The 44,774-nt window shown below is 73.0% G+C and carries 41 protein-coding genes, 1 tRNA gene and 1 riboswitch; of the genes, 12 read left to right on the forward strand and 30 right to left on the reverse strand.

Annotated elements, in window-relative coordinates:
- Window positions 1-176: 176 nt before the first annotated feature.
- Window positions 177-1,493, reverse strand: a complete 1,317-nt coding sequence (locus IH45_RS0128270; RefSeq protein WP_030674516.1) for a peptidoglycan-binding protein — start codon at window positions 1,491-1,493, stop codon at window positions 177-179.
- Window positions 1,494-1,825: 332 nt separating this feature from the next.
- Between IH45_RS0128270 and IH45_RS0128275 the strand changes: the two genes are divergently transcribed.
- From IH45_RS0128275 to glxA, 4 genes are all read left to right on the forward strand, one after another.
- Window positions 1,826-1,899 (forward strand) — tRNA-Lys (locus IH45_RS0128275).
- A 113-nt stretch (window positions 1,900-2,012) separates the two neighbouring features.
- A complete protein-coding gene (locus tag IH45_RS0128280) occupies window positions 2,013-2,693 on the forward strand; it encodes a FadR/GntR family transcriptional regulator (RefSeq protein WP_030674519.1) in 681 nt (226 codons plus the stop codon).
- A 351-nt stretch (window positions 2,694-3,044) separates the two neighbouring features.
- Window positions 3,045-5,003, forward strand: coding sequence for a glycosyltransferase family 2 protein (locus IH45_RS0128285; protein ID WP_030674521.1), 1,959 nt, complete (start codon window positions 3,045-3,047; stop codon window positions 5,001-5,003).
- Window positions 5,000-6,973 carry a radical copper oxidase GlxA gene (gene glxA / locus IH45_RS0128290; protein WP_032918599.1) on the forward strand — a complete coding sequence of 658 codons (1,974 nt, stop codon included), beginning with the start codon at window positions 5,000-5,002 and terminating at the stop codon, window positions 6,971-6,973. The genes IH45_RS0128285 and glxA overlap by 4 nt, the downstream gene beginning before the upstream one ends.
- Before the next feature lie 85 nt (window positions 6,974-7,058).
- Here glxA and IH45_RS0128295 read toward each other — a convergent pair whose 3' ends face one another.
- The 13 genes from IH45_RS0128295 to IH45_RS0128355 form a co-directional block, all read right to left on the reverse strand.
- On the reverse strand, window positions 7,059-8,126 hold the full coding sequence (locus tag IH45_RS0128295) for a glycoside hydrolase family 6 protein (RefSeq protein WP_030674527.1): 1,068 nt from the start codon (window positions 8,124-8,126) through the stop codon (window positions 7,059-7,061).
- Window positions 8,127-8,527: 401 nt separating this feature from the next.
- Window positions 8,528-9,247: a class F sortase gene (locus IH45_RS0128300; protein WP_050515242.1), complete on the reverse strand. Its 720-nt coding sequence runs from the start codon at window positions 9,245-9,247 to the stop codon at window positions 8,528-8,530.
- Complete coding sequence (locus IH45_RS1000000148965) at window positions 9,231-9,968, reverse strand: hypothetical protein (protein ID WP_050515243.1); 738 nt, start codon at window positions 9,966-9,968, stop codon at window positions 9,231-9,233. Before IH45_RS1000000148965 ends, IH45_RS0128300 begins: the two co-directional genes overlap by 17 nt.
- Window positions 9,969-10,112: 144 nt before the next feature.
- Window positions 10,113-10,892: an HAD-IIA family hydrolase gene (locus IH45_RS0128310; RefSeq protein WP_030674535.1), complete on the reverse strand. Its 780-nt coding sequence runs from the start codon at window positions 10,890-10,892 to the stop codon at window positions 10,113-10,115.
- Window positions 10,893-11,072: 180 nt separating this feature from the next.
- Window positions 11,073-12,143, reverse strand: coding sequence for a 2-aminoethylphosphonate ABC transporter substrate-binding protein (locus tag IH45_RS0128315; protein WP_030674538.1), 1,071 nt, complete (start codon window positions 12,141-12,143; stop codon window positions 11,073-11,075).
- A gap of 38 nt (window positions 12,144-12,181) precedes the next feature.
- Window positions 12,182-12,979: an ABC transporter permease gene (locus tag IH45_RS0128320; protein ID WP_030674540.1), complete on the reverse strand. Its 798-nt coding sequence runs from the start codon at window positions 12,977-12,979 to the stop codon at window positions 12,182-12,184.
- Window positions 12,966-13,898 carry a 2-aminoethylphosphonate ABC transporter permease subunit gene (locus IH45_RS0128325; RefSeq protein ID WP_032918600.1) on the reverse strand — a complete coding sequence of 311 codons (933 nt, stop codon included), beginning with the start codon at window positions 13,896-13,898 and terminating at the stop codon, window positions 12,966-12,968. Before IH45_RS0128325 ends, IH45_RS0128320 begins: the two co-directional genes overlap by 14 nt.
- Window positions 13,891-15,021: an ABC transporter ATP-binding protein gene (locus tag IH45_RS0128330; protein ID WP_030674543.1), complete on the reverse strand. Its 1,131-nt coding sequence runs from the start codon at window positions 15,019-15,021 to the stop codon at window positions 13,891-13,893. The genes IH45_RS0128325 and IH45_RS0128330 overlap by 8 nt, the downstream gene beginning before the upstream one ends.
- Window positions 15,018-15,740 (reverse strand): phosphonatase-like hydrolase, encoded by a 723-nt coding sequence (locus tag IH45_RS0128335; RefSeq protein WP_030674546.1) that lies wholly within the window; start codon window positions 15,738-15,740, stop codon window positions 15,018-15,020. The genes IH45_RS0128330 and IH45_RS0128335 overlap by 4 nt, the downstream gene beginning before the upstream one ends.
- Window positions 15,741-15,745: 5 nt before the next feature.
- On the reverse strand, window positions 15,746-16,867 hold the full coding sequence (locus tag IH45_RS0128340; protein ID WP_030674548.1) for a TIGR03364 family FAD-dependent oxidoreductase: 1,122 nt from the start codon (window positions 16,865-16,867) through the stop codon (window positions 15,746-15,748).
- A gap of 132 nt (window positions 16,868-16,999) precedes the next feature.
- Window positions 17,000-17,758 (reverse strand): GntR family transcriptional regulator, encoded by a 759-nt coding sequence (locus IH45_RS0128345; protein ID WP_030674550.1) that lies wholly within the window; start codon window positions 17,756-17,758, stop codon window positions 17,000-17,002.
- Between the two features lie 163 nt (window positions 17,759-17,921).
- Window positions 17,922-18,242, reverse strand: coding sequence for a hypothetical protein (locus tag IH45_RS0128350; protein ID WP_030674552.1), 321 nt, complete (start codon window positions 18,240-18,242; stop codon window positions 17,922-17,924).
- 153 nt (window positions 18,243-18,395) lie between these two features.
- Complete coding sequence (locus IH45_RS0128355; RefSeq protein ID WP_394298716.1) at window positions 18,396-19,631, reverse strand: ROK family protein; 1,236 nt, start codon at window positions 19,629-19,631, stop codon at window positions 18,396-18,398.
- A 56-nt stretch (window positions 19,632-19,687) separates the two neighbouring features.
- Between IH45_RS0128355 and IH45_RS0128360 the strand changes: the two genes are divergently transcribed.
- The gene (locus tag IH45_RS0128360) at window positions 19,688-20,785 is read left to right on the forward strand and encodes a Gfo/Idh/MocA family oxidoreductase (protein ID WP_030674556.1); all 1,098 of its coding nucleotides are present in this window, start codon (window positions 19,688-19,690) and stop codon (window positions 20,783-20,785) included.
- Between the two features lie 14 nt (window positions 20,786-20,799).
- A complete protein-coding gene (locus IH45_RS0128365) occupies window positions 20,800-21,318 on the forward strand; it encodes a heme-degrading domain-containing protein (RefSeq protein WP_030674558.1) in 519 nt (172 codons plus the stop codon).
- 7 nt (window positions 21,319-21,325) lie between these two features.
- Here the strand turns inward: IH45_RS0128365 and IH45_RS0128370 are convergent, their stop codons facing one another.
- The 5 genes from IH45_RS0128370 to IH45_RS0128390 form a co-directional block, all read right to left on the reverse strand.
- Window positions 21,326-23,107: a choice-of-anchor A family protein gene (locus IH45_RS0128370; RefSeq protein ID WP_063763064.1), complete on the reverse strand. Its 1,782-nt coding sequence runs from the start codon at window positions 23,105-23,107 to the stop codon at window positions 21,326-21,328.
- Between the two features lie 129 nt (window positions 23,108-23,236).
- Window positions 23,237-24,094, reverse strand: a complete 858-nt coding sequence (locus IH45_RS0128375) for a fumarylacetoacetate hydrolase family protein (RefSeq protein WP_030674562.1) — start codon at window positions 24,092-24,094, stop codon at window positions 23,237-23,239.
- Between the two features lie 137 nt (window positions 24,095-24,231).
- Window positions 24,232-24,999, reverse strand: a complete 768-nt coding sequence (locus IH45_RS0128380) for a YidC/Oxa1 family membrane protein insertase (protein WP_030674564.1) — start codon at window positions 24,997-24,999, stop codon at window positions 24,232-24,234.
- A 92-nt stretch (window positions 25,000-25,091) separates the two neighbouring features.
- Window positions 25,092-25,400 (reverse strand): DUF6412 domain-containing protein, encoded by a 309-nt coding sequence (locus IH45_RS0128385; RefSeq protein ID WP_030674566.1) that lies wholly within the window; start codon window positions 25,398-25,400, stop codon window positions 25,092-25,094.
- Window positions 25,401-25,593: 193 nt separating this feature from the next.
- Complete coding sequence (locus IH45_RS0128390; protein ID WP_030674569.1) at window positions 25,594-26,649, reverse strand: PucR family transcriptional regulator; 1,056 nt, start codon at window positions 26,647-26,649, stop codon at window positions 25,594-25,596.
- 409 nt (window positions 26,650-27,058) lie between these two features.
- Here IH45_RS0128390 and IH45_RS0128395 point away from each other — a divergent pair, with 409 nt between their 5' ends.
- The 3 genes from IH45_RS0128395 to IH45_RS0128405 all read left to right on the forward strand — a co-directional run bounded on the left by IH45_RS0128395 (window position 27,059) and on the right by IH45_RS0128405 (window position 30,561).
- Complete coding sequence (locus tag IH45_RS0128395) at window positions 27,059-27,769, forward strand: hypothetical protein (protein WP_234440708.1); 711 nt, start codon at window positions 27,059-27,061, stop codon at window positions 27,767-27,769.
- Window positions 27,766-29,337: an NADH-quinone oxidoreductase subunit NuoF family protein gene (locus IH45_RS0128400; RefSeq protein ID WP_050515245.1), complete on the forward strand. Its 1,572-nt coding sequence runs from the start codon at window positions 27,766-27,768 to the stop codon at window positions 29,335-29,337. Before IH45_RS0128395 ends, IH45_RS0128400 begins: the two co-directional genes overlap by 4 nt.
- 138 nt (window positions 29,338-29,475) lie before the next feature.
- On the forward strand, window positions 29,476-30,561 hold the full coding sequence (locus tag IH45_RS0128405; RefSeq protein WP_234440709.1) for an SCO0930 family lipoprotein: 1,086 nt from the start codon (window positions 29,476-29,478) through the stop codon (window positions 30,559-30,561).
- Here the strand turns inward: IH45_RS0128405 and IH45_RS0128410 are convergent.
- The 4 genes from IH45_RS0128410 to IH45_RS0128425 form a co-directional block, all read right to left on the reverse strand.
- Window positions 30,539-32,107, reverse strand: coding sequence for a sodium:solute symporter family protein (locus IH45_RS0128410; protein ID WP_030674583.1), 1,569 nt, complete (start codon window positions 32,105-32,107; stop codon window positions 30,539-30,541). The genes IH45_RS0128405 and IH45_RS0128410 overlap by 23 nt on opposite strands.
- Window positions 32,104-32,337 carry a DUF3311 domain-containing protein gene (locus tag IH45_RS0128415; protein WP_030674586.1) on the reverse strand — a complete coding sequence of 78 codons (234 nt, stop codon included), beginning with the start codon at window positions 32,335-32,337 and terminating at the stop codon, window positions 32,104-32,106. Before IH45_RS0128415 ends, IH45_RS0128410 begins: the two co-directional genes overlap by 4 nt.
- Before the next feature lie 11 nt (window positions 32,338-32,348).
- The gene (locus IH45_RS0128420) at window positions 32,349-33,158 is read right to left on the reverse strand and encodes a class E sortase (protein ID WP_234440710.1); all 810 of its coding nucleotides are present in this window, start codon (window positions 33,156-33,158) and stop codon (window positions 32,349-32,351) included.
- Window positions 33,159-33,233: 75 nt separating this feature from the next.
- Window positions 33,234-34,607, reverse strand: a complete 1,374-nt coding sequence (locus IH45_RS0128425) for a DUF445 domain-containing protein (protein WP_394298717.1) — start codon at window positions 34,605-34,607, stop codon at window positions 33,234-33,236.
- A 268-nt stretch (window positions 34,608-34,875) separates the two neighbouring features.
- On the opposite strand from IH45_RS0128425, the gene IH45_RS0128430 reads away from it, so the two are divergent.
- Window positions 34,876-36,204: an SGNH/GDSL hydrolase family protein gene (locus tag IH45_RS0128430; protein WP_050515246.1), complete on the forward strand. Its 1,329-nt coding sequence runs from the start codon at window positions 34,876-34,878 to the stop codon at window positions 36,202-36,204.
- A 136-nt stretch (window positions 36,205-36,340) separates the two neighbouring features.
- Here the strand turns inward: IH45_RS0128430 and IH45_RS0128435 are convergent, their stop codons facing one another.
- The 4 genes from IH45_RS0128435 to IH45_RS0128450 are packed head-to-tail and all read right to left on the reverse strand — an operon-like array spanning window position 36,341 to window position 39,774.
- Entirely contained in the window at window positions 36,341-37,051 is a 711-nt protein-coding gene (locus IH45_RS0128435) for a DUF1707 domain-containing protein (RefSeq protein ID WP_030674596.1), read from the reverse strand.
- A 17-nt stretch (window positions 37,052-37,068) separates the two neighbouring features.
- A complete protein-coding gene (locus IH45_RS0128440; protein ID WP_030674599.1) occupies window positions 37,069-38,109 on the reverse strand; it encodes an ABC transporter ATP-binding protein in 1,041 nt (346 codons plus the stop codon).
- Between the two features lie 8 nt (window positions 38,110-38,117).
- Window positions 38,118-38,984, reverse strand: coding sequence for an ABC transporter permease (locus IH45_RS0128445; protein ID WP_050515247.1), 867 nt, complete (start codon window positions 38,982-38,984; stop codon window positions 38,118-38,120).
- The gene (locus IH45_RS0128450; RefSeq protein WP_030674605.1) at window positions 38,977-39,774 is read right to left on the reverse strand and encodes an ABC transporter permease; all 798 of its coding nucleotides are present in this window, start codon (window positions 39,772-39,774) and stop codon (window positions 38,977-38,979) included. Before IH45_RS0128450 ends, IH45_RS0128445 begins: the two co-directional genes overlap by 8 nt.
- A gap of 294 nt (window positions 39,775-40,068) precedes the next feature.
- Here IH45_RS0128450 and IH45_RS0128455 point away from each other — a divergent pair, with 294 nt between their 5' ends.
- A complete protein-coding gene (locus IH45_RS0128455) occupies window positions 40,069-42,528 on the forward strand; it encodes a transglycosylase domain-containing protein (RefSeq protein WP_030674607.1) in 2,460 nt (819 codons plus the stop codon).
- Window positions 42,529-42,612: 84 nt separating this feature from the next.
- On the opposite strand, the gene IH45_RS0128460 is transcribed toward IH45_RS0128455, so the two are convergent.
- From IH45_RS0128460 to IH45_RS0128470, 3 genes are all read right to left on the reverse strand, one after another.
- Window positions 42,613-42,933: a DMT family transporter gene (locus IH45_RS0128460; protein ID WP_003984882.1), complete on the reverse strand. Its 321-nt coding sequence runs from the start codon at window positions 42,931-42,933 to the stop codon at window positions 42,613-42,615.
- A 34-nt stretch (window positions 42,934-42,967) separates the two neighbouring features.
- Window positions 42,968-43,027: riboswitch (guanidine-III (ykkC-III) riboswitch) on the reverse strand.
- Window positions 43,028-43,173: 146 nt separating this feature from the next.
- Entirely contained in the window at window positions 43,174-43,476 is a 303-nt protein-coding gene (locus IH45_RS0128465; RefSeq protein WP_050515252.1) for a GroES family chaperonin, read from the reverse strand.
- 147 nt (window positions 43,477-43,623) lie between these two features.
- Window positions 43,624-43,944 carry a DUF3618 domain-containing protein gene (locus IH45_RS0128470; protein WP_003984880.1) on the reverse strand — a complete coding sequence of 107 codons (321 nt, stop codon included), beginning with the start codon at window positions 43,942-43,944 and terminating at the stop codon, window positions 43,624-43,626.
- Between the two features lie 229 nt (window positions 43,945-44,173).
- Between IH45_RS0128470 and bcp the strand changes: the two genes are divergently transcribed.
- Window positions 44,174-44,641: a thioredoxin-dependent thiol peroxidase gene (bcp, locus tag IH45_RS0128475; protein WP_030674614.1), complete on the forward strand. Its 468-nt coding sequence runs from the start codon at window positions 44,174-44,176 to the stop codon at window positions 44,639-44,641.
- Window positions 44,642-44,774: the final 133 nt, after the last annotated feature.

The raw sequence follows: 44,774 nt of genomic DNA on the forward strand, positions 1-44,774 counted from the left end.
CTCCCCTTCCTTCGCGCCCCCGCCCTCCCCCACCTCGCGCACCGACCCGTCCGGACCGTCCGGCCTGTCCGGCCTGGACGGCCCGCCCGGCCCCTCCGCCGGCCCGGTCCGCGCCCCTCCCGCTGTCCCGTTCTCCGTGTCCGCTGTCGTGGTCTTCGTCGCCATCGTGCGCTCCGTCATCGGAAGAGTCGCCGCCATGTCTCGGGGCCGGGGTAGCCGTCGGCGTCCCGGCCGGTCCAGCCCTGGGCCCGCTGGAACGCCTCGACGTTGCGGCGGTCCGCCTCCGTCCACCGAGGTCCGGGGCCGGAGGTGTAGTACGTGCCGAAACCTTTGGTCACCAGCCGCTTCCCGAGGCTGGTGACGTAACCGCTGGACTGGCCGGGCCGGAACCAGCCGGTGCCCGGGAACGCCGTACCGCCGCCGTCGGAGGGACCGCCGCCGATCTCCCGGCCCACGCCGTTGACCAGGTACGACCAGGTCACCGGGCCCGGGATGCCGTCCGCCTCGGCGCCGGTCCAGCCCTGCGCCCGCTGGAACGCCTCGGTGGCCCGGCGGTCCGCCTCGGTCCAGCGCGGCCCCGGCCCGGAGGCGTAGAACCGGCCGCCGCCGCGTGCCACCAGCATCCGGCCCAGCCGGGTGACGTGAGCATTGTCGGCGCCCGGTCCGAAATACCCGGCACCGGGAAAGGCCGGAGTTCCGGTGTCCGTTCCGCCGCCCGGAGTGCCGCCGCCGGCCAGCCCCCGGTAGCGATAGGCGACGTACCGCGCGGAATTGCTCCAGTAGGCGTACGGGGTCGGCCGTTTCACCGCGTGCGGCCGGGTCTGCTCGTACGCGATGTAGCGCGTACGGGAGGAATCGGTCCAGCCGCCGAAAAGGGTGACGTGGGAGCCCGCCCCCGGATTCGCCGGGTTGTGGAACAGCAGCATGTCGCCGGGCCGCAATGCGCTCTTCGGTATGCGGATGCCGTACTGGGCGAGGCTTCCGGTCCACTGGTTGCCGCCGAGATTCCAGGCCATCGAAATGAATCCGGAGCAGTCCTGGCGGTAGCCGTCCGACCAGTGGCGATGCATGTCGTACGGGACCTGGGCGCTGATCCAGCGCTGGGCCCGCGCGATGATCTGGTCCCGGGTGAGGGTCCGGAGGGTGCGCGCCGCCGCGACGGTGCCATGCCCGCTGCCCGTGCCCCCGTACAGCCCGCCGACCCGGCCTTGCGGGGTGGTGACGGAGAACACATCGGCCCGCCCCGGGGCGCCGACCGGGCCCGCGAAGCTGCCGCCGTCGAGCGCCACGGCGGGCCCGGCGCCGGAAACGCCGCTGCTCAGGACGGTTCCGGCGGTCGCGACGAGGACCAGCGCGCGGCGGGCGCCGTGTGCGCCGGGGTGTCCGCCGTCCCGGACGGCCGGGGCGTGCCGGCGCGCGCGCCGCCGCTGGACGCAGCCGCCGCAGGAGCAGCTGTCCGCGGGGTCGAATTCCACGAATACCGGCACTGTCATTTCAGTTCCGCTCCAGGCCCGTTCCGTTCCCGTTCCCGTTCGCACCTGCCACAGCTTCTCAACTGGCAGGCGATACCGCATGTTGACGGGGCAACTGATGATCTTGTACCACGAATCGATACTCACAGACCAAAACGGGCGCGCGAAACGGCGAAGGTCCCGAGATCGCGGGACCTTCGCCCCGGCACCCCGGGGAATTCCGGCCCGGCGCCCCCGGCCCCGGAATCCCCCGGAAAGCCGGTGACACAGGTCACACATTCGGCCGGTCCGGGCGGCCGGGCAGGTGGTCGGGAGCACCCCCGGAGTTCGTGTAAAGTTTTCTTCGTCAGCGCGCGCCGCTAGCTCAGTTGGTTAGAGCAGCTGACTCTTAATCAGCGGGTCCGGGGTTCGAGTCCCTGGCGGCGCACGTCACACCGAGGTCCCTCGCAGCAGCGAGGGGCCTCGGTGCTTTTGCGGTACACCCGGCGCCGGGCCGGTGGCTCGCTGGTCAAAACGGTGATCGGGGTGCACAGTCGCACAATGGCGCGCGACATCCAGGAGCGGATCAAGAAGCTCATCATCGACCGGCGGCTGGCCCCCGGCGCCCCGCTGCCCACCGAGACGGATCTGATGGCGCTGCTCGGGGTCAGCCGGAACTCCGTGCGCGAGGCGCTCAAGGCGTTGCAGGCGATGGGCATCGTGGAGATCCGGCACGGTTTCGGCACCTACGTCGGGCCGATGTCGATGGCCCCGATGACCGAGGGGCTGGCCTTCCGTACGGTGGCCGGCCACTACCGCGGCGAGGACAGCCTGCTCCAGCTGCTGGAGCTGCGTGAGGCGGTGGAGACCGGGCTGATCGCGCGGCTGGCGGGCCAGGTGCCCGCGGCGGACCTCGCGGAGCTGGACGAGCTGGTGGCGCGGATGGCGGCGGAGGCGGCGGACGGCGCGGTGCGCGCCGACACCGACCGGGCCTTTCACGCGGCGCTCTACCGGGGGCTCGACAACCGGCTGCTGAGCGAGGTGCTGGACGCGTTCTGGGAGGCGTTCCACCGCGTACGGACGGACCTGGCCGGACTGGGTGCCGACCCGCGGGTCACCCACCGCCAGCACGCGGACATCCTCGCGGCGGTACGGGGCGGGGACGCGCAGCGCGCGGAGCAGGCCGTACGCCGCCATTTCGACAACATCCGCCAGCGGCTGCGCAGTTCAGGACCGAAATAATGCCCCCTGCGACCCAACCCGTCCATCAATGCACTCACATGCCCGGTAAACACCTCGTTTCACCCTTGCGATCAAGATTGAGGTCCGGGACCCTGACGGGATACTGGAGCCCAACTGAGCCTGTGCACGCTCAAGTTGGGTGACATACCGGTTGCGATGAGTGTGGGAGTGGGGACCCCGCTGCATGGAATGCACATGCAAACGGGAATCATGCAACCGGAAGACGGCCGTCCTACGTCTAAGGCGTAGGCGGCCGACACCATTTGCGCCCGGGTCGGTCGAGGGGGACCGAGGACTCGGGCCATGAGAAGACGGGCACGCAGCCAGCATGCGTGCCGGGGGGATGGACTCATGACGTCGCCGCCTACCGGCGCCCGGCAGGAGCACCAGTACGACCCGTCCGCGACCACGCGCCTGCGCGTGCCGCGCCAGCACTGGCCGCGCCGGCCGCAGCGCAAGCCGCTGCCGCGCTACGACTACGAGCACTACAGCCGCCTCGCCGGGCCGCTCACCCAGCCGGACCCGGACAAGCCCTACAAGGTGCGCTACCGCAGCCTGCTGGCGGACGAACCGCACCGAATACGCGCGGCGTTGCTGCTCGGCGCCGCTCCCCTGCTCTCGCTCGGCCTGCTCGCCTGGCTGATGCAGCCGGCCCACTGGACCGAACGCGACTACCCCGCCTATGACTTCCTGCCGGTCCTGGACATCGTCATGCTGGTCTCGATCGGGCTGATCGAGTTCTTCCGCTGCATGAACGTCCTGTCCAACGCCCACGCCACCCTGGTGGCCCGCGACCCCATCCCGGTCGTCCCCGAACACGGCACCCGCGTCGCCTTCCTGACCTCCTTCGTGCCCGGCAAGGAGCCGCTGGAGATGGTGACGAAGACGCTGGAGGCGGCCGTCAAGGTGCGCCACCGCGGCCTGTTGCACGTCTGGCTCCTCGACGAGGGCGACGACCCGGGCGTCAAGGCCGTCTGCGAGCGCCTGGGCGTGCACCACTTCACGCGCAAGGGCATCCCGCAGTGGAACCGGAAGAAGGGCCCGCACCGCGCCAAGACCAAGCACGGCAACTACAACGCCTGGCTCCAGGCGCACGGTGACGCCTACGACTTCTTCGCCTCCGTCGACACCGACCACGTGCCGCTGCCCAACTACCTGGAGCGGATGCTCGGATTCTTCCGCGACCCGAACGTCGGCTTCGTCATCGGCCCGCAGGTGTACGGCAATTACGACACGTTCGTCACCAAGGCGGCCGAGTCGCAGCAGTTCCTCTTCCACGCGCTGATCCAGCGGGCCGGCAACCGCTACGGCGCGCCCATGTTCGTCGGCACCTCCAACGCCGTACGCATCAAGGCCCTGAAGCAGATCGGCGGCCTGTACGACTCGATCACCGAGGACATGGCGACCGGCTTCGAGATGCACCGGCACCGCAACCCGGAGACCGGCAAGAAGTGGCGCTCGGTCTACACCCCGGACGTGCTCGCGGTCGGTGAGGGGCCCACCGCCTGGACGGACTTCTTCACCCAGCAGCTGCGCTGGTCGCGCGGGACGTACGAGACGCTGCTCAAGCAGTTCTGGAAGGCGCCCTTCACGCTGCCGCCGGGCACCTTCTTCAACTACACGATGATGGTCATCTTCTACCCGATGTCCGCCCTGAACTGGATCCTGGCGGCCCTCAGCTGCGCGCTGTTCCTGGGCCTGGGCGCCTCGGGCGTCCAGATCGACCCGTCGGTGTGGATGATGCTGTACGGCAACGCCTCGGCGCTGCAGATCGGGCTGTACGTCTGGAACCGCCGGCACAACGTCTCGCCGCACGAGCCGGAGGGCTCCGGCGGGGTGGCCGGCATGGTGATGTCCGCGCTCTCCGCGCCGATCTACGCCCGCTCGCTGTTCGACGCGGCGCTGCGCCGCAAGAGCAAGTTCGTGGTGACGCCGAAGGGCGACTCCTCCAGCCCGGACACCCTCTTCGGCACGTTCCGGGTCCACCTCTTCTTCATCCTGGTCTTCGGCGGCTCGCTGGGCGCCTCGTTCTACTTCGGGCACAGCCACCCGGCGATGGTCACCTGGGCCTCGCTGGCGCTGCTGATCACCGCGGCGCCGATCTTCGCCTGGCGCTGGGGCATCCGGCAGGACAAGCGCAGGAAGGAGCGCGGGCACGCGTCGTCCGGCGACGGCCCGCAGCAGGCTCCGCATCCGCAGCGCCCGCCCGGCTGGGCGGCGCCCGGCGGGCGCCCGGCCCCCGCCGACCCGGGTCACCGTACGGCCGCCGACCAGACCGCCGAGATCGCCCTTGGGGGACGTCACCCATGAAATACCGTCCGAGCCGGCGCACCCGCAGAGTCGCGATAGGCGCGGCGGTGGTGCTCGCACTGGCGGGGATGAACGGGCCGGCCCTGTTCGGGTTCGTCTCGGACCAGTACCACCAGTACAAGATCAATCAGCCGGAGTACAAGGCGTCCAACGGCCACTGGGACGTGGTGGACGTACCGCCCGAGTACAAGATCAATACGATTCACGCCGCACTGCTGCACACCGGCAAGGTGCTGCTGGTCGCCGGGTCCGGGAACAACGCCAAGAACTTCGCGGCGAAGTCGTTCCGTACCGTCCTGTGGGACCCGGTGAAGAACACCTTCAAGAACATCCCCACCCCGAAGGACCTCTTCTGCTCGGGCCACACCCAGCTGCCGGACGGCAAGCTGCTGGTGGCCGGCGGCACCCAGCGCTACGAGAAGCTCGGCGGCGACGTGAAGAAGGCCGGCGGGCTGATGATCGTCTACAACGAGAGCCCGGACGCGCCGAAGACCTTCCCGGCCGGGACGCTGTTCACCGGCAAGCAGAACGGCAAGACCTTCGTGTCCAAGGACCCGGTGGTGGTGCCGCGCGCCAAGAAGAAGGCGGACCCGAGGACCGGCAAGGTCACGGTCACGCACAGCGAGGCCAGGGTCTATGTGGAGGCGCTCAAGGAGGGCCGCGAGCACTCCACCGGCGCCCAGGACAACTACCGTATCCACGGCCTGGCCGGCGCCGACGCCCGGAACTTCTACGGCATCGCGCAGAAGCTGTCCTTCGACAAGAAGGACTTCCAGGGGATCAAGGACTCGTTCGAGTTCGACCCGGTGGCCGAGCGCTACATACCGGTGGACCCGATGAACGAGGCCCGCTGGTACCCGACCCTGACCAGCCTGGAGGACGGCAAGGTGCTGTCCACCTCCGGGCTCGACGAGATCGGCCAGGTCGTCCCGGGCAAGCAGGAGGTCTACGACCCGAAGACGAAGAAGTGGACCTACCTGCCCAAGCAGCGCTTCTTCCCGACCTACCCCGCGCTCTTCCTCACCGAGAAGGGCCGGCTGCTCTACACCGGCTCCAACGCCGGGTACGGGCCCGACAACGTCGGGCGCACCCCGGGCATCTGGGACCTGAAGACGAACAAGTTCCAGGTCATCCCCGGCATGAGCGATCCGGACGTGCTGGAGACCTCGATGTCCGTGCTGCTGCCGCCCGCGCAGGACCAGCGCTACATGGTGCTGGGCGGCGGCGGGGTCGGCGAGGACCCGAAGGCGACCGACAAGACACGGCTGGTGGATCTGCACGCCGACAAGCCGCGCTTCAAGGACGGGCCGCCGCTGTACGCGAAGGCGCGCTACCCGAGCAGTGTGATCCTGCCCGACGACACGGTCCTGACCACCAACGGCTCGGGCGACTACCGCGGGCGCAGTGACAGCAACATCCTCAAGGCCGAGCTGTACGACCCGAAGGCCAACACCTCGCGGCCGGTGGCCGATCCGCTGGTGGGGCGCAACTACCACTCCGGCGCGCTGCTGCTGCCGGACGGCCGGGTGATGACGTTCGGCTCGGACTCGCTGTTCGCCGACAAGGACAACACCAAGCCCGGCGTCTTCCAGCAGCAGATCGACATCTGGACGCCGCCGTACCTCTACCGGGACTCCCGGCCGGAGCTGACGGATCCGGGGCCGAAGACGGTACAACTGGGCGGCACCGCCACGTACCGGACCAAGCACACCTCGTCCATCAAGAAGATGCGGCTGATGCGGCCGGGTTCGTTCACGCACGTCACCAACATCGAACAGCGGTCGATCGCACTGGACTTCAAGGTGGGCAAGGACGGGGTCACGGTCACCCTGCCGAAGGACCCGACGCTGGTGCCGCCCGGCTGGTACATGCTCAACGCCGTGGACGACCAGGGCACCCCGTCCAAGGCGGTCTGGGTGAAGGTCCCGACGGCGACCAAGGCGCAGCTGAAGGGGCTCGGCCTGAACTGAACCGGGTGACGGCCGACCGGTCCGTGACGGTTGCGGGGTGCTCCGGGAGTTCCCGGAGCACCCCGCGGTCATGTGCGCGCTGCGGCTACTTCGTATTGCGCGCGAGCCCCAGCGCGTAACTCGGCCACCAGTCGCCCGCCTTGGGCCCGCCCTTGCAGGTACCGTCCGACTCGCCGGGCCGCTTTATCCACAGGTAGGCGTCCACGAGGGGATCGCCGGTGCGGGTCGTGGGGGTGGCGCCCAGGGCGCGGCCGCTCGGGTTGCACCAGTTCTCGTGGTCGTCGCCGCCGGGGGCCGGGCCGTTGCCGTTGCGGCTGGTGTCGATGACGAAGTGCTTGCCGCCGACCATCGAGGACAGCCGCTTGCCGTACTTCTTGTTCTCCTCGGTGGTCTGGAAGTTGGAGATGTTGAGCGCGAAGCCGTCGGCCTTGTCGATGCCCGCCCGCTTCAGCGGCTCCACCATGCGGCCCGGGTCCTTGATCCAGTGCGGGTTGCCCGCGTCCAGGTAGACCTTGGTGTGCGGCAGGGCCTTGAGCTTGCCGACGGCCTCCGTCAGCAGGGCGTAGCGCTCCTCGTGGAACTGCTCGGGGGTGCACTTGTCCTCGATGTGCGGCAGCGCGTCCGGCTCCAGGACGACCGTGGTCGGGCGGTCGCCGATGCCCTTGAGCACACCGTCCAGCCAGGCGCGGTACGCGTTGCCGTCCGCGGCGCCGCCCTTGGAATAGCTGCCGCAGTCCCGGTGCGGGATGTTGTACAGGACGAGCAGGGCCTCCCGGCCGGCCTTGGACGCCGCCTCCGTGAAGCCGCGGGCCTCCCCCTGCGGGTCGTCGACGCCGATCCATTCGGCCACCGGCTGCGCCGCTATCTTGTCGATCTCGCGCGCGTCGCCTTCCTTGCCGTCCTTGGCGTACGCGGCGGCCTGCCGGGCCGCCTTGCCGTCCGGGTTGACCCAGTACGGCACCGTGGACTTGGGCTGCTGCCCGGGCCTGGCCCCGGCCTTCCCGTCCGGCTCACCGTCGTCGGACGACGAGAAGCACCCGGACACCAGCAGCAGCGCCCCCAGCGCCGATGCCGCGCCGAACACGCCACGCCGGCGGGCGGCGCGGCGCTCACCCGGGGGGCCGCCCCCGGATCCCCGCACGTTGCCGTACATCCACTCCCCCCTCGGAGCACGGGACAAGACCGGTCGAATCCATCCTGGCACATGCCCCTCAGCCACAGGCGAGCCTGTGGACAACCTGTTACGCCCCGGCCGCCCGGGCCGAAAATCGCCGCGCGGTGCCGTTCGCGGCCCAACTCCCCCTAGGCGGCGGGGTGCAGTCGTTCTACAGTGAACCCCAGTGTGAGCTTTATGTTGGTCACCTGGCCCCAGCCCCTGGTCGGGCCCGTGCACGCGCCTGAGTGCAGGCGCCCACGCACCTCCCGCCGGCGGCAGGGCAACTCCCGCAGTCCTGACACTCCGGCGGTCGAGGACCGGCCGGTCGGCGGTTCAGGGGGAGCGAGCCGCCGGCCGGGAACGGTCGGGCTGCCGGGCTCCATCCCCCGTCCGCGGTCTCAACTCCGCGGTGCGGGCGTCACCTTGCTGAGATACGCGTGCACGACGACGTTGGCGGTGTAGGCGTCCCGCTCCCGGTCGAAGGTGCCCGCGCAGGTGATCAGGCGCAGTTCCGCGCGCCCCGGCTCCCGCGCGCCGTAGACCTTCCGCGGCACGAACCGCCGCCGGTCGTAGATCTTCACGTCCTCGACCGTGAACCGGGCGGTGCTGCCGTCCGCCCGGCGCACGTCCACCGGCTGCCCCGGCTTGACGCTGCCGAGGCGGTGGAAGACCGCCCGCCGGTCGGTCGTGTCGACGTGGCCGACCAGCACCGCGGCGCCCGCCGTGCCCGGCTGCGGCCCCTCGGCGTACCAGCCGACGAGCCCCGGAGTGCGGTACGGCGGCGCGTCCACCGCACCGGTCGCGTCCAGCCCGGTCCTGACCACACCGGCCCGTACGCCCAGCGCGCCGATCGCCACCTCGGTGGGGCGGCCCTCCGGAGTGGTGGCCAGCGGAGCGTGCGTGGCGGGCAGTTCCTGTCCGAGCGGGCGGCCGACGGCCGCCACGTCGCCGGTGGTGGGCCCCTTCGCCAGGTCGCCGCCGTCGGTCAGGTCCCGTCCCCACAGCCACAGGCCCAGCAGCAGCGCCGCCCAGGCCGTCCCGGCGGCCATCCGGCCGCGTCCCTGACCGTACGGGGGGCGGCGGCCCGCCACCGGGTGGTCGTCATCCGGCATCGCCATCGTCCGATCCCTTGCGCCGGCGCCGCATCCGCAGCACCTGTCCGGTGAGCGCGAGCGCCGCGCCCCCTGCCAGCACCAGCCCCACCGCGTACACGCCGTCGCCCTCGTGGCTCGCGGCCGTCCGTACGGCCGCCGTCCGCACCAGCACGGCACGTGACCCGTTCACGCGCGCCGCGGCCCGGTGCCCGGCGGCGGGACGCGCGGCCGTACCGCCGCCTCCGGCCCGTACGGGCGCGGAGGGTGAGGCGGCCGGGTCGGCGGAGGCCCCGGGGGCCGGGGCGGCCAGCGGCGCGGCAGCGAAATCCGCGCTGTCTTCCGCCGGGTCCGCCGAGTTCGCCGCCGCACCATCCGCGGCACGCGCGGGCGCCGGTACGACTTCGAACGTGCCCGCGGCCCGCGCGTCCTCGCCGTCGCACCGGACGGAGACCGTGTACGCGCCGGGGTCCGCGGTGGAGCGCACCCGCGCGTCGCCCACCAGTCCCGCGGCGACCCGCCCCAGCGGCACCGCGTCGACGAAGGCGTCCGAAGTGGCGCGGCCCGTACGCCCCGTACAGCCGGTGACCTGGAGGGCCGTGTCGGTGCCCGGCGCGACGGCCGACGGGGTGACCGCGACCGCGCCGCCCGCGGCGCCCGGCGTCCGGCCCGTGGCCGCGAGCGCGGACCCCGGAGTCAGCGCCGCGACCGCGAGGGCGGCACAGAGAGTGAATCCCGGTGAGCGCATGGTGAACCTCCGAACACTTCCGAAGGTCCGCCCGGCGGCCGGATCCCGCACCCGGTACGGGCCGGTACTGCGCCGTTCGGGTGAGCGGCGGCCGGGGCCCGGCGCACGCCGGTCCGGCGTGCGCCGGGCCCGGGCCGCGCCGGGCTACACCAGGTCGACGAGGTCCGCGATGGAGTCCACGACCCGCGACGGCCGGAACGGGTGCCGCTCGATGTCGTTCTTGCCGGTCAGCCCGGTGAGCACCAGGAACGTCTCCATGCCCGCCTCCAGTCCGGCCAGCACGTCGGTGTCCATCCGGTCGCCGATCATCGCGGAGGTCTCGCTGTGCGCGCCGATGACGTTCAGGCCGTGCCGCATCATCAGCGGGTTGGGCTTGCCGACGAAGTACGGCTCCACGCCCGTCGCCTTGGTGATCAGCGCGGCCACCGAGCCGGTCGCGGGCAGCGCGCCGTCCGCCGAGGGGCCGGTCTCGTCGGGGTTGGTGGCGATGAACCGGGCGCCGTCGTTGATCAGCCGGATGGCCTTGGTGAGCGCCTCGAAGCTGTAGGTGCGGGTCTCGCCCAGCACCACGTAGTCGGGCTCGTGGTCGGTGAGGACGTACCCGATGTCGTGCAGGGCGGTGGTCAGGCCCGCCTCGCCGATGACATAGGCGGTGCCGGACGGCCGCTGCTCGTCCAGGAACTGGGCGGTGGCCAGCGCGGAGGTCCAGATGGACTCCCAGGGCACGTCCAGGCCGATCCGGCTGAGCCGGGCGTGCAGGTCGCGCGGGGTGTAGATGGAGTTGTTGGTCAGGACGAGGAAGGGCCTGCCCGATTCGCGCAGCCGCTTGATGAAGGCGTCCGCACCGGGCACCGGGATGCCCTCGTGCATCAGCACCCCGTCCATGTCCGTCAGCCATGACTCGATCGGCTTGCGCTCTGCCACTGCCGGTCTCCCGCCGTGCGTGTCTGCCAGGGGCGCCGGCCGTGCCCGCGCCGTCGCGGGGCCCCGTACGTCCCGCCCGTCACCCCGGGTGACCTGCGTCTCGTACGTACGGCCGACGCCCCCAGCCTAAGTCAGCCACCGTGCTCCCGGGTCTGGTGGCAGGAGCGGCGGGGCCGACGGTCAGCTCCTCGTCGCCGTCTTCCAGGCGTCCAGGTAGGTGGACAGGTTCTTGTCGATGTCGTTCCAGTCCGGGCGGAAGATGTCGACACCTTGCATGATCTTGGCGAGTTCGGTGGCGTTGCGGTCGGTGGGCTTGATGTCCGTACGGGCCGCGAAGCCGCCGCCGACCGCGGAGACCTGCCGCTGCACCTCCGGGGAGAGCAGGTGGTCGAGGAACTTCCTGGCCTGGGCCGCGTGCGGGGCGTTCTTGACCAGGCCGGCCGCGTACGGCAGTGCGAAGGTGGACGGCTTGGCGCCGGGCCTGGCCGCCGGGAAGAAGATGCCCTGGTTCGGCATGGACTTCATGTTGGCGTAGTTCATCTGCACGTCGCCGTTGGCGACAAGGAGTTCGCCCTTGTCGGTCTTGGGGGCGAGCTGGCCGGTGGAGGAGGACGGGCCGACGTTGTTGGCCTGGAGTCTCTTGAGGAAGTCCATGGCCGGGCCCTGGCCGCCGAAGTCGTGCAGGGCCTGGACGACGACGGCGGTGCCGTCCCCGGCGACGCCCGGCGTGGAGTACTGGAGCTTGCCCTTGAAGCGGGCGTCCGTCAGGTCCTGCCAGGTACGGGGCGCCTCCTTGAGCTGCTGCTTGTTGTAGATGAAGCAGAAGTAGTTGTTGACGACGGCGGTCCACCTGCCGTCCGGGTCCTTGTTCGCGGCGGCGACCTGTTCGGAGCCCTTGGGGCGGTAGGTCTCCAGCAGGCCCTTGCCGTCGGCCTGCTGGATGAACGGGGGCAGGGTGACGACGATGTCCGCCTTGGTGTTGGCCTTCTCGCGGGCCAGCCGCTGCACGGCGGCGCCGGACCCGCTCTCGACCAGGTTGATCTTGATGCCGGTCTTCTTCTCGTAATCCTCGAAGACCCGGTCGTAGAAGCCGTCGCCCCGCTCGCCGCGCAGGCCGTCGGCGCTGTAGACGGTGATTTCCTTGGCGTTGGCGTCGGCGCGGGAGGCACCGCCGCAGCCGGTCAGGGCGGCGGCGAGGAGCGCGGCTCCGCAGACGGCGGCGGTCGGCTTGAGGGGGAAGTGGCTGCGCATGGCGTGGCGTCTCTCCTTGGCAGGGGTGGTGGGGAGCGTCAGCGGTACGAGGCTTTGGTACGGATACGGGAGACGGCGAGCAGGACGAGCAGCGTGGCGGCCATCAGCACCACCGCGAGCGCGGCGCCCGCGAACAGCGCGCCCCGGTCGGTCGTGGCGAAGACCCGTACCGGCAGCGGCAGCCAGTCCGGCGGGTAGATCATCATCGTGGCGCTCAGCTCGCCCATGGACAGCGCGAAGCACAGGCCAGCGGCGGCGGTCAGGGACGGCAGCAGGAGGGGCAGTTTCACGCGCCACAGGACGTAGGCGGGGCGCGCGCCGAGGCCTGCGGCGCTCTGCTCGTACGCCGGGTCCAGGCGGGCCAGCGCGGCCGTCACGGACTGGTGGGCGAAGGCGGTGACCAGGACCGTGTGCGCGATGACGACGATCTGCGGGGTGCCGTTCAGCAGCAGCGGCGGCTGCGAGAAGGCGACCAGCAGCGACAGGCCCACCACGACGGACGGCACCGCGACCGGCAGCATGAACAGTGCGTCGAGCACCTTGCGGGCGCGGGGCCGCAGCCGCTGCGCGGCCAGCGCGGCCCAGGTGCCGGCGGCCAGCGCGAGCAGGCTCGCGGCGACCGCCGTGACCAGGCTGGTGACCAGGGCCCGGAGGGAGTCGCCCTGGGTGATGTCCCGGTAGTGCGCGAGCGTCGGGCCGGACGGCAGCGCGCCGCTCCAGCTGCTCGCGAAGGACGCCGCGACGATCACCAGCAGCGGCAGCGCGAACACCGGCAGGAACAGGACGAGGAACAGGGTCCAGACGGCCCGGCGGGCGCCTTTGCTATGCACGAGCACGGTGCCCGTCACCTCCCGTGGACGGCGTACGCGCCCCGCCCGCCCGCGCGGCCACGGCCCGGTACAGGGCGTAAAGGGCCAGGGACAGCGCGATGTTGACGACGGCGACGACGCACGCCCCCGTGTAGTCGCCGTCCAGAATGGCCTTCGTGTAGATGAGCACCGGCAGGGTGACCACGTCCTTGGCGCCGGTGAACAGCACGATCCCGAACTCGTTCAGCGTCAGCACCAGGACGAGGGCCCCGCCCGCCGCCAGCGAGGGCAGCGCCTCGGGCCAGATCACCTTCCGTACGATCCGGGCGGGCCGGGCACCGAGCGAGGCGGCGGCCTCCAGCTGTCCGGTCTCGACCTGGGAGAAGGCCGCGAGCAGCGGGCGCATCACGAAGGGGGTGAAGTAGGTGATCTCGGCGAGCAGCACGCCCCAGGGGGTGCGCAGGAAGTCGAAGGGCCCGCCCGCGGCGCCGGTGGCGTCCGCCCACAGGCCGTTGGCCAGGCCGGCCGTGCCGTAGACGAAGAGCAGCGCGAGGGTGATCAGGAAGGACGGGAAGGCGAGGAAGACGTCGATGAAGCGGCCGATCGCCCGGCTGCCCGGGAACGGCACGAACGCGATGACCAGGGCGAGGGCGAAGCCGAGCAGCAGGCAGCCGGCGGTGGCGCCGAGGGCGATCAGCACGGTGTTGCCGAACGCGTCGGTGAAGGACGCTTCGGCGAAGACCTGCGCGTACGGGGCGGTGGACAGCGGGCCGCCCTCGTCCTGGGTGAAGGATTGCCGTACGACCAGGACCAGCGGGTAGAGGAAGACGAGCCCGAGGGCGAGGAGCGGCGGAAGGGCCCACAACGCCGAAGAGACTTTCCGGCGCTCTCCTCGGTACCGCTCCCTGGTCGGCCGCGGCGGCGCGGGCGTGCCCGGCCTACTCATCGTCCGTGCTCCCCGCTCCGGCCGGCAGCAGCACCGCGTCCTCGGCGGCGAAGTGCAGGGTGATGTCGCTGCCGTGCTCCGGCGTCGTCCGCAGTTCGCGCAGGTCGGCCATGACGCGGTGCCCGGCCACGTCCGCGTACACCCGGTGGGTCGCGCCGCGCCACTGCACCTCGGTGACGCGGCCGTGCAGCGTGTTGGGGCCGTCGCCGAGGCCGACCAGGTGCGGGCGTACGCACAGCGTCGCGGACGCGCCGGGCGCCGCGCCTTCGGCGGGGGTGACGGTCAGCCGCGTACCGGCGAAGTCGGCCGTGCCGTCCGGACCGGCGGTCACCGGCAGGAGGTTGGCGTTGCCGACGAAGGAGGCGGTGAACTCGGTGCGGGGGCGGCGGTAGAGGTCCTGCGGGGTGCCGCAGTCGCGCAGCCGCGCGCGGTCCATGACGGCGATCCGGTCCGCCAGCGTCAGCGCTTCCACCTGGTCGTGGGTGACGTACAGGACCGATACGTCGGGCAGATCCCGGTGCAGCCGCGCCAGTTCGGCGAGCATGCCGGAGCGCAGCCGGGTGTCGAGGGCGGACAGCGGTTCGTCCAGGAGGAGCACGCCGGGGCGGATGGCCAGCGCCCGCGCGATGGCGACGCGCTGCTGCTGCCCGCCGGACAGCTCGCGCGGGTGGCGCCGGGCGTACGCGGCCATGCCGGTCATCTCCAGCGCCTCGGCCACCCGCGCGGCGGTCTCGGCGCGCGACGCGGTGCGCCCGCGCCGCGCCTTGAGGCCGAAGGCGACGTTGTCCTCGACGCGCAGATGCGGGAAGAGGGCGTACTGCTGGACGACCATGCCGATGCCGCGCCGGTGCGGCGGCAGCCCGGTCACGTCCCGGCCGCCGATCAGCACCCGCCCGGCACACGGCCGGACGAACCCGGCGACCGCCCGCAGCGCGGTGGTCTTGCCCGACCCGGACGGCCCGAGCAGCGCCATCACCTCGCCCGGTTCGACGGTCAGGTCGAAGGAGTCCAGGACGACGTTCTCGCCGTATGCGACGGAGACGTTGTCGAAGCGGATGCCGGAGGGGGCCGCCGGGGCCCGGCCCCCGGCGGCCGTTCCGGCCGTCGTGGTGGCGGCGCTCATGAGGGCCACTCCGGCCGCGGGCCGTCGAGCAGGGCGGGCAGGCCGGCCACCGAACCGAGAACGTGGGTGGCGCCCGCGTCGCGCAGCGCCGCCTCGTCGTGGGCGCCGGTCAGCACCCCGGCGACGACGGAGGCGCCCGCGCGCCGCCCGGAGAGCATGTCGTACGAGGTGTCCCCGGCCACCGCGACCTGCCGCACGGAGTCGGCGGCGCCGGTACGCAGCAGCGCCGTCAGCACCAGGTCCGGGTACGGCCGTCCGCGTCCGCCCGCGTCGGCCGGGCACAGGGTCAGCGCCGCCAGGTCCCGCCAGCCGAGGGCGTCCAGGATCGCGTCCTGGGTGACCCGCGCGAAGCCGGTGGTCAGCACGACCGTGCGGCCCGCGTCCCGCAGAGCCTCGATCGCCTCCCGGGCGCCGGGCACGGGGGCGATCCGCCCGGCGTCGACCAACTCCCCGTACGCCTCCTCGAAGGCGGCGTTGGCGCGCCGGGCCCGCTCCTCGTCCCCGTAGAGGTGCCGGAAGACGGAGATCTTGGACTCGCCCATGGTGGCGCGGACGTACGCCAGTTGCTCGGCGTGCTCGGGACTGCCCGGTACGACGCCGAGCCGCCCTGCCGCAGCGGCGAACGCCTGCTCCACCAGCCCGCCGTCGGCGACCGTGGTCCCCGCCATGTCGAGGACGACGAGGGAAACCGCCGTGTCCGCCGCGTCATTGATGTGCATCGGTCTCACCAGCCCAGTTCGTTCGCGGTGTCCTCGGCCAGCGCCGGGGAGCAGGTCATGCCGCGTCCGCCGGGTCCGGTGACCAGCCAGACGCCGTCCCGTACCTGCTGCCGGTGCACGACGCGGGAAGGGTCGGTGCACTGCGCGTACACCCCCGCCCAGCGGCGGCGCACGGCGGGCAGCGGGCGGCCGAGCAGCCCCTCGACGACCGAGGTCAGGTGCTCGTACGGGTCCTCGACCACGTCGAACCCGAAGGGCGTCGCGTATTCGTGGGTGTCGCCGATCGTCAGGCCGCCGTCGGCGCGCTGCACCATCAGCAGCTGCATCCGGTGCTCGGCGGCGACCGACGGCTGCGGCTGCGCGGCGGCGAGCGCGTCCAGCTCCGGGCCGGCGTAGGCCGGGTAGTAGCGGAAGCTGTCCGCGTCGGCGACGGAGGTGGTCAGGGTTTCGCCGAGCGGCGCGGTCTGCATCATCTGGAGCCGGACCCGGCGCACCGGCAGGTCGGGCGCCAGCTCGCGGACCAGGCCGCCGAGCCAGGCGCCGGTGCACAGCACGACGGCGTCGCCCTCGTGCAGGTCGCCGTGGTCGTCGCGGACGGCCCGTTCGCCGACGACGTCGCGTACCTCGCGCCCGCCGAGGAAGGTGTAGCGCCCGGACGCCGACAGCGCTTCCCGCAGCGCGCGCTGGGCGGTACGCGGCTCCACCGCGGCGTCCCGTTCGCACCAGAGCGCTCCGGCGAACTTCCCGCGAAGGGCGGGGTTGAGGGCCCGGGTCTCGTCCGCGTCGAGCAGCTTGTACCCGCGGGACGCGGCGTCGGGACGGCGTACGGCCGCCTCGGCGATGGCGCGCTCGGCGGCGTCGCGTACGACGGTGAGGGAACCGTTCGGCCGGAAACCGAGCCCGGGGACCCGCTCCCCCAGGCCCTCCCACAGCTCACGGGCCCGCAGCGCGGTGGCCAGCTCCGGGCCCCCGGCCCGCCCGCCGACCCAGACCAGTCCGAAATTGCGCACCGAGGCACCGCGCGCCTCGGCCTCCCGCTCGATGTGCACGACCTCGTGGCCGCGCTCGACCGCTTGCCAGGCGTGCAGGGTTCCCAGCACACCCGCTCCGACAACTATGACTCGCATGCCCGGAACGCTCCTGGGGACGGGTGGCGCGTGGCGGTCCGGGAGGGGGCGGGGCGGTGAACGGGGCCGCAAGTTTGGCCTAGACCCGTTATCTTTTCGTTACTAACGGGCTCCGGGCCGCGGGCTGTTCGATCAGCCGCCCAGGTGGGTCGTGAAGGAGAACCGGTCCCCCCGGTAGAGCGAGCGGACGCGCTCCAGCGGCAGGCCGCGGGTGTCCCGGGACAGGCGGTGGATGAGGAGCATCGGCAGGGCGCCGGGGGTGCCGATCAGGAGGGCTTCGCGCGGGGTGGCCAGTACGGTCTCCAGGCGCTCGTCCGCGTCGCCGAAGCCGATGCCCAGGCGCTCGTGGAGGTAGGCGTAGAAGGAGGAGTCGGGCTCGAACTCGGCGTCCAGGCGCGGCACGCGGGCCACGGCGACGTACGTGCTCTCCAGTCCGACCCGTTCGTCGTCCGCGAGCAGCACCCGTTCCATGTGCCAGACCTCGTCGCCGAGTTGCAGGCCCAGTTCGCCCGCCAGCTTCTCCGGCGCGGGGAAGCGGTCCAGGCCGACCAGGTGGCGGCCCGGCCGGCGGCCCTGTTTCCGTACGCCCTCGGTGTAGCTCGCCAGGGACAGCGGCTGTTCCAGCTTCGGGCCCGCGACGACGGTGCCGCGGCCCAGGCGCCGCAGCCGCCCCTCCAGGTGGAGTTCGCGGAGCGCCTGGCGCAGCGTCTCCCGGGACACCTCGAAGCGCAGGGCCAGTTCGCGTTCGGCCGGCAGCGCCTCGCCCTCGCCCAGCTCGGCGAGCAGCGCCCCCAGTTGGACCTTCGCCGCGTAGTACTTGGGGATGCGTCCGTGCTCGGGGATGCCGGAGCGGATCGGTGCGCCAGGTTCCTGGCGGTTCGGGTAGTCCACCGGGCGATCCTCGCACCCTGGACACCGCCGGAGGTTACGGGTTGCCGACGCGGAGGGGGCTCGCTGGTGTCCTGCTCGGCGCGCCGTCGGTGGTCCGCTCAGCGCGCGGTCGGTGGTCCGCTCGGCGGCTCCGATGTTCTGCTCAGCGGCTTCGGTGTCCTGCTCAGCGCCGCCGGAGGCGGCGGGCGGCGGCCAGCAGGAGGGCGCCCGCGGCCAGGAGCACCAGGGCGACGGCGCCGATACGGGTGACGGCGGCGGCTCCGGTGTCCGCGAGGTGGGGCGGGTGGTCGGACCGGTCGGCCGGTCGGTCGGCCGCACGGTCTGCCGCGTTCGCCGCCGGGGGCCACTCGGCCGCCGTCCGCACCTCCGCCCGGTACCCGGGGCTCTCGGCGGCGGTCGCGGCCGGGCCCGCGAAGGACACGGCGGCCAGCAGTGCGGCCGGGACGGTGGCGCGCGTCAGCGCGCGGGGCGGGCGCACGGGCATGACGGACCTCCCTGCTCGCCCGGCGCGGACGGGCGGCCCGGACCGGACCGTTCGTATCTCGTATGACCGGTCGTTCCGGACCTTGCCACGGGCGTGCACCCGCCGGGCCTCGACGCCCCGGTACGCACCTGCGATCGCCCGAATGCCGCACGTTCAGCGCGGTTCCGCCGCCCCTCCGCCCCCGAACGGCGTTCCCGGCGCGCCGAACAGCGGCGCGAGGACGAGGTGCGCCGCGCCGTCCGCCACCGCCTGCGCGCCCCCTTCGGCCACGGCCACGGGGATCGCGGACGTGCCGCCGTCGCCCCGGATGCGGGCCTGTTCGGCCAGGGCCCCGGCCACGCCGCGTACATACGTATCGGAACGTGCCAGCACCGTACGGCCGCCGAGCAGCACCCGGTCGATGTCCAGCAGCTCCACCAGGTTGGCCGCGGCCACGCCCAGGATGCGGGCCGCCTCGGCGGGCTCGCCGCGCGCCGCCCGGTCGAGGCACAGCGCCTCGACGCAGCCGCGCTTGCCGCACCCGCAGCGCGGGCCGTCCAGTTGCAGCACCTGGTGCCCGAACTCCCCCGCGCCGGTCCTGGCCCCCCGGTACAGCACGCCGCCGAGCACCAGGCCGGCGCCCAGACCCGTACCGAGGTGGAGGTACGCGAACGAGCCGCGCCCGTCCGGCGCGCGCCGGGCCAGGCCGAGGGCGGCGGCGTTGGTGTCCTTGTCGAGGACGACGGGCAGGCCGAGCCGTTCGGCGAGCGCGTCGCGCAGCGGGAAGCCGTCCCAGTCCGGGAAACCGGTGACCCGGCGCAGCACCCCGGCCGTGTGGTCCAGCGGCCCGGGGCAGGCGGCGCCGACGCCCAGGACGCGGGACGAGCGGGCCTCATCCGGGAGCGCCGCGAGCTGCCCGGCCACCGTGTCGAGCACGGCGGAGGCGCCCGCGCCGAGGTCGAGCGGGGCGGTCCGCGCGGCGACGGTGCGGCCGGCGAGGTCGGTGAGGACGGCGGTCAGCTCGTCGCGGTCCAGGTGCAGGCCGATCGCGTACCGGGCTTCGGGCACCAGGCGCAGCACCGTGGGCGGCTTGCCGCCGGTGGAGGCGCGGCGGCCCGCCTCGGCGACCAGGCCGTCCACCCGCAGCCGGGCGAGGATCTTGCTGACGGCCTGCGGGGTCAGGCCGGTGTGCGCGGCCAGCTCCAGCCGGCTGACGCCCGCCGGACCGGCCGCCCGCAGCAGCCCCAGCATCAGCGCGGCGTTGTGGCCGCGCAGCGCGGGCAGGCCGGCTCCGCCGCCCGGCGGCGCGGGGGCCGGAGCAGCGGCGCGCGGCGAGGTGGCCGGTGTGGCATCACCGGGCGGCGCGGGGGCCGGTCCGGCGACACGTTCATCGGGGTCGTGGCTGGTCACCCATCCATTGTCCGCATTGCTTGCACTTTGGCAACAGCGTTGCTTAAGTGGAGCGCATGAACGACTCCCCCGGCACACCGCTCCGCGTCGGCCTGATCGGCTACGGCCTGGCCGGCTCGGTCTTCCACGCCCCGCTGATCGCCGCGACCCGCGGCCTGGTACTGGACACCGTCTCCACCAGCAGCCCCGACCGGCAGGCGCAGGCCCGCGCCGAGCACCCCCAGGTCCGTACGGTCGCCACCCCCGACGAGGTCCTGGCCCGCGCCGGCGAACTGGACCTGGTCGTCATCGCCTCCCCCAACAAGACCCACGTCCCGCTGGCCACCGCGGCGCTGGAGGCCGGCCTGCCGGTGGTCGTCGACAAGCCGCTCTCCGGGACGGCCGCCGAGGCCGAGCGGCTGGCCGCCCTCGCGGACGACCGCGGCCTGCTGCTCTCCGTCTTCCAGAACCGCCGCTGGGACAACGACTTCCGTACGGTGCACAAGCTGATCACCGAGGGCGCGCTCGGTGACGTGCTGCGCTTCGAGTCGCGCTTCGAGCGCTGGCGGCCGAAGCCGAAGGGCGGCTGGCGCGAGTCCGGCGACCCGGCCGAGATCGGCGGGCTGCTGTACGACCTGGGCAGCCACGTCGCCGACCAGGCGCTCGCCCTCTTCGGGCCGGTCACCCAGGTCTACGCCGAGTCCGACGTGCGCCGTCCGGGTGCCGAGGCCGACGACGACACCTTCCTCGCCCTCACCCATGCGAACGGCGTCCGCTCGCACCTGTGGGTGAGCGCGACCACCGCCCAGCTCGGGCCGCGCTTCCGGGTGCTGGGCAGCCTGGCGGGTTACGTGAAGTACGGCCTGGACCCGCAGGAGGCGGCGCTGCGCGAGGGCCTGCGGCCGGGCGGGAACACGGCCGGGTGGGGCGCGGAACCCGAGGCGTCGTGGGGCCGGATCGGCGCCGGGGAGTCCCCGCTGACCGGCGGCGGCGCCCCCGTACCGACCCTGCCCGGCGACTACCCCGCGTACTACGCCGCCGTCGCGGAGGCCCTGCGCACCGGCGGCCGTCCGCCGGTGAGCGCCCGGGAAGCGGCAGCCACGCTGCGCGTACTGGAAGCGGCGAAGACATCGGCGGCCGAGGGCCGCACGGTCCGGATCGAGGAGTCGGCGTGAGCAGCATGAACGGCATGAACGGCACGGGTGTGCTGAACGGCACGGACGAGCGGGAGGCCGCGCGCCACCAGGTCCGCGAACTGGAGGAGCAGGAACGCCGCCTGGTCCTGGACCGCTTCGGCAACGAGGACGCGTGGCGGCTCGGCTGCCTGCTGACGGACCTGGCGCGCGAGCGCGGCGCGGCCGTGACGGTGGACATCCGGCGCGGCGGACAGCAGCTGTTCCATTGCGCGCTGCCCGGCACGTCGGCGGACAACGACGCGTGGATCGAACGCAAGTGCCGCGTCGTGGAACGGTACGCGGAGTCGTCGTACCTGGTCGGCGCCCGTTTCCGCGCCAAAGGCCGGACCTTCGAGGAATCGTCCCGCCTCGACCCGGACCGCTACGCCGCGCACGGTGGCGCCTTCCCCGTACGGCTGCGCGGTACGGGTGTCGTCGGCACGGTAGCGGTCTCCGGCCTCCCCCAGGGCGACGACCACGCGCTGGTGGTCGACGCCCTGGGGCGCTACATCGAGCAGCAGCCGGAGGGCTGACAGGGCGTCAGCCGGAGCGGCGCCGGGTGCGGATGATCAGTACGAGCACCACACCACAGATCACGGCGGCCACCGCCGCCCCGATGAACATCGGATCCTGGAACCCACTGCCACTGTGCGCCAGCTGATCCCCACCGTCGGTGGGGGCCGGACTGGGGACGGGGGTGTGGGAGGAGTCGGTGGGAGTGGGAGTGGGAGTGGAGGTTGGGGCCGGGGTTGGAGTGGCTGAGGTGGGGGACGGTTCGGGGTCGGTCGGAGCTGGGGTCGGCTCCGTGGGGCCGGAGGTCGGCTCGGTCGGGCCCGGAGTGGGGTCGGTCGGGCCGGGGGTCGGCTCGGTGGGAGACGGGGACGGCTCGGTGGGAGACGGGGACGGCTCGGTCGGAGATGGTGTGGGTTCGGTCGGAGATGGTGTGGGTCCGGTCGGACTCGGAGTCGGGGGCGGCTCGGTCGGAGTCGGGCTCGGCTCCGTGGGCGATGGCGTCGGGGTCGGAGTCGGGGTCGGTTCCGTGGGCGACGGGCTGGGCTCGGTCGGCGACGGCGACGGCTCCGTGGGCGACGGCGACGGCTCCGTGGGCGACGGACTCGGCTCCGTGGGCGACGGCGTCGGTTCGGTCGGTGACGGACTCGGCTCGGTCGGCGACGGCGTCGGCTCCGTAGGCGAAGGCGACGGCTCAGTCGGACTCGGCGACGGCTCTGTAGGCGAGGGCGACGGCTCGGTCGGACTCGGCGACGGAGTCTGGCCCCCGCAGTCCGGCAGATCCCCGTCGAACGGATAGTTGTGCATCTCGGCGCCGGACGTCGAGGTGTGCACCAGCGAACCGACCGTGAAGAACCGGCCGTTCATGCCCGGCACCGACACCGTCGTCGTGCTGCCCTGCCGGCCGACCAGCACACTCCCCTGGAACTGCGCGCCGCCCTTGAACTCGACCGTGTTCGCGTCCGGGAAGTTCCACAGCAGCCGCTGCCGGATGCCGGGCGGCTGGAGGTCGTGTCCGATGTACGTGTTGATCGTGCGGGCGTCCCCGAGCATGTTGACCAGGACGGTCGCGCCCTCCGGAATCCCGGTGAACGTGATGCCCTGGGCGCCGCCGTTGCGCCCCATCAGGTCGAAGTCGACGTTGAAGACCTGGAGGGCGGACCTGCCGTCACCGGTGAAGACCGTCGAGTAGCCCTGGTTGACGGCGGTGCCGGTCGCGGGCCGCGGCCCGTCCCCGGTGCGCGCGTAGCACCGGCTGCTCGCCGTGAGGTCGGGCACCAGCCTGCGGTACGGGTCGGCGGCGCCGGGCCGCTGGTCCGCCTGGGGAATCACGGTGCCGCTGAGCCTGCCCTCGTAGGCGACGACACCGTGCGTGCTGCCCTCCTCGGCGAGCAGCCGCTGCCCGGGGGCGATGGTGACGTCACCGCCCACGGTCAGGAAGTCGAAGCCGTTGGGCGGCGGCACCCGGGAGCCGACACCGACGATGCCCACGTTGTAGACGCTGGACCCGCCGGTCTTGTTCATCTCGAAGTTGCCGAGAGTGACGATCTTCCCTTCGGCCTCCGCGGCCGAGCCGCCGACACGGAAGTCCCCGCCGACAAAGATGTTGAGGTTCTCGTCCCGGCCGGTCACCGGTCCGTTGTTCGGATCGTCGTACGAGGACGGGCAGCCGCTCCCCAGGCACGGGCCGAGGCCGTCGGGCAGCGGGGCCGCGAAGCCGAACGCCGCGAACAGGCCGAGGAGCACGGCGGCGACGGCTCCCAGCGCGGCGGCACCCACCACATGGGACCGTTTTGTCTTTTTTGCAGGCATATACGCACTATGTGCGCGGGTCGGCCGGGCACCCGGACGGCCCGCGCACCCGTACGGCGAGTCCCCCTGTCCAGCCGACAGCCGGCCGCCCGGCCGCCACCCGCGACCGCGACCGTTCCTGAGTGGCCGTCAGGCCGCCTTCAGCACCTGCCGCTGCCGCCCCAGGCCGTCGATCTCCAGCTCCACCACATCACCGGCGCGCAGATACGGCTTGGGCTCCGGGCAGCCCATCGCCACGCCCGCCGGGGTGCCGGTGTTGATGACGTCGCCCGGGTACAGGGTCATGAACCGGCTGAGGTAACGGACCACTTCGGCCACCGGGAAGATCTGCCCGGCGGTCGTGCCGTCCTGCCGCAGCGTGCCGTTGACCCACAGCCGTACGCCCAGCGCCTGCGGGTCGGGCACCTCGTCGGCCGTCACCAGCCACGGGCCCAGCGGATTGAACGTCTCGCAGTTCTTGCCCTTGTCCCACTGGCCGCCGCGTTCGATCTGGAACTCCCGTTCGGAGACGTCGTGCGCGATCGTGTAGCCGGCGACGGCCGCGCGGGCCTCGTCGTCGGTCTCCAGGTAGCGCGCGGTCCGGCCGATGACGACGGCCAGTTCCGCCTCCCAGTCGGTCTTCACACTGCCGCGCGGCACCAGCACCGGGTCGTCGGGGCCGACGACCGTGTCCGGCGCCTTCAGGAAGACGATCGGTTCGGCCGGTACGGCGGCGCCGGTCTCGCGGGCGTGGTCGTGGTAGTTCAGCCCGATGCACACGACCTTGCCGATCCGGGCGACGGGCGGGCCGGTGCGCAGCCCGGCCGGGTCCAGGCGCGGCAGCACACCGGCGGCGGCCGCCGCCCGTATCCGCGCAAGGGCCGGGGCGTCCGCCAGCAGGGCCCCGTCGATGTCCGTGACCAGCGACGACAGGTCGCGCAGGGCGCCCTGATCGTCGAGCAGCGCCGGGCGTTCCGCCCCCACCGAACCGACACGCAGCAGCTTCATCGGTACAACTCCCGTGGTCGAAGGGTCGGTCCGGGAGGGCTCTCCCGGACCGGCCGATGGGGACGGCCATCGAGCGATTCGGACGATCGTCCAAGAACGGCGTCCGCTCCGCAAGACCCGGTTCACGTACTGGACCGTTACCCGGCCGTACGGGCCCGGGTCCCGGCCCCCTCCGCACGCGTACGGTCCACGCCGCCGTCCCGGTGCAGCAGCGCCCGTTCGCACGCCGTCCACGCCGTGGTCGTCACGAGGTAGAGCGCCGCCGCCAGCGGCAGCACCGCGACGCTGATCAGCGTCCCGAAGGACAGCAGCGGCATCACCTTCAGCATCCCGCCGAGACCGGGCACCGCCCCGTCGACGGCCGTGCCCTCCCCGGCGCTCCGCGCCATCGTCGTACGCGCCCGCCGGTAGTTCCAGAAGGCGACCGCCGCGGCCAGGGCGAACAGCGCGAGGTAGACCAGACCGTGTGCCCCGAACGGGCCGCCGTCCGCGAGGGCCTGCGACCAGTGGCCACCGAGCGGCGCGCCCAGCAGTGTGTGCCCGAGCAGGCCGCTGCCGTCGTCGGTGAACAGGTGGTACATGAGGAAGAAGACGGGCAGTTGCAGGAGCGCGGGCAGGCAGCCGGCCAGCGGCGAGGTGCCGGTCTCGGCGTAGAGCGCGGCCGTCGCCTCCCGCAGCCGCTCGGGGTCCTTCGCGTACTTCTGCCGCAGCGCGGCCAGGCGCGGGGCGTGTGCGGCGCGGGCCTTCTCGCCGCGGGCGGCGGCGCGGGCGAGCGGGTGCAGGGCGGCCCGTACGCACAGGGTGAAAAGGACGATCGCGGCGGCCGTGGCGGAGGCGCCGAAGAGCGGTGCGATGACGTCGGCGGCCTGGGACAGCGCGCTGCCCAGGGTGGAGAAAACGGACATGGGTGAGCCCTCCACGGGTCTCGTCGTGCCGGGATGGGAATTCGGCGTGACGAGCCGCGCGGGCCCCGCGACATGTGCGGAAGGTGGGGCGCCTACGCGGCCGTCGGGAGGGGACGGCCGGGTGCCCTGGGCCGCGGTCGGCCGGCGGCGTCGGGGTCGCGCTGCGGCAGGAAGGCCGTACGGCGTTCCCGGTCGCGCAGGGCGGTGCGGACGCGGCCCGGCGGTTCGGGCCGGGCGAGTGCGGCGGCCAGGAAGGCGCGGCACAGCAGCAGCAGCACGGCGGCGGTGGTCGCGGCGGCGGCGAACGCGGGGGCAAGTCCGCTCTGCGCGAGCAGGAACCCGGAGAGCAGGAAGAAGAGCGCGCCCACGTACAGCCGCCAGGCGTCGGCAAAGCGCTGCATGTGTCCGCTCCCTTCCGTGAGCCGCATCGTTCGTACCGGCCGTAGGGCCGGAGTGGGCCGCACCGCTCGTACCGCCGGTGTGAGCCGCACCGTTCGTACCGCCGGTGTGCGCCCCAGCGTAACCGCAGCGGCGGCGGGCGGAGCGGCGGCCCCGGAGGGGAAGCCCGGAGCCGCCGCGGTCAGGGGGCGCCCGTCACAGCCCGTTGACCCGGGCCTCCCGGGCCATGCCCAGCGGGCGGATGGTGGAGGCGACGGCCCGCGCCCGGCGCCCGGCCCGTGAGCGGTAGCGCCGTACGTGGGCCATCAGGCGGCGGCTGCGCAGCGCCATCTCCAGTTCGAAGCGGGTGCGCGGATCGCGCAGCGCGGGACCGAAGAGCTTCTCGATCTGCCGCAGGCGGTAGCGCACCGTCTGCGGGTGCACCTGGAGCACCTTCGCCGCCTCCGGCGCGCCACCGCCTTCCAGCCAGGCCAGCAGGGTGACCTCCAGCCGCTCGCTCTGCCGTGGCGTCAGGTCGTCCAGCGGGCTCAGCCAGCGCGAGGACAGCGCCCGCGCCAGCGATTCGTCCTGGAGGAGGAGCAGCGCCGAAAGGTGGTCGTCGACGAAGGCCGGACGCGTGTCGGGGCCGCCGCGGCCGGGCGAGAGGGCCAGCAGGGCGCGCGCCCAGCGCAGCGAGGAGGCGGTGTCACCGGCCGGTACGGCGTGGCCGACCGCCGCCGGCCGCCCCTTGAGCGCGGCCTCCAGGCGGGGGCGGGTCTGCGTACCGGGGTCGGGCACGAGCAGGCAGGTGTCGCCGTCCACCGTGCCGATCAGGGCGTCCCCGAGGGCGGCGGCCAGCTGGTGCGCTTCGGCGGGCGAGGCGAGGGCGACGGCCTGGACGAAGCCCGGTACGGGCCAGCTGGCGCAGCGGGCCACCTCGCAGAGGGCGACGTCGGAGACGTTCTTGGTCCCGGAGAGCGCGGCGAACAGTTCGCGGCGGGCGGGCGCCACCGGCAGCGGCGTGACGACGAGGTCTTTCGGATGCCGGGCGCTTTCCGTGGTCTCCTGGTAGCCGAGCGCCACCAGCATGGCCTGTTCCACGGCCCAGCGGGCCTCTTCGGCGCCGGTTTCCGCGAGGAGTGCGGAAAAGGCGGGAAATCCGCTCCGCAGTTCCTCGGTCACCTTCCCGGCGAGCGCCGGGAGTTCCTTCTTCAGAACGCGGGTCCATTCACCGCGGGGGCGGGACCAGATGCGGGTCAGGAGATCACACATCGCTACCTCGTTCCTGGTGTGATGCGGAGGAAGGACGGCCCTGCTGCCCGGCAGCGTGGTGCGGGGACGCCCCGGGCGGTGGTCGTGCCTGGAGGGGCACCATCCGGAGTTACCTCGCGTAACTTCGATGCCGGTGCAGGAATTTGTCACAGCGCGATAAACCGCAGGACGCTCCGGCGGCCTTCCGTGATGCTGCTGCTCACCCCGGACACCGCCGTCCGGCACCCGCCTTTGCGCACCCCGGCGGGACACGGTCACGGAAAACCGTGGCTAATCCCTCGGCGAATTGCCCACGGCGGCGCGAGCCGTTACGAGCCGTCGCGAACCCTTACGGCCGGGCCGCCGCGCGCGGCACGCCGCCATTCCGCTCGCACTTCGCACTCCCCCTTCCCCTCCTCAAGGAGGTCCGATGCCCGCGTCCCGTCTGCGGACCGTCCTGCGCCCGGTCCTGCCGGCCGTCGTGCTCCTCTTCCTGGCCGTGGCCACCCGGGCCGGCGCGCCCCAACGAGTGCTGGCCTTCCTGGATTTCGGTGCCGGTGTGCTCGCGCTGGTCTCGCTCACCGGCACGGTGCTGTGGGGCCTGGCCGCCACCGACCGGATGCTGCTGCACTCCGGCCACCGGCTGGTCGCCCAGGCCGTGCACCGCGGCACCGGCGTCGCCGGACTCGGCTTCCTCGCCCTGCACATCGGGGTGAAGGTCGCCCGCGGCCGGACCAGCGGTACGGCCGCGGCGCTGCCGTTCGCCGACGGCGGCCGCCCGCTGCTCATCGGTCTCGGCACGCTGGCCGGATACCTCTTCCTCGCGGCGGCGGTGACGGGCGCGGTACGCGGCGCGTTCACCTCGCGCCGCGGGTCGCGGTGGTGGCGGCTGCTGCACATGGGCGCGTACGCGGCGTGGTGCGCGGCGCTGGTGCACGGCCTGAAGACCGGCCGCCCGGCGGCCGGCTGGGCCACGACGGCATACCTGCTGTGTGTGGCGGGCGTCGCGGTGGTGCTCGTCCAGCGGCTGCGGGTGCGGGCGTCGCGGCAGGCCGAGGTCCTGGGTGGGCGACCGCCGGGCACTGATCGCGGGGGACCGCGGGCTCGGTCCGCCCGGCCCGGCCACGGCGGGCGGCCATGACGTACCGCCATGTGCTCCCCGTGATCGGGCACGCGCCCGCCCTACCGGCGCTCGCCGCGATCGGACCGCCTCGGCTGCTGGCCGGGCTGGACGGGACGGAGCAGCTGGACCGGGTCGCGCACCTCACCCGGCACGGCAGTCCGCCCGACCTGTCCGCGAGCGAGCTGGTGGCGCTGGCCGAGGACACCGGTCTGCGTGGCCGCGGCGGCGCGGGCTTCCCCTTCGCGCGCAAGCTGAGCGCTGTCCTGGAGGGGCGGCGGCGCGCGGACGGGCGCGCCGCCGTGGTCGTCAACGGCAGTGAGGGCGAGCCCGGTTGCCTCAAGGACACGGCACTGCTGCTGTACGCGCCGCACCTGGTGCTGGACGGGGCGCTGCTGGCCGCGCGGGCGCTCGGCGCGGAGGAGGTCGCGATCGGGGTGACGCGCGCGGACGTGGCCCACTCGGTGCGCCGGGCGATCGCCGAGCGCGGTCCGCTGTCCACGCCGGTACGGGCCCAGCTGCTGATGGAACGCTTCGTCACCGGCGAGGGCACCGCGCTCACCGACGGCCTCGACCGGGGCCCCGGACTGCCCTCGGGCCGCAAGGTCCGCTCCAGCGAACGCGGCCTCAACGGCCTGCCCACCCTGCTGTCCAACACCGAGACGTACGCCCAGCTCGCCGTCGCCGCCCGGCTCGGCGCCCTCGGCTATCGCGACACCGGCGACCCCGCCGAGCCCGGGACCGTCCTGCTGACCGTGGCCGGCGAGCGGGTCGTGGAAGCGCCGACGGGGGTGCCGCTCGCGCGCGTACTGGCCCTGTGTGGCCTCGGCCCTGGTCAGGGCGTGCTCATCGGCGGCTATCACGGCACCTGGCTGCCGCCGTCCGCCGCCGCCACGGCCGTCCTCACCCGCGAGGCCCTGGCCGCACACGGCGCGGTGCTCGGGGCGGGCGCGGTGCTGCCGCTGCCGGAGGGGACCTGCCCGGCGGGCGAGACCGTACGGGTCGCGCGCTGGATGGCGGCCGAGTCCGCCGGGCAGTGCGGGCCTTGCGTGCTGGGTCTGCCCGCCCTTGCCGATGCCCTTGGCCAGGCGGTGGGTGGTGGCGGGCAGCGCGCGCTGGATGCCGTACGGGCCCGGATGCGGGCCGTGGAACGGCGCGGCGCGTGCAGCCACCCCGACGGCACCGCACGCTTCGTCGCCTCGGCATTGGCCGCCTTCCCCGAGGAGTTCGCCGCGCATGCACAGGGTTCCGGATGCGGCCGTCCGGTGCTGGGCGTCCTGCCGGTGACGGGCGAGGGGGCGTACGGCGCCGACGGCCCGCCCGGAACCGGCGGCGGACAGCACGCCGGTGGCCACGCGGCCCCGCTCGCGTCCCGGCCCCCAGCACCCGAGCAGCGGCTGCTCGTGGACTGGACGCTCTGCCAGGGCCACGGCCTGTGCGCCGACCTCGTACCCGGCATGGTCCGGCTCGGCGCCGACGGCTATCCGGAGCGCGCCACCATGCCGCTGCCCGCCCGGATGCGCCGCCGCGCACAGCTCGCGGTACGCCGCTGCCCGGCGCTGGCGCTGCGCATCCAGGACGGCGGTTGACCCGAGCGGCCCCATTACGGGCGCCACTTCGATGCGAGTTCTGTCCCCCGATGACAACTTCTGACCCGCCTGAACGCCGGTTCCCCACCCCTCGTATCCCGCAGACAGCACACCCCCGCATCCCGAAGGAGACCAGCAATGAAGAGCACCATGAACCAGCACCCGCCCACCGGCGCGGCCACCGTCCACGCCGTCCGGGCCCCGCGCCCCGCTCGCCGCCCCGGCCACCGCCCCGACGCCCAGCGGCGGCACGCCGCGCTGGCCGTGACGGCCGCCGCCGTCATGGCGCTCACCGCCGCCTGCGGCTCCGGCGGCACCACCAACGCCGCGCCGGTGGCCAACGGCAAGGCCCAGTCGGGCAGCGGCGGTTCCGCCGGCTACGGCACCGGCGGCAACGGTTACGGCGCTGACAGCGGTACGGACAAGGGTCAGGCCGGCGGTGACGGCTACGGCTCGTCCGGCGACAGCAGCCGCCCCGCCGCACAGGGCGCCCCCGCCGGGACCCTCGCCCTGCGCCAGTCCCCCGAGCTGGGCCCGGTCGTCACCGACAGCAAGGGCATGACGCTCTACCGCTTCGACAAGGACACCGCCAAGCCGCCCAACTCCGCCTGCTCCGGCGCCTGCGCGACCACCTGGCCGCCGGTTCCCGCCGACGACACCGCCGCCGCCTCCGGCATGACCGCGAGCGCCCTCGGCTCGGTCACCCGCGCCGACGGCAGCAAGCAGCTCACCATCGACGGCTGGCCCGCGTACCGCTACGCCAAGGACACCGCCCCGGGCGACACCAAGGGCCACGGCGTCGGCGGCACCTGGAACGCGTTCGCGCCCGACGGCAAGAAGGCCACCGCCGGGCCCGCCACCGACGTCTCCGTCCTCGACCAGCCCAAGCTGGGCAAACTGCTGGTCGACAAGGAGGGCCGGACGGTCTACCGCTTCAACAAGGACAGCGCCTGGCCGATGAGGTTCGGGTGCAACGGCGCCTGCCTGGACACCTGGAAACCCGTGGCGCCCGCCGACAAGAGCAAGCTGAAGGACGTCCCGGCCAAGCTGATCAGCACCGTCACCCGCCCCGACGGAACCAAGCAGCTGGCCGTCGACTGCTGGCCGGTCTACACCTTCAGCGGCGACAAGCAGCCCGGGGACGTCAAGGGCCAGGGCAAGATGGGCACCTGGTTCGCCGTGTCCCCGGAGGGCAAGAAGATCACTTCGCCGGCGACGGGCTGACCCCGGACTCCCCCGCCGCCCCCGGCTCCGCGCCCCGGCCGGTGCCGGCGGCTTCCGACGGCCCGTCCTCCCCCGTGTCCAGGTCCGACGCCAGCACCTCGGCGTCCGGCCGGTCGTCCACGGGCCGCGGTCCCAGCCAGGTCACCGCGAGCGCCACCACCAGGTTCACCGCCAGCGCCACCATCCCCGCGTTCACACCGCCCACCGGGTCGTGCTCGGTGAACACCAGCCCGCAGACCACCACGAGGCCCACGGCCAGCCCGCTGACCGCCCCGTACAGCGTCAGCCGCCGCCACACCAGCCCCAGCAGGATCATCGGTACGAGCTGCGCCATCCCCTCGTACGAGATGAGCGAGAGCCGCACCAGGGTGTTCGGCGCGGTGTACGTCAGCAGCAGCGCCAGCGCGCCCGCCACCACCACGACCACCTGCGACCACAGCTTCTGCCGGTTCGCCAGCCGGGGCACCGCGCCCAGCACGCTCCTTCCCCACATCGTGCCGATGACCAGCATGAACACGGCCATCGGCACGATGGAGGAGAGCGCCGCCGCGACGCCGGTGACGCCCACCAGCCAGGCCGGCAGCGAGTCCACCACCAGCTTGAACAGCGCCAGATTGGAGTCCGCGCCGGTCAGTCCCGGCACCACGAACAGGGCCGCCATGCCCAGCAGCATCGGCACGAACAGCAGCACGTTGTAGAACGGCAGCAGCACCGCGTTGCGCCGCAGGGCGTCGGCGCTGCGCGCGCCCAGGTAGCCCGCGACGGTCGTCGGGAAGATGACGACGGTGAGGGAGTTGAGGAGGGAGGTGGTGATGAACCAGCCCTGGTCCAGGCCGCCGGAGTGGTGGCCCGGAAAGGTCAGCCACTGCGGCTTCTCGGCGACGATCCGGTCCAGGAACGGCCCGTAGCCGCCGAAGTAGTGCTGCGGTACGTAGACGGCCAGGAACGCCAGGGTCGCGATCACCAGCACGTCCTTGAGCACCGACACCCACGCGCTGCCGCGCAGGCCGCTGACCACCACGAAGAGCGTGGTCACCGCGAAGCCGATGAAGTACGCCCAGTTCAGGCTGATCGCGCCGTAGGAGATGGTCGTCACGACCACACCCATGCCGGTGATCTGGAGCTGGATGTACGGCAGCAGGCAGACCGTGGCGAGGATCGCCACCGCCGTACCGAGCCAGCGCCGCCCGTAGCGGTGCGCCACCAGGTCGGTGATGCCGACCAGGCCGTGCCGGCGCGCGTACGACCAGAGCATCGGGCCGACCACGAAGCCGATCGCGTAGCCGCAGGACATGTACGCCAGGACGTAGAGGACCGGGGCGCCGAAGTTGTAGCCCCAGCCCGCCGCGCCCAGATAGCTGAAGCTGGTGTAGCTCTCGCCCGCCATCAGCACCCAGATGAAGACCGTGCCGAGGCTGCGGCCGCCCACCGACCACTCGGCCAGCCCGCCCTTGCCGCGCCCGCCGCCGCGCACCGCCAGCAGGCCCAGGGCCAGCGTCAGCACCATGAACGCGGCGAAGATGGAGGTGGCGATGGTCGCGTTCACGCCGCGCCCCGCTCTCCGGCCGGTGCCGCGGGCCGCCGCGCGGCCCGCTTCCGGTCGCCGCGCCAGGCCAGCCACACCGCGGCGGGCGTCAGCAGCGTCGCGAGCAGCATCCAGAAGACGAGGAAGGGCAGCCCGAGGACGGTCGGCGTCACGCGGTTCACCAGCGGCAGCACACCGAGGTAGAGCACATGGGGGACCAGGAGCCACAGCAGCGTGGGACGTTTCAGCACAGCCGCTGAGCCTATCGGGGCGCCGCGTCCGTCAGGCGGCCCCACACCACCAGCCGGTACGCCGAGGAGTACTCCGGCGTACAGGTCGTCAACGTCAGATAGGCGCGCGGCTCGGCGTAGCGGTACGCCGGATGGGCACTGCTGTACGGGACGGGGGCGGTGACCGTGCCGTCGGAGGGAGCGGTACGCGGCAGGATCCGGTCGACCGCGTACATGTAACGGACGGCCGCGGTGACCACCTCGACCGTGTCACCGGGCCGCAGCCGGTCGAGGTGGCGGAACGGTTCGCCGTGCGTGTTGCGGTGCCCGGCCAGTGCGAAGTTGCCCTGCTCGCCGGGCTGCGCGGTGTGCGCGTAGTGGCCCGCGTAACCCTTGTTCAGGACGGCGGCCCGGCCGGTGCCCTCGGCGACGGGGACGGTCAGGCCCAGGCGTGGGATGCGCAGGACCGCGTACGCGTCGTCGCGGCGGGGGCGTGGCGGCGGGGCGTCCACCGAAGCGCTGCGGAACTTCTGGTTCACTGGGGCGCCGTCCCGCTCCGGCTCAGGTTTCGGTTTCGGTTTCGGTTTCGGTTTCGGGGTGGTGGTACCGGGCGGCGGTCCGGCGGACGGCGCGCGCCAGGCGTCCCACTGCTGCTCCAGCCGCGCCACCTGGTCACGCGCGCCGGCCTGTGCCTGCCGGTTGGTCCAGTACAGCTGGTGTACGACCAGCAGCAGCACGAGCACGCCGAACGTCACCGCCAGCTCCGCGCCCGCCCACAGCACCCGTATGGCGGGCGGCCGTCGCCGCTGCCCCTGCACCACCACCGGTATCCGCTCGCGCACGCGGGCACGGTAGGGCCTGCGGCGGGAGACTTCCAGAGGTGACGCCCCCGCGCACCGGCCGGCGTCCCGCGCGCGCTAGCCGCCCAGCAGCCGCGACACCGTGTAGATGCACAGCCCGGCGAGCGCGCCGACGACCGTGCCGTTGATCCGGATGAACTGGAGGTCGCGCCCGATGTGCGCCTCGATCTTCTTCGAGGTGTGCTCGGCGTCCCAGCTCGCCACGGTGTCGGTGATCAGGGAGGTGATCTCGTCGCGGTACGTCGTCACCACGTAGACCGCGGCGCCCTCCAGCCAGCCGTCCACCTTGCCCTGGAGCCGCCCGTCCCCGGCCATCCGCTGCCCCAGCGACAGCAGCGCCGCCCGGGTGCGCTGCCGCAGCTCGCTGTTCTCGTCCTCGGCCGCCGCCACGATCATGGTGCGGACCGAACTCCACGCCGAGGCGATCAGATCCTGCACCTCGCCACGCCCCAGCACCTCCGACTTCAGGCGCTCGACCCGCTCACGGGTGTCGGTGTCGGACTGGAGGTCGCTCGCGAAGTCCCTGAGGAAACGGTCCACCGCGCCACGCGCCGGGTGTTCGGGCATGTCCCGCATCTCGGTGACGAAGCGCATCAGCTCCTTGTAGACCCGCTCGCCGACCTTGCGGTCCACGAAGCGCGGCGTCCAGCCGGGCGCGCCGCCGGAGACCGCCGTCATCACCGAGTCGCTGTGCGCGGCCAGCCAGTCGTGGGCCCGTACGCAGACCAGGTCCACCACCCGCCGGTGGCCGCCGTCCGCGACGACCTTCTCCAGCATCTTGCCCAGTCCCGGCGCCACCTCCTGCGCGTCGGCCCGCCGGGTGATCGCCTCGCCGACCACCGCCTGCACGTCGGAGTCGCGCAGCACGGTCAGCGCGCCGCGCAGCGCGGTGGACAGCTCCGCCGTCACCCGGTCGGCGTTCTTCGGCTCGGCGAGCCAGGCGCCCAGCCGGCGGCCGATGCCGACCTTGCGCAGCCGCTGCCGTACCACCTCGCCGGACAGGAAGTTCTCCCCGACGAAGTCGCCGAGGCTCACGCCCAGCTGGTCCTTCTTCGTCGGGATGATCGCGGTGTGCGGGATCGGCAGCCCCAGCGGGCGCTTGAACAGGGCGGTGACCGCGAACCAGTCGGCCAGCGCGCCGACCATGCCGGCCTCGGCCGCCGCCGCCACATAGCCCGCCCAGCCGCCCGCCCCGGCGGCCTTCGCCCAGGTGGCGAGGGCGTAGACCAGGGCGACACCGACCAGCAGGCAGGTCGCCAGGGTCTTCATGCGCCGTACGCCGCGCCGCTTCGCCTCGTCGGCGGGGCTGTACGGGAAGCCGCCGGGCGGCACCGGGCCACGGACCCGGCCGCTGCCCGCGTGCGCGCCGCCGGAGGGCGTCCCGCCCGCTCCCGCGGCCGTATCCGCCCCGGGAATCACGTCCGTCTTCATGCGTTCCATCCGTTCCATCCGCTCGCACCCGATCGGACCGTCCGTATCGGCGGGTGCCCCGCTCCGTGCCGGTACGTGCGTTCAACTGTGTCCTACTCCGGCGGCGAACCACGAGTTCCCGCGTCCGGCCCGCCGGGTCCCGAGGCTGCCGGGCGGAACGGCGGGCACGCGTGGCAGCATGAGGACCGACCGGACCACGCCGCTGACACACGCCGCTCTGTGCCCGCCCGGAGCACCCCGCTCCGCGTCCCCCAGGAGACTGTGCCGCATGTCCACCAGAGGGGTCCTGTCCTTCGGCGGGCTCCTGTCCGCCAGAGGGGTCCGCGCCCTGTCCGCCGGGCTGGTGGCGCTGGTCGCGCTCATCGCCGCGGTGGTCCTGCTCGGCCCGGACGGCGACAGTGCCGGAGGTACCGAGGACGGCAGACCGGGGCCCGCCGCCGACCGGTGGACCGGTACCTGGTCGGCCGCCGCGGCAGCCGTCGAGCCCGGCAACGTGGACGGCTACGCGGGGACGTCCATCCGCAACGTGGTGCACACCAGCATCGGCGGCACCAGCGCCCGCATCCAGCTCTCCAACCTCCTCGGCACCCGCCCGCTGGCCATCCGCCACGCCTCGATCGCCCGCGCCGCCGCGCCGGGCACCCCGGCCGCCGCGCCCGGCACCATGCGACGGCTGACCTTCTCGGGACGGCCCGGCGTGACCGTCCCGGCGGGCGGCGGGGTCACCAGCGACCCGGTCCGGCTGACCGTGCCGCCCGCCGCCGACCTGCTGGTCACCACCTACTCCCCGGCCCCCTCCGGGCCTGTCACCTACCACCCGCACGCCCGCCAGACGTCCTACCTGGCGCGCGGCGACCGGGCCGCCGACACCACCGGCGCCGACTACACCAAGAAGGTCACCTCCTGGCGCTATCTGACCGGCGTGGACGTGCGCGGCCCGCACACCGACGGCGCCGTCGCCGCCATCGGCGACTCGATCACCGACGGCAGCACCTCCACCCCGGACACCAACCACCGCTGGCCGGACTTCCTCGCGGCCCGGCTGCGCACCGAGCCGGGCGCGCCGCGATACGGCGTCCTCAACCAGGGCATCAGCGGCAACCGCCTGCTGACCGACGGCAGCCGCTGGTCGGTGAGCGGGGGGCCGAGCGTGCTGTCGCGGCTGGAGCGCGACGTGCTCTCCCGTGCGGGCGTGCGATCGGTGATCGTGGAGATCGGCCTCAACGACCTGTTCAAGTCACCGCGCCGACTCGACCCCGAGGAGCTGGCGGACGGCATGCGGGAGATCGTACGGCGGGCGCGGGCACGCGGCATCCAGGTGACCGGCAGCACGCTCACCCCGTTCGGCGGACACCGCGGCTACCGGGCGGAACTGGACTCCGTACGGCAGGCGCTCAACGCGAAGATCCGCGCCGGGGAGGTCTTCGAGCGGTACGCGGACTTCGACAAGGCACTGCGCGACCCGGGGAACCCGCTGCGGCTGCGGCCCGCCTACGACTCGGGCGACCATCTGCACCCGAGCGACGCGGGCTACCGGGCGATGGCCGAAGCGGTGAACCTGCGGCAGCTCAAGGGGCGGGCACCGGCGGCGTCGTGAGCCGCCTCAAGGGGACGACGGTAACGGCGGCGCGGCGAGCCGCCTCAAGGGGAGACGGTAACGGCGGCGCGGCGAGCCGCCCGCCTGCCGTCAGTCCAGGCCCTCTCGGCCCGGCCCCTCTCGGCCCGGTTCCTTCTCAGTCCAGTTCCTTGCGCAGCCGGTCCGGCACCTCACGCCGGTCCCGGTCGCTCGGCAGCGCCGACTCCGCCTGCCGCTCGCGCTCCAGCTTGAGCCGCTCCTTCTCCCTCTTGGACATCTTGCGCCGGACCCCGACGCCGGCCATCATCGCGAAGCCCGTGATCTTCACACGCGGGGCGCCCGGGTCCCCCGGCTCGCCGTCACCGTTGTCGAAGCCGCCCATGAAGCCCCAGCCCGTCACCTGCACCTCGACGCCCGGCGGCACCACGACATCGATGCCGCCCATCAGCGCGAAGCAGCGCACCGTGACCTCGCCCGCCTCGAAATGGGCGTCCCGCAGATCGATCTCGCCACCCGCCTGGAACACCCCGGCGGTGAACGTCCGCGGCACCGTCCAGCGCCCCTTGCGGGAGAAACCGCTCCAGAACGCGAAGGCCCCTCGGGAGGTCGGCTCGCCGCCGATCCGCTCGCGCCAGGTGAGCGTCCCGGGGGCGGCGCGGGTGGCCGCCGTCCGGTCGTCGTTCGGCTGCGGCAGGTCCGCGACCAGCGGCTTCAGTGCGCCGACCGTACGCGCCTGGTACGCGGCGGTCAGCCGCTCGTCGAACTCCTCCATTTCCAGGCGGCCTTCGGCGAGCGCCTCGCGCAGGATCTCGGCGATCCGCTCACGGTCGGCGTCCGAAGCGCGCAGATCGGGGAGTTCGTCAGTCATACGGACAGATTAATGCCTTACGGCGCCGTACTGCCCGCGTACATCCGCGAGATGACGTCCTCGATGTCCGGCTCCCGCACCGACAGATCCACCAGCGGATAGCGCTCCGCCACCGCCGAGACGACCGGCGCCGCGCTCTGCGCCGCCGGAAAGGCCAGCCACTGCCGCGGGCCCTCCACCTTGACCGTACGGGCGCCGGGCACGCCCTCGATCGGCGGAAGCTCCCGCTCCAGATCCACCACCAGCGTCCGTTCGCTGCGCCCCACGGCGTGCAGCCCGTCCAGGCCGCCGTCGTACACCAGGCGCCCGTGGTCGATCACCATCACCCGGCGGCACAGCTGCTCGATGTCGGTCAGGTCGTGGGTGGTCAGCAGGACGGTCGTGCCGCGCTCCGCGTTCACCTCGCGCAGGAAGCCGCGGACCTTCGCCTTGCTGATGACGTCCAGGCCGATGGTCGGCTCGTCGAGGTAGAGCACCTCCGGATCGTGCAGCAGCGCCGCCGCGATGTCGCCGCGCATCCGCTGCCCGAGCGAGAGCTGGCGTACCGGGACGGGCAACAGCGGCCCCAGGTCGAGCAGTTCGACGCAGCGCTCCAGGTTGCGGCGGTAGGCGGCCTCCGGCACCCGGTACATCCGCCGCACCAGCTCGTAGGAGTCCTTCAGCGGCAGGTCCCACCACAGCGTCGTCCGCTGCCCGAACACCACCCCGACGCGGCGCGCGAGCCGGGTGCGCTCGCGCGCGGGGTCGATGCCCGCCACCCGCAGCCGGCCGCCGCTGGGCACCAGGATGCCGGTGAGCATCTTGACGGTGGTGGACTTGCCCGCGCCGTTCGGGCCGATGTAGCCGACCATCGCGCCGCGCGGCACGCTGAAGCTGATGCCGTCGACGGCCCGCACCTCTTCCCGTACCCGTCGCAGCCGCCCCGCCTTGCGCCGTACGTGGAAGACCTTCTCCACGCCGTCCAGTTCGATGAAGCCGTGCTCCTCGCGACGGCCCGTTCCGTCCGGCTCCTCCTGGCGCCGGGCGCCCGGCGCCGTGTCCCGCGTACCGACTCGCATGCCGTCCCTCAGCTCCCCGTGCTCCGATAGTTCCGCAGGCCCGTCCGCCAGGCCAGCCCCGCCACCCCACACATCAGCGCCGCCACCACGGGCCCGAGGAAGTCCACCCAGCCCGGCAGCCCGAGCGGATCGTCGCGCCCCAGCAGGCGCAGCGCGGGCAGCCAGTTGACGAAGGCGAGCGGCACGATGAAGGTGACGCCGCGCACCAGGTCCTTGGCGAAGACGGTGGGCGGGTACTGAAGGAGAGTCGATCCGCCGTAGGTGAACGAGTTCTGGACCTCGGCGGCGTCCTGGGCGACGAACTGGAAAGCCGCGCCGACGGTGAAGACCGCCGCGAAGATCACCGCACCGCACAGCACCATCAACGGCACCAGCAGCACCTTGCCCGGCGTCCACGCCACCTCCACCCGGGTCAGCGACCAGCCCAGCACCAGCGCCGCCTGGGTGATCCGGCCGAGCCGGCGCAGCGCGAAGCGGTCGGCCGCGACCTGCGCGAAGACCGGTACGGGGCGCACGAGCAGGACGTCCATCGTGCCGTCGCGGACCCGGGAGCCGAGCCGGTCCATGCTGCCCAGGGCCAGGTCCGCCAGACCGAGCGCGGCGCTGGAGGTGCCGTAGAGGAACGCCACCTCGGGCAGCGTGAAACCACCGAGGGCGGTGATGTGCGAGAACATCAGCAGGATGGCCAGGAAGTCCAGGCCGGTGGCGGCGAAGTGGCCGAGCGCGGTCAGCAGGAACGACGTCCGGTAGGCGAGTGTGGAGCGTACCCACATCGCCACGATCAGCCCGTACGCCCGCAGTCCCTCCCCGATCCGTACGGCCACCCCGCCAAACCCCCGCACGGCCGCCCCGGCGCGCGCCCCGTCCTCAGCCACCCTGGACCACGACCTTCCGCGTCGCCACGGACTGGAGCAGCCGCCCGGCCGCGAGCAGCACCGCCGCCCACCCCGCCTGGAAGGCCAGCGCCAGTGCGGCGCCCGTGCCGTCGTGCACACCGAGCAGCACGTCGGCCGGCACCTGGAGCATCGAGGACCAGGGCAGCAGCCGTACCACCTCGCCGAAGGCGCCGGGGAAGACGTTCAGCGGCAGCACCATCCCCGAGCAGAACATGCACAGCAGCATGGCGACCAGGGACACGCCCGCGCCGTCCAGCAGCCAGAAGGACGTCAGCGCCACGAGGTAGCGCAGCGCGAAGCCGACGACCACACCGAGCGCCACCGACACCAGGAACAGCAGCCAGGTCACCGCGGAGGCGGGCAGTGCCGACGGGAAGGCCAGGGTGCCCACCGCCATCGGCAGCAGGCCCCGGCCGATCAGCTGGAAGGCGGCCCGCCCGAGGTCCGCGGCCAGCCACCACAGCTGGAGGTCGGCGGGCCGGTGCAGGTCGACGGCGATGTCCCCGTTGCGGATGCGCTCCTGCAACTCGTCCATGCCGCCGCCGGTCAGCAGCCCGGTGGCGGCCAGCAGCGCCTGGCCGGTCCAGGCGTAGGTCAGGGCCTGCGGCAGGTCGTAGCCGCCGAGATGAGGCCGTGCGGTCCACAGGGCGGTGTAGGTGTAGGCGATGATGAAGCCGAAGACGGTGTTGGTGAAGACACCGGAGGCGGTGGCGATACGGTAGGTGGCGTAGCGCCGGAAGCTCCCGGCTGCGACGGCGGCGTACAACACGTCCCGCGCCTCCCGTTCCTGACCGCGCGCCGGCCCGGCGCGGGCACCGGAGCCTAGTGCGGCGGGCGAGGACCCGGCCACGCATTTATTCACCCGTTCCGGTGAACGGAACGCCCCATTCGGCCGGTCACGGAGCGGTCACAGGTGCGCGCCGCCCCTCGTGACCGGAGGGCATGATGCGAGAGTTTCGTATCGGGCGACAGTTCCTTTTCCGGCTATGGGCGCGATTCGCCCGACACGTCACCGACCCGTCGCGGTACAACCGTCGGCGGCGGCCGAGGAGTCCTTACAGACATGAGCGACGATCCGCAGCAGGACGGCAAGGCCGGTCCCCGCGTTCCGAGGTGGGCCGCGCGCTCCAAGGTGGCCTCGGCCGGCGGCGACGGCCCGGCGGGGGCCGGGCCCGGCCCCGGTTCCGGCTCCGGCGGGAAGGGCGGCAAGTTCCGCCCGAAGCGCACCGGCTGGCGGCGCGTCATCCCCACCTGGCGGATGGTGCTGGGCGGCTTCCTGCTCATCCTGCTGCTGATCGCGGGCGGCCTGGTCGCCGGTTACGTCCTCGTCCCCATCCCCGCCGCCAACCAGGCCGCCCAGGCGCAGAGCAACGTCTACCTGTACGCGGACGGCAGCCAGATCGCCCGCGACGGCAAGGTCAACCGCGAGAACGTCCCGCTCAGCCAGGTCCCCAAGGCCACCCAGGAAGCCGTACTGGCCGCCGAGGACCGCGACTTCTACTCGGAGTCCGCCGTCGACCCCGTCGCCATGCTGCGCGCCGCCTGGAACACCGTCACCGGCAAGGGCAAGCAGTCCGGCTCCACCATCACCCAGCAGTACGTGAAGAACTACTACCTCGGGCAGGAGCAGACCCTCACCCGCAAGGCCAAGGAGTTCTTCATCGCGATCAAGCTGGACCGCGAGCGCAGCAAGTCCGAGATCCTGGAGGGCTACCTCAACACCAGCTACTACGGCCGCAACGCGTACGGCATCCAGGCTGCGGCGCAGGCGTACTACAGCAAGAACTCCGACCGGCTCACCACCGCCGAGGGCGCCTACCTCGCCACCCTGCTCAACGCGCCCAGCGCGTACGACGTCGCCGCCCACCCGGAGAACCGGCAGCGCGCCGTGGACCGCTGGAACTACGTCCTGGACGGCATGGTCAAGAAGAAGTGGATCAGTGAGTCCGAACGGGCGACGCTGAAGTTCCCCACCCCGGGCAAGGCCAAGCCGCCCACCGGCCTGTCCGGGCAGCGCGGCTACCTCGTCGAGGCGGTCCGGGACTACCTGACGAAGAACGACATCATCGACGACCAGACGCTGGCCGCCGGCGGGTACCGCATCACCACCACCATCGACAAGAAGCGGCAGGACGCGCTGGTCAAGGCGGTGGACGAGAAGCTGATGGACGAGCTGGGCACCTCGAAGGCGGACCGGTACGTACGCGCCGGCGGCACCTCCATCGACCCCGCCACCGGCAACGTCGTGGCCATGTACGGCGGTATCGACTACGCCAGGCAGTACGTCAACAGCGCCACCCGGCGCGACTACCAGGTCGGCTCGATCTTCAAGCCGATCGTTTTCTCCTCCGCGGTCGCCAACAACTCGGTCACCCAGGACGGCCGCCGGATCACCCCGAACACCGTCTACGACGGCACCAACAAGCGCGAGGCCGTCAACAACGGCCGGGGCACCGGCTTCTCCCCCGAGAACGAGGACGGCCGCTCCTACGGCCCGATCACCGTCAGCACCGCCACCGACAAGTCCGTCAACGCCGTCTACGCGCAGATGGGCGTGGACGTGGGCCCGCAGAAGGTCAAGGAGACCGCCATCGACCTCGGCGTCCCCAAGGACACGCCGAGCCTCGGCTCCTCCCAGGGCGCCATCTCGCTCGGCACCGCCACCCCCAGCGTGCTGGACATGACGCAGGTGTACGCAACGCTCGCCAACCACGGCAAGCAGCGCGCGTACAGCCTCGTCGGCAAGGCCACCAAGGGCGGCGAGACCGTCGAGCTGCCGGACCGCGGCGAGAAGACCGCGGTGCCCCGCAACGCCGCGGACACCACCACCTCGATCCTGCGCAGCGTCATCGAGAGCCCCGGCGGCACCGGCGCCGAGGCGCGCGCCGCCGGGCGGCCGGCGGCCGGCAAGACCGGCACCGCGGAGGAGGACCGGGCCGCCTGGTTCGCGGGCTACACACCCGAGCTGGCCACCGTCGTCGCCGTCCTGGGCCAGGACCCGGACAGCGGTGCGCAGAAGCCGCTGTACGGCGCCGCCGGCCTGCCCCGCATCAACGGCGGCGGCTTCCCCGCCCGGATCTGGGCCCAGTACACGGCCGACGCGCTGAAGGGAAAGCCGGAGAAGGACTTCGACCTGGAGCTGGAGGAGGGCGCCGACCAGCAGCCCTCCCAGGAGCCGAGCGCGTCCGGCGCGTCGCCGAGCGGCAGCGCCGCGTCCCCGACCGACAGCGCCCCGCCCACCGGCCCCACCGGCGAACCGCCGTCCGGCCGCCCCACCACGGCCCCGGGCCCCAGCTTCCCGACGTACCCGACCCAGGAACCGACGACCGGTCCCACCCAGGACTGGCCCACCGTGGAACCGCCCACCGGCGGCATCGACGGCGGGACGGTCGGCGGCCCGGGCGGCGTCGGCGGCGGCCGGGGCGGCATCGGCGGCGGGGTCGGCGGGGACGGGGGCATGAACGGGTACGGCGGGGGTTATGGCGGGGGTTACGGGGGCTGGGAGAACCTCCCGGGGATGTAACGCGGGGGCGTGATGCGGGGGGGCGGAGCGTGATGTGGGGGCCGGGGACGTGACGCGGGGGCGCGTGCGCGCCCCCGGCCGGCCTCAGTGGCCCGACGTCGCCTTCAGCCCCACCACCGCCACCAGCAGCAGGCAGATGAAGAAGATCCGCGCGGCGGTGGCGGGCTCGCCGAGCACCAGCATGCCCACGATCGCGGCGCCCGCCGCGCCGATGCCGACCCATACGCCGTACGCGGTACCGATCGGCAGCGTCCGGGCGGCGTACGAGAGCAGCAGCATGCTGGCGACGATGCCCGCGCCCGTGAAGACGCTGGGCCACAGCCGGGTGAACCCCTCGGTGAACTTCATGCCGATCGACCAGCCGACCTCCAGCAGGCCGGCGACGACGAGCAGGATCCATGCCATGACGGCACCTCCGTGGAAAACGAGCTTCTACAGGGGTGCGTCGTCTTGTCGTGACCCGGTACGGCGCGTCTCGTCGGGATGTCTCCGACCTTAGCAAAAGCCACGCAAAACGGGCGGTGACCCCGGTCACCGCCCGCCGTCTCCTCCGTACCGCACGGGCACGGACGACTTATGGGTACGGATGCCCCATGGGCTCGGACGGCCCACGGGTACGGACGAGCCGTAGGTACGGACGAGCCCTTACAGATACAGCCCCGTCGCGTCCTCGGCGCCCTCCAGGCGCTCCGCCGCCACCGCGTGCAGATCGCGTTCGCGCATCAGGACGTACGCGACGCCGCGCACCTCGACCTCGGCCCGGTCCTCCGGGTCGTACAGCACCCGGTCACCGGGCTCCACGGTCCGTACGCTCTGCCCCACCGCGACCACCTCGGCCCAGGCCAGGCGGCGGCCGACGGCCGCGGTCGCCGGAATGACGATGCCGCCGGTGGAACGGCGCTCGCCCTCGGCGATGTCGGTACGGACCAGCACCCGGTCATGCAGCATCCGGATGGGCAGCTTGTCGTGGGTGTCCTTGGCGTTATTCGGGCTCACGGCAAGACGGTACCTGGCCGCGGGACCGGACAGCGCACGCGCCGGGGCCGGTCCGGGAACGGCGGCGCGCAAGGCCCCGGGACAGGGGTGCCCGGAGTCTCAGGAGCGGCGGCGCTTCGAGCCCACCACCAGGAGCCCCACGACGGCCACGCCGATCATCGCCAGCGGCACCACGCGCTCCAGACGGGGCGCGCCGTCCTCCGACACGAGCTGGGCGCGGATGTCCGAGACCGCGCGGTTGGCGGCCACATAGGCCCGCCCCGCCGTGCGGTCCACGGCCGCCGCCGTCTTCGCCTTGGCGTCGCCCATGATCGTCTTCGGGTGCAGCCGCACGCCGATCTCGTCCAGCGTGACGGCGAGCTCCTGCCGCCTGCGGACGATGTCCTTCTCGATCTGCGCAGGGGTCCTGGCCTCCGACACCGCGCTGCCTCCGGTCGTCTAGATCCGTCTTCCGTGCGGACAGTCTGTCAGCCCACCGGCCCCGGCGCCCCACAGCACCCCCTTTTCGGGCGGCTCAGTAACCTCGGGACGTGGCAGAAACGGAGGCGCGACCCGCTCGCGCACCCGTCCCGTACGCGATCACCGCGTACCGCCGCGACCAGCTCCACCCACGCCCCACCCATGCCCCACCCACGCCTCAAGGAGAGCCATGAGCGAGCGACTGCAGCCCGGCGACACCGCCCCCGCCTTCACCCTCCCCGACGCGGACGGTGAGCAGGTCTCGCTCGCCGACCACCAGGGCCGCAAGGTCATCGTCTACTTCTACCCGGCCGCGCTGACCCCCGGCTGCACCAAGCAGGCCTGCGACTTCACCGACAACCTCGACTTCCTGGCCGGCCACGGCTACGACGTCATCGGCATCTCCCCCGACAAGCCGGAGAAGCTCGCGAAGTTCCGCGAGAAGGAGGAGCTGTCGGTCACGCTGCTCGGCGACCCCGAGAAGAAGGTCCTGGAGGCGTACGGCGCCTACGGCGAGAAGAAGCTGTACGGCAAGGTCGTGACCGGGGTCATCCGCTCCACCGTGATCGTCGACGAGGAGGGCAAGGTCGAGCGCGCGCTGTACAACGTGAAGGCCACCGGCCACGTCGCCAAGATCATCAAGGATCTGGGGCTGTAAGGCGGACACGGGCCTGAGCCCGTAAGGGCGCATTGGGCCGGACGGGGGGCGGGGCGAGACGGCCGGGGCGCGGGACGGATGCCGAGAGCCCCCGGCCCGCGCCGGCCGCCCCGCGCAGGCCCCCCGCGACGGC

The sequence above is a fragment of the Streptomyces rimosus subsp. rimosus genome, from assembly GCF_000720725.1.
Lineage (GTDB): Bacteria > Actinomycetota > Actinomycetes > Streptomycetales > Streptomycetaceae > Streptomyces > Streptomyces rimosus_A.

Excerpts from the sequence above, each read along its gene's own strand:
- IH45_RS0128465 (WP_050515252.1), bottom strand. The coding sequence starts at position 43,476 with ATGCTGCATGACCGGGTGCTGGTCCGTACCGACATCGCCGAGGGCGAG.
- IH45_RS0128375 (WP_030674562.1), bottom strand. The coding sequence starts at position 24,094 with ATGAAGCTGCTGCGTGTCGGTTCGGTGGGGGCGGAACGCCCGGCGCTG.
- IH45_RS0128435 (WP_030674596.1), bottom strand. The coding sequence starts at position 37,051 with ATGACTGACGAACTCCCCGATCTGCGCGCTTCGGACGCCGACCGTGAG.
- IH45_RS0128390 (WP_030674569.1), bottom strand. The coding sequence starts at position 26,649 with ATGTGTGATCTCCTGACCCGCATCTGGTCCCGCCCCCGCGGTGAATGG.
- IH45_RS0128280 (WP_030674519.1), top strand. The coding sequence starts at position 2,013 with ATGGCGCGCGACATCCAGGAGCGGATCAAGAAGCTCATCATCGACCGG.
- IH45_RS0128455 (WP_030674607.1), top strand. The coding sequence starts at position 40,069 with ATGAGCGACGATCCGCAGCAGGACGGCAAGGCCGGTCCCCGCGTTCCG.
- IH45_RS0128425 (WP_394298717.1), bottom strand. The coding sequence starts at position 34,607 with ATGAAGACGGACGTGATTCCCGGGGCGGATACGGCCGCGGGAGCGGGC.
- IH45_RS0128285 (WP_030674521.1), top strand. The coding sequence starts at position 3,045 with ATGACGTCGCCGCCTACCGGCGCCCGGCAGGAGCACCAGTACGACCCG.
- IH45_RS0128350 (WP_030674552.1), bottom strand. The coding sequence starts at position 18,242 with ATGCCCGTGCGCCCGCCCCGCGCGCTGACGCGCGCCACCGTCCCGGCC.
- IH45_RS0128380 (WP_030674564.1), bottom strand. The coding sequence starts at position 24,999 with ATGTCCGTTTTCTCCACCCTGGGCAGCGCGCTGTCCCAGGCCGCCGAC.
- IH45_RS0128340 (WP_030674548.1), bottom strand. The coding sequence starts at position 16,867 with ATGCGAGTCATAGTTGTCGGAGCGGGTGTGCTGGGAACCCTGCACGCC.
- IH45_RS0128300 (WP_050515242.1), bottom strand. The coding sequence starts at position 9,247 with ATGGCGATGCCGGATGACGACCACCCGGTGGCGGGCCGCCGCCCCCCG.
- IH45_RS0128405 (WP_234440709.1), top strand. The coding sequence starts at position 29,476 with ATGAAGAGCACCATGAACCAGCACCCGCCCACCGGCGCGGCCACCGTC.
- IH45_RS0128370 (WP_063763064.1), bottom strand. The coding sequence starts at position 23,107 with ATGCCTGCAAAAAAGACAAAACGGTCCCATGTGGTGGGTGCCGCCGCG.
- IH45_RS0128330 (WP_030674543.1), bottom strand. The coding sequence starts at position 15,021 with ATGAGCGCCGCCACCACGACGGCCGGAACGGCCGCCGGGGGCCGGGCC.
- IH45_RS0128440 (WP_030674599.1), bottom strand. The coding sequence starts at position 38,109 with ATGCGAGTCGGTACGCGGGACACGGCGCCGGGCGCCCGGCGCCAGGAG.
- bcp (WP_030674614.1), top strand. The coding sequence starts at position 44,174 with ATGAGCGAGCGACTGCAGCCCGGCGACACCGCCCCCGCCTTCACCCTC.
- IH45_RS0128400 (WP_050515245.1), top strand. The coding sequence starts at position 27,766 with ATGACGTACCGCCATGTGCTCCCCGTGATCGGGCACGCGCCCGCCCTA.
- IH45_RS0128360 (WP_030674556.1), top strand. The coding sequence starts at position 19,688 with ATGAACGACTCCCCCGGCACACCGCTCCGCGTCGGCCTGATCGGCTAC.
- IH45_RS1000000148965 (WP_050515243.1), bottom strand. The coding sequence starts at position 9,968 with ATGCGCTCACCGGGATTCACTCTCTGTGCCGCCCTCGCGGTCGCGGCG.
- IH45_RS0128395 (WP_234440708.1), top strand. The coding sequence starts at position 27,059 with ATGCCCGCGTCCCGTCTGCGGACCGTCCTGCGCCCGGTCCTGCCGGCC.
- IH45_RS0128315 (WP_030674538.1), bottom strand. The coding sequence starts at position 12,143 with ATGCGCAGCCACTTCCCCCTCAAGCCGACCGCCGCCGTCTGCGGAGCC.
- IH45_RS0128385 (WP_030674566.1), bottom strand. The coding sequence starts at position 25,400 with ATGCAGCGCTTTGCCGACGCCTGGCGGCTGTACGTGGGCGCGCTCTTC.
- IH45_RS0128270 (WP_030674516.1), bottom strand. The coding sequence starts at position 1,493 with ATGACAGTGCCGGTATTCGTGGAATTCGACCCCGCGGACAGCTGCTCC.
- glxA (WP_032918599.1), top strand. The coding sequence starts at position 5,000 with ATGAAATACCGTCCGAGCCGGCGCACCCGCAGAGTCGCGATAGGCGCG.
- IH45_RS0128295 (WP_030674527.1), bottom strand. The coding sequence starts at position 8,126 with ATGTACGGCAACGTGCGGGGATCCGGGGGCGGCCCCCCGGGTGAGCGC.
- IH45_RS0128460 (WP_003984882.1), bottom strand. The coding sequence starts at position 42,933 with ATGGCATGGATCCTGCTCGTCGTCGCCGGCCTGCTGGAGGTCGGCTGG.
- IH45_RS0128325 (WP_032918600.1), bottom strand. The coding sequence starts at position 13,898 with ATGAGTAGGCCGGGCACGCCCGCGCCGCCGCGGCCGACCAGGGAGCGG.
- IH45_RS0128335 (WP_030674546.1), bottom strand. The coding sequence starts at position 15,740 with ATGCACATCAATGACGCGGCGGACACGGCGGTTTCCCTCGTCGTCCTC.
- IH45_RS0128430 (WP_050515246.1), top strand. The coding sequence starts at position 34,876 with ATGTCCACCAGAGGGGTCCTGTCCTTCGGCGGGCTCCTGTCCGCCAGA.
- IH45_RS0128365 (WP_030674558.1), top strand. The coding sequence starts at position 20,800 with ATGAACGGCACGGGTGTGCTGAACGGCACGGACGAGCGGGAGGCCGCG.